The 53,878-nt window shown below is 71.8% G+C and carries 32 protein-coding genes and 7 pseudogenes; 18 read left to right on the top strand and 21 right to left on the bottom strand.

What is annotated here, in order from left to right; genetic code table 11:
- The coding region (locus ACWDRR_RS37065; protein ID WP_449776673.1) for an IclR family transcriptional regulator domain-containing protein at positions 1–369 on the top strand (369 nt) is incomplete at its 5' end.
- A gap of 162 nt (positions 370–531) precedes the next feature.
- A complete protein-coding gene (locus tag ACWDRR_RS37060) occupies positions 532–1,785 on the top strand; it encodes a threonine/serine exporter family protein (RefSeq protein WP_449776672.1) in 1,254 nt (417 codons plus the stop codon).
- Between the two features lie 102 nt (positions 1,786–1,887).
- Here ACWDRR_RS37060 and ACWDRR_RS37055 read toward each other — a convergent pair whose 3' ends face one another.
- Both ACWDRR_RS37055 and ACWDRR_RS37050 read right to left on the bottom strand, forming a co-directional pair.
- Positions 1,888–2,616 carry a heparin lyase I family protein gene (locus ACWDRR_RS37055; RefSeq protein WP_449776671.1) on the bottom strand — a complete coding sequence of 243 codons (729 nt, stop codon included), beginning with the start codon at positions 2,614–2,616 and terminating at the stop codon, positions 1,888–1,890.
- Between the two features lie 199 nt (positions 2,617–2,815).
- Positions 2,816–4,234, bottom strand: a complete 1,419-nt coding sequence (locus ACWDRR_RS37050; RefSeq protein WP_449776670.1) for a uracil-xanthine permease family protein — start codon at positions 4,232–4,234, stop codon at positions 2,816–2,818.
- Between the two features lie 141 nt (positions 4,235–4,375).
- Here ACWDRR_RS37050 and ACWDRR_RS37045 point away from each other — a divergent pair.
- A pseudogene (locus ACWDRR_RS37045) lies at positions 4,376–4,621 on the top strand (alkene reductase); the annotation flags it as partial.
- 72 nt (positions 4,622–4,693) lie between these two features.
- Here ACWDRR_RS37045 and ACWDRR_RS37040 read toward each other — a convergent pair.
- Positions 4,694–5,701, bottom strand: coding sequence for a LysR family transcriptional regulator (locus tag ACWDRR_RS37040; RefSeq protein ID WP_449776669.1), 1,008 nt, complete (start codon positions 5,699–5,701; stop codon positions 4,694–4,696).
- A gap of 138 nt (positions 5,702–5,839) precedes the next feature.
- On the opposite strand from ACWDRR_RS37040, the gene ACWDRR_RS37035 reads away from it, so the two are divergent.
- The gene (locus ACWDRR_RS37035) at positions 5,840–7,000 is read left to right on the top strand and encodes an iron-containing alcohol dehydrogenase (RefSeq protein WP_449776668.1); all 1,161 of its coding nucleotides are present in this window, start codon (positions 5,840–5,842) and stop codon (positions 6,998–7,000) included.
- A gap of 180 nt (positions 7,001–7,180) precedes the next feature.
- On the opposite strand, the pseudogene ACWDRR_RS37030 reads toward ACWDRR_RS37035, so the two are convergent.
- Positions 7,181–7,873, bottom strand: a pseudogene (locus ACWDRR_RS37030) (phospholipid scramblase-related protein); the annotation flags it as partial.
- A gap of 234 nt (positions 7,874–8,107) precedes the next feature.
- On the bottom strand, positions 8,108–8,914 hold the full coding sequence (locus ACWDRR_RS37025) for an AraC family transcriptional regulator (RefSeq protein ID WP_449776667.1): 807 nt from the start codon (positions 8,912–8,914) through the stop codon (positions 8,108–8,110).
- A 49-nt stretch (positions 8,915–8,963) separates the two neighbouring features.
- Between ACWDRR_RS37025 and ACWDRR_RS37020 the strand changes: the two genes are divergently transcribed.
- On the top strand, positions 8,964–9,407 hold the full coding sequence (locus ACWDRR_RS37020) for a DUF2000 family protein (protein WP_449776666.1): 444 nt from the start codon (positions 8,964–8,966) through the stop codon (positions 9,405–9,407).
- Positions 9,408–9,542: 135 nt separating this feature from the next.
- On the opposite strand, the gene ACWDRR_RS37015 is transcribed toward ACWDRR_RS37020, so the two are convergent.
- A complete protein-coding gene (locus ACWDRR_RS37015; RefSeq protein ID WP_449776665.1) occupies positions 9,543–10,763 on the bottom strand; it encodes a Dyp-type peroxidase in 1,221 nt (406 codons plus the stop codon).
- A gap of 73 nt (positions 10,764–10,836) precedes the next feature.
- On the opposite strand from ACWDRR_RS37015, the gene ACWDRR_RS37010 reads away from it, so the two are divergent.
- Entirely contained in the window at positions 10,837–12,141 is a 1,305-nt protein-coding gene (locus ACWDRR_RS37010) for a right-handed parallel beta-helix repeat-containing protein (protein WP_449776664.1), read from the top strand.
- Between the two features lie 88 nt (positions 12,142–12,229).
- On the opposite strand, the gene ACWDRR_RS37005 is transcribed toward ACWDRR_RS37010, so the two are convergent.
- From ACWDRR_RS37005 to ACWDRR_RS36985, 5 genes are all read right to left on the bottom strand, one after another.
- Complete coding sequence (locus ACWDRR_RS37005) at positions 12,230–12,943, bottom strand: hypothetical protein (protein ID WP_449776663.1); 714 nt, start codon at positions 12,941–12,943, stop codon at positions 12,230–12,232.
- A 249-nt stretch (positions 12,944–13,192) separates the two neighbouring features.
- Positions 13,193–16,006 carry an SdrD B-like domain-containing protein gene (locus ACWDRR_RS37000; protein ID WP_449776662.1) on the bottom strand — a complete coding sequence of 938 codons (2,814 nt, stop codon included), beginning with the start codon at positions 16,004–16,006 and terminating at the stop codon, positions 13,193–13,195.
- Positions 16,007–16,415: 409 nt separating this feature from the next.
- Positions 16,416–16,835, bottom strand: coding sequence for a hypothetical protein (locus ACWDRR_RS36995; protein WP_449776661.1), 420 nt, complete (start codon positions 16,833–16,835; stop codon positions 16,416–16,418).
- 130 nt (positions 16,836–16,965) lie between these two features.
- Positions 16,966–17,949, bottom strand: a complete 984-nt coding sequence (locus ACWDRR_RS36990) for an alpha/beta hydrolase (RefSeq protein WP_449776660.1) — start codon at positions 17,947–17,949, stop codon at positions 16,966–16,968.
- Between the two features lie 28 nt (positions 17,950–17,977).
- A complete protein-coding gene (locus ACWDRR_RS36985) occupies positions 17,978–19,045 on the bottom strand; it encodes an alcohol dehydrogenase catalytic domain-containing protein (protein ID WP_449776659.1) in 1,068 nt (355 codons plus the stop codon).
- 131 nt (positions 19,046–19,176) lie between these two features.
- On the opposite strand from ACWDRR_RS36985, the gene ACWDRR_RS36980 reads away from it, so the two are divergent.
- On the top strand, positions 19,177–19,797 hold the full coding sequence (locus ACWDRR_RS36980; protein WP_449776658.1) for a CGNR zinc finger domain-containing protein: 621 nt from the start codon (positions 19,177–19,179) through the stop codon (positions 19,795–19,797).
- A gap of 12 nt (positions 19,798–19,809) precedes the next feature.
- On the opposite strand, the pseudogene ACWDRR_RS36975 reads toward ACWDRR_RS36980, so the two are convergent.
- The 7 genes and pseudogenes from ACWDRR_RS36975 to ACWDRR_RS36945 all read right to left on the bottom strand — a co-directional run.
- Positions 19,810–19,950 (bottom strand): annotated as a pseudogene (locus ACWDRR_RS36975) (DUF2399 domain-containing protein); the annotation flags it as partial.
- 399 nt (positions 19,951–20,349) lie between these two features.
- Positions 20,350–21,849 carry a hypothetical protein gene (locus tag ACWDRR_RS36970; protein WP_449776657.1) on the bottom strand — a complete coding sequence of 500 codons (1,500 nt, stop codon included), beginning with the start codon at positions 21,847–21,849 and terminating at the stop codon, positions 20,350–20,352.
- Complete coding sequence (locus ACWDRR_RS36965) at positions 21,846–27,173, bottom strand: hypothetical protein (protein ID WP_449776656.1); 5,328 nt, start codon at positions 27,171–27,173, stop codon at positions 21,846–21,848. The genes ACWDRR_RS36970 and ACWDRR_RS36965 overlap by 4 nt, the downstream gene beginning before the upstream one ends.
- A gap of 1,795 nt (positions 27,174–28,968) precedes the next feature.
- Entirely contained in the window at positions 28,969–31,137 is a 2,169-nt protein-coding gene (locus tag ACWDRR_RS36960; protein WP_449776655.1) for a DEAD/DEAH box helicase, read from the bottom strand.
- Positions 31,138–31,390: 253 nt separating this feature from the next.
- Positions 31,391–32,740 carry a hypothetical protein gene (locus ACWDRR_RS36955; protein ID WP_449776654.1) on the bottom strand — a complete coding sequence of 450 codons (1,350 nt, stop codon included), beginning with the start codon at positions 32,738–32,740 and terminating at the stop codon, positions 31,391–31,393.
- A gap of 57 nt (positions 32,741–32,797) precedes the next feature.
- Positions 32,798–33,649, bottom strand: a complete 852-nt coding sequence (locus tag ACWDRR_RS36950) for a hypothetical protein (RefSeq protein WP_449776653.1) — start codon at positions 33,647–33,649, stop codon at positions 32,798–32,800.
- Positions 33,646–38,268, bottom strand: a complete 4,623-nt coding sequence (locus ACWDRR_RS36945; RefSeq protein WP_449776652.1) for an AAA domain-containing protein — start codon at positions 38,266–38,268, stop codon at positions 33,646–33,648. The genes ACWDRR_RS36950 and ACWDRR_RS36945 overlap by 4 nt, the downstream gene beginning before the upstream one ends.
- 371 nt (positions 38,269–38,639) lie before the next feature.
- On the opposite strand from ACWDRR_RS36945, the gene ACWDRR_RS36940 reads away from it, so the two are divergent.
- On the top strand, positions 38,640–40,709 hold the full coding sequence (locus tag ACWDRR_RS36940; RefSeq protein WP_449776651.1) for a hypothetical protein: 2,070 nt from the start codon (positions 38,640–38,642) through the stop codon (positions 40,707–40,709).
- A gap of 74 nt (positions 40,710–40,783) precedes the next feature.
- The gene (locus tag ACWDRR_RS36935; protein WP_449776650.1) at positions 40,784–41,233 is read left to right on the top strand and encodes a transposase; all 450 of its coding nucleotides are present in this window, start codon (positions 40,784–40,786) and stop codon (positions 41,231–41,233) included.
- 549 nt (positions 41,234–41,782) lie between these two features.
- Here ACWDRR_RS36935 and ACWDRR_RS36930 read toward each other — a convergent pair.
- A complete protein-coding gene (locus ACWDRR_RS36930; protein WP_449776649.1) occupies positions 41,783–42,457 on the bottom strand; it encodes a TetR/AcrR family transcriptional regulator in 675 nt (224 codons plus the stop codon).
- A gap of 142 nt (positions 42,458–42,599) precedes the next feature.
- On the opposite strand from ACWDRR_RS36930, the gene ACWDRR_RS36925 reads away from it, so the two are divergent.
- A complete protein-coding gene (locus ACWDRR_RS36925; protein WP_449776648.1) occupies positions 42,600–44,855 on the top strand; it encodes an MMPL family transporter in 2,256 nt (751 codons plus the stop codon).
- 178 nt (positions 44,856–45,033) lie between these two features.
- On the opposite strand, the pseudogene ACWDRR_RS36920 reads toward ACWDRR_RS36925, so the two are convergent.
- Positions 45,034–45,162, bottom strand: a pseudogene (locus ACWDRR_RS36920) (family 1 glycosylhydrolase); the annotation flags it as partial.
- A gap of 1,528 nt (positions 45,163–46,690) precedes the next feature.
- Here ACWDRR_RS36920 and ACWDRR_RS36915 point away from each other — a divergent pair.
- On the top strand, positions 46,691–46,828 hold the full coding sequence (locus ACWDRR_RS36915; RefSeq protein WP_449776647.1) for a hypothetical protein: 138 nt from the start codon (positions 46,691–46,693) through the stop codon (positions 46,826–46,828).
- Positions 46,829–47,183: 355 nt separating this feature from the next.
- Here the strand turns inward: ACWDRR_RS36915 and ACWDRR_RS36910 are convergent, their stop codons facing one another.
- On the bottom strand, positions 47,184–48,179 hold the full coding sequence (locus tag ACWDRR_RS36910) for an alpha/beta fold hydrolase (protein ID WP_449776646.1): 996 nt from the start codon (positions 48,177–48,179) through the stop codon (positions 47,184–47,186).
- Positions 48,180–48,289: 110 nt separating this feature from the next.
- On the opposite strand from ACWDRR_RS36910, the gene ACWDRR_RS36905 reads away from it, so the two are divergent.
- The 7 genes and pseudogenes from ACWDRR_RS36905 to ACWDRR_RS36875 all read left to right on the top strand — a co-directional run.
- On the top strand, positions 48,290–48,766 hold the full coding sequence (locus ACWDRR_RS36905) for a helix-turn-helix domain-containing protein (protein WP_449776645.1): 477 nt from the start codon (positions 48,290–48,292) through the stop codon (positions 48,764–48,766).
- Between the two features lie 173 nt (positions 48,767–48,939).
- A pseudogene (locus ACWDRR_RS36900) lies at positions 48,940–49,611 on the top strand (MFS transporter); the annotation flags it as partial.
- A 100-nt stretch (positions 49,612–49,711) separates the two neighbouring features.
- The gene (locus ACWDRR_RS36895; RefSeq protein WP_449776674.1) at positions 49,712–50,071 is read left to right on the top strand and encodes a hypothetical protein; all 360 of its coding nucleotides are present in this window, start codon (positions 49,712–49,714) and stop codon (positions 50,069–50,071) included.
- A gap of 49 nt (positions 50,072–50,120) precedes the next feature.
- Positions 50,121–51,058 (top strand): annotated as a pseudogene (locus ACWDRR_RS36890) (MBL fold metallo-hydrolase).
- Between the two features lie 58 nt (positions 51,059–51,116).
- The gene (locus ACWDRR_RS36885) at positions 51,117–51,326 is read left to right on the top strand and encodes a hypothetical protein (protein ID WP_449776644.1); all 210 of its coding nucleotides are present in this window, start codon (positions 51,117–51,119) and stop codon (positions 51,324–51,326) included.
- Positions 51,313–52,704 carry an amidase gene (locus tag ACWDRR_RS36880; protein WP_449776643.1) on the top strand — a complete coding sequence of 464 codons (1,392 nt, stop codon included), beginning with the start codon at positions 51,313–51,315 and terminating at the stop codon, positions 52,702–52,704. Before ACWDRR_RS36885 ends, ACWDRR_RS36880 begins: the two co-directional genes overlap by 14 nt.
- A gap of 526 nt (positions 52,705–53,230) precedes the next feature.
- Positions 53,231–53,878, top strand: a pseudogene (locus tag ACWDRR_RS36875) (IS5 family transposase); the annotation flags it as partial.

The raw sequence follows: 53,878 nt of genomic DNA, 5'->3' as shown, positions 1-53,878 counted from the left end.
GAGCGGCTCTCCGGCCTGCGGGACACCGTCCCGGTCGGCAGCACCCTGCCGATGAAGGCCGGCTCCGCCGCCCAGGTCCTGCTGGCCTGGGAGGAACCCGAGCGGCTGCACCGCGGCCTCCAGGGCGCCCGGTTCACCGCCACCGCGCTGAGCGGCGTCCGGCGCCGCGGCTGGGCCCAGTCCATCGGCGAACGCGAACCGGGCGTGGCGTCCGTCTGCGCACCCGTCCGCGGCCCCTCCAACCGGGTGGTCGCCGCCGTCTCCGTCTCCGGCCCGATCGAGCGCCTCAGCCGGCACCCCGGGCCGCTGCACGCCCAGGCGGTCATCGAAGCGGCCCACCACCTGACCGAGGCGCTCCGCCGGGCGTGACCACCGAGGCCCGGCCGACGGCGCTCCCCGACCGTCAGGCCCGGCCGGCGGCCTTCTCTCCCCCCGACCGTCAGGCCCGGCCGGCGCCCGCCTCCCGGCCCGGGCGTCCGGTCACCAACGGTGCCACCGGTCGTAAACGGGCGGTATGCGAGCATATCCGCCATGCTCAGCACACCCCCGCCCGACCGGGGCACCGGCTCCCCCGCCGATCCGCGCCGCCGCCTCCTGCTCGAACTCGGCGCGGGCCTGTTGAGCGGAGGCCTGCCCGTCCACGACGTGGAGGAGGAACTGCGCAGGCTCGGCCGGGCCCTGGGAGCGCCCGACGTCCGGGTCGCCGCCCTGACCACCGGGCTGTTCGTCGCGCTGAGCGCGGACGAAGCCGCCGCGTTCGAGCCGGTCGGCGCCGCCCTGCGGTTCGAGCAGACCGCCGACCTCCTCGACGTGGTGCACCGGCTGCGTACGGGCGCGCTCGACGGGCACCGGGCACTGCGCGACCTGGACGCGATCCGCCGGGCGCCGGCCCGCTGGCCCAGCTGGGTCGCGGACCTCGGGATGCTGCCGGTCGGCGTGGGGCTCTGCCTCTACCTGCAACCGGTGGCGGTGAACGTCCTCGCCTCCGCGGTCGGCTCACTGATCGTGGTGGGCCTCACCATGACGGCCCGCCGGGTGCCGCCGCTGCGGCCGCTGCTGCCGGTCACCGCCGGCTTCCTCGTCTCCGTCCTCGTCCTCGGGGCCGCCCGGGTCGGGCTGCTGGACGGACCACTGCGCACGATCGTCGCCACCCTGGCCATCCTGCTGCCGGGTGGCCTGCTGGTGACCGGGCTGTCGGAGATCGCCGCGGGCGCGGCCAGCGCGGGCACGGCCAGGCTGATGTCCGGCGCCGTCCAGCTCGCGCTCTTCCTCACCGGCGTGGTGGCCGCCGCCACCGCCACCGGCGTGCCCGCCTCCGCCCTGGCCAACACCCAGGTGGCCACGCCCGGCCGGTGGCTGGTCTGCCTGGGGCTGGCCCTCGCGGTGGCCGGCGTCGTGGTCAACGTCAATGCCCCGCTGCCCGCCATCCCCTGGATCGTCGCGGTGATCGCGGTGACCGCCGCCGTCCAGGTCGCGGTGACCTCCACCAACGGCGCGGCGATCGGCGGCCTGGCCGGCGCCGTCACCGCCGCGGCCGCAGCCACCGTCGCGCACTGGCTGCGGCGCGGCTCGTCCTGGCAGGTGCTCTACCTGCCCGCCTTCTGGATCGTGGTGCCCGGCTCCTTCGGCCTGCTCAACACCGCGCAGATCGAGGTGGGCGACGGGGCGCAGGCCGTACTCACCGCCGTGTCGGCCCTGTTCGGCGTCTCCGTCGGCACCCTGATCGGCTCGGTGATCAGCCGCGTGCCGAGCCCGACGGCCGCCCTGTCGCGGCGCCGACCCTGAGTCGGGCGGGCACCGCGGGCACGAGGAGTGCGGCGAGCGCTGCGAGCCCGCCGGACGCCGCGGGCGGGCCGGGCGAACGCCCCGGGCGGGCCCGCCGCTCCCTCACGAGCCGGCGGTGGCCGCCTCCAGGGTGGTCGCCATCACCGGGCTGGTGAAGGTGTTCGTCGCGTTGCCCGAGGAGGGGTGGTAGGAGCCCCACTTGAGGTAGTTGCGGTCGCCGTCCCAGGTGGTGCCCTTGAAGGTGCCCGAGCCGGTGGTGAAGGTCTGCTTCACGCCGTCGAACCAGAAGTCGATGGTGCCGTCGGTGCGGCCCAGCCGGATCTTCAGCGCGTAGGAGTGCCACTCGTTGTTGGCGGTCGGCGCGGTCCACAGCGTGTGCGCGACGTGCTCGGTGTCCCACTCCTGGAGGCGGATCCGCCCGGTCGTCGCGTCGATCTCGATCGGGTGGTTCGCCGTGTCGGTGCTCGGCGAGCACTTGAGCTGGAAGACGTAGCGGCTGTTCGAGTCCTTGATGTCCACCTTGGACGACCAGCCGAGGTAGAAGGTGGAGCCCTCCTTCAGGTCGGGGCCGACCGTCTCGCAGCGCTCCTCCCCCGCGGCCTGGAACGCCCGCCACACACTGCCCTTGGTGGCGTCCTTGACGACGCCGAAGTTGCCCGCGGCGCACTGGACGGCGTTGAAGGAGGACGGGCCCTTGCCGGTGCTCGGGGTCCACAGGACCTTGCCCGTCGCGGCGGAGCTGCTGGCGGTGGCCGAGCCGAAGGAGATCGCGAACGTCGTGAGGGCCACGACGCCGGCGGCGGTCCTGCGGTGGTGGGACAGAAGGGACATGCCTCTCCCGGGTGTACGAGTGGCCGGAACGGACGCCGTCCGGGCCGTTCGGCCCGGACGCAGGGACCGATTCGACCACCTGACGACCCGTGGGGCCAAGCGGGCCGACCGACAGCGGCCCTTTCGGGCACTTCCACCGGTCGGCCGCGGGCACCCGGGCGATGACCGCTCGGGCCGGACGCCGCCGCCGGGCGTACCGCTACCCGGCGCGCCGCTGCGCCCCGCCCGGCTCCCCCGGGTCCTCGGCGCCCGTGTCGTAGGAGGAGGTGCCCTCGTCCAGCAGCGGCTCCTGCGTCTTGAGGTGCGCGGGGGCCAGCGCCCGCAGCACGTGGTAGCCGGTGATGACGACCAGGGTGCCCAGCGCGATGCCGCTGAGGCTGAAGGTGTCGGTGAACTTCATGGTGACGTTGCCGATGCCGATGATGATGCCCGCGGCGGCCGGCACCAGGTTCAGCGGGTTGCGCAGGTCCACCCGGGCCGTGGTCCAGATCTGCGCGCCGAGCAGGCCGATCATGCCGTACAGGATGACGGTGATGCCGCCGAGCACCCCGCCGGGGATCGCGGCCACCACGGCACCGAACTTCGGGCAGATGCCGAACAGCAGCGCGAAGCCGGCGGCGGCCCAGTAGGCGGCGGTGGAGTACACCCGGGTGGCGGCCATGACGCCGATGTTCTCCGAGTACGTGGTGTTCGGCGGGCCGCCGACCGCGGTGGAGAGCATGGAGCCGACGCCGTCCGCGGAGATCGCGGTGCCGAGCTTGTCGTCCAGGTTCCGGCCGGTCATCTCCCCCACCGCCTTGACGTGCCCGGCGTTCTCCGCGACCAGCGCGATCACCACGGGCAGCGCCACCAGGATCGCGGACCACTCGAAGGACGGGCCGTGGAAGGCGGGCAGGCCGACCCAGTCCGCCGAGCCGACGCCCGACAGGTCCAGCCGCCAGTGGTCGGTGAGGTGTCCGCTCGCGTCCACCGAGTGGATCCGCCCGAAGATCCGGTCGAACAACCAGGAGATCGCGTAGCCGAAGAGCAGCCCGAGGAAGATCGCCACGCGCGACCAGAAGCCGCGCAGGCACACCACGGCCAGCCCGGTGAACAGCATCACCAGCAGCGCCGTCCACTGGTCCTGCGGCCAGTAGGTCGAGGCGGTGACGGGCGCGAGGTTGAAGCCGATCAGCATGACGACGGCGCCGGTGACGATCGGCGGCATCGCGGCGTGGATGATCCGCGCCCCGAACCGCTGGACCGCCAGGCCCACCAGGAACAGCGCCACGCCCACCACGAACACGGCGCCGGTGACCGTCGCGCTGGTACCGCCCTGCGCCCGGATCACCGCGGCCACGCCGACGAAGGACAGCGAGCAGCCGAGGTAGCTGGGCACCCGGCCGCGGGTCGCCAGCAGGAAGATGACGGTCGCGACGCCGGACATCATGATCGCCAGGTTGGGGTCGAGCCCCATCAGCACGGGAGCCACGAAGCTCGCGCCGAACATGGCCACCACGTGCTGGGCGCCGAGCCCCGCCGTTCGGGGCCAGGAGAGCCGTTCATCGGGGCGGACGACCGCTCCCGGTGCGGGCGTACGCCCGTCACCGTGCAGCTTCCAGCGCACGCCGAGATCCATGTGGGGGTTCGCTTTCTCTGTACTTCCGGGGGGACTGTCCGCACCATTCTCACGGCCGACGGGCCTCCCGCACGTCACCGCCCCCGCCCCGACCTGCACACTCGCGCGGCGGGGGCCTGTGGCCGGCCGGACCTCCGGGGCGGCGCGCTGATCGCGAACCCCGCCCTGCCCCGGCCCGGCCCGCTGCCCGCCGACGTCGGCCGCGCCGCCGCCGAGCGCCTGCTGGACGCGGGCGCCGACCTGATCCCGCTCGGCCGTGCGTTCCTGGCCGACCCCGACCCCGACCCGGTCACCCGGCTGCGCACGGGGGCACCGCTCAACCCGGTCCGGGACGCGCACCTGGTGTACGTGGGCGGCGAGACGGGCTGCGCCGACCACCCGACCCTCGGTCGAACCGCCCGGCGGGCGCCGTCCTGCCGTCGGAGCGGGCGCCGGCCCGGCCGTCGGAGCGGGCGCCCGTCAGAGCAGGCCCTCGTCCGTCCCGGCCGGCCGGTCGGAGCCCGCCGGGAGCAGTTCGTCGACGCGGTGGGCGACCTCGTGGTGCAGGGCGTCGCGCACGACCCGGACGGCGGGGTGGGTCACCGCCTCCCGCCGCACGGCCAGGGTGATCGGCAGGCGGATGTCGACCTCGTCGGGCAACAGCCGCCGCAGCCGGGCCCGTCGGGCGAGGAAGGCCGGCAACACACCGACGCCGGCTCCCAGTCGGGTGGCTTCGAGCTGGGCGAAGACGTTCGTGGAGGAGAACGCGGGGGTGACGCCCGGCAGATGACGCTCGATGTCGAGGTCGCCGACCTGGAGCATCGACTCGATGTAGAAGATCAGCGGATGCTCCCGCAGCTCGGCGACCGAACCGGGCGGCCCGCACCGCGCGAGGTACTCGTCGCTGGCGTACAACCCCAGCGCGTAGTCGGTGAGGTGCTCGGTCACCAGCCGGCTCCGCGGCGGCCTGCCGATGACCAGGGCGAGATCGAAGCCGGCCGGACGCAGGTTCAACTGACGCGTGGCCGTGATGAGTTCGGCGCGCAGCCGGGGGTGCCGCCGGCGCACCCGGGCCAGCGCCGGGGTGGCGAAGACGGTACCGAAGCCGTCCGGGGCGCTCATCCGGACGGTGCCGTGCAGTGACGGCGCCTCCTGACCGGACACCGCGTCGACGACGCGGACGAGGGCGTCCTCGATCGCGCGGGCGCTCTCGGCGACGGCCTTTCCCGCGTCGGTCAGGCCCCAGCCCTCCGTACCGCGCTCCATCAGCCGCGCCCCGAGGCTCCGCTCCAGCGCGGTGATGCGGCGGGACACGGTGGTGTGGTCCACCCCGAGCGCGTCGGCCGCGCTCACCAGGCGCCCGGTACGGGCGACCGCGAGCAGGTACCGCAGGTCGTCCGCGCGGAGCGTACGCGGATCGAGGCTGCCGCACTCCGTCCGCGGAGACGGGGCCGGGTCGTCACCGGCCGGGCGGGAACGGGAGGCCACCGGATCAGCGTATCTGCATTCGCGCACACCCCGTCTGCACGATTGGCGCTTGAACGCACGACCGCGCGGGCGCCACAGTCGGAGCACCGTCGGCCGGCATACCCGGCCGCCGTTCCTCCCAGCGTCGAGGGGTACCCCATGGTTGCCGGCCTGTCCCTGCCCCGGATCGTGCGCGTCGGCCGCGGCGCCGCCGAGGAGCTGGGCGACGTCGTCGCGGGGCTGGGGCTGAGCCGCCCCCTGCTCGTCACCGACGCGTTCCTGGTCGGGACCGGCGCGGCGGAGCGCCTGACGGGGACTCTGCTCCGGGCCGGGCTGAGCCCGCGCCTGTTCTCCGGCACCGTGCCCGACCCGACGACCGACTCGCTGACCCCGGGCCTGACCGCGCTGCACGACCACGAGGCGGACTCGGTCGTCGGGTTCGGCGGCGGCAGCCCGATGGACAGCGCCAAGGCCCTCGCCCTGCTGGGAGTGCGGGGCGGTCGGATGCGCGACTACAAGGCGCCGCACGTCAACCTCGGACCGGCCCTCCCGGTGATCGCCGTCCCCACCACCGCCGGCAGCGGTTCGGAGGCGACCCAGGTCACCGTCATCACCGACAGCGACACGGACGAGAAGATGCTCTGCATGGGCCCGGCGTTCCTGCCGCTCGCCGCCGTGGTCGACGCGGACCTGACCGTCTCGATGCCGCCCCGGCTGACCGCCGACACCGGCATCGACGCCCTCACCCACGCCGTCGAGGCGTACGTCAGCCGCAGGGCCAACCCCTTCTCCGACGGCCTCGCCCTCGCCGCGATCGGCACCATCGGCCGCCATCTGCGCCGCGCCTACGCGGACGGCTCGGACACCGGCGCCCGCGAGGCCATGATGCTCGCCGCGACCCAGGCCGGCATGGCCTTCTCGAACTCCAGCGTCGCCCTCGTCCACGGCATGAGCCGCCCGATCGGCGCCCACTTCCACGTCGCCCACGGCCTGTCGAACGCGATGCTGTTCCCCGCGGTGACCGCCTTCTCCGTGCACGCGGCACCCGGCCGGTACGCCGACTGCGCCCGCGCCCTGGGAGCCGCGACCACGACCGACTCCGATCGCACGGCCGCCGCCAAGCTCGTCGACGCGCTGCGCGCGCTCTGCCGCGACCTGGCCGTCCCCACGCCCCACGCCCACGGGATCGACCCGGACGCGTGGGCCCGGCTGACGCCCCTCATGGCCGAGCAGGCCCTGGGGTCCGGCTCCCCCGCCAACAACCCCGTCGTGCCCACCGCCGACCAGATCCGGGACCTCTACGCCCGGATCTACGCCTGAACCCGGCCGCCCGCCCGGCGACGACGTCCCGCGTGACCGGTCCGCCCACGCTCCGCGGCGCCCGCCCGCCGGCGCCGCGAACTCGGCGGCCGCCCACGCGGAACGCCCGGCCGGAGAACCCGGCCGGGCGCCCGCGCGCACCGCTCGCGGCCCGGTCGAACCGGCCACGTGCGGTTGCGGCTAACCGAAGCCGCGGGCGTCCTGCTTCAGCGCGGTGTCCACGGTCAGCGCGGTCGCCACGACGAGGCTCAGCAGCGGGTCGCTGAGCGGGCGGTGGATCTGGAGCACGTAGTTGTCGGCCGTGGTGAACATCGTCTTCGCCAGGCCCTCCCAGGTCTTGGTGATCCGGGCGACCTCGGTGTCCGTCTCGTCGACGATGGAGAAGTTCCAGGCCCGCCAGTTCTCCGCCTTGACGGCGCCGATCTTCTGCCCGCCGACCTCCATCGCGAAATTGATCTTCCCGATGGCGTTCTGCTGGACGATCTGGCCGACCTCCTGGCCGTTCGGACGCTGGACGACCACCCGCGACTTGATGAACTTCGCCGGGCGGGTCAGCAGCAGCACCGGGGTGCCCTGCGCGTCACGGATCTCCAGCTTGTGGGTCAGGTACTGGTCGAGGGAGGTGAGCAGCCGTATCACCTTGCGCAGACCGCTCTGGCCGACCTGCACCACCGAGCCCAGCGTGGCGCCCTGCTGGTCGAAGACCGAGTACTCGTTGGTGAGCTCGATCAGCTTCGCCTTCTGGTTCACCACCAGGACGGGCTCGGAGAAGAGGGTGCCGCCGCCACCGGAGACCGGTCCGACGCCCGCCTGCTGCTGTACCTGGCGCTGCACCTTGGCGGAGTCGCCGGCCGGAGCGGCCGGCTGCCCGGGGAAGCCGGGGGTGTTCGTGTTCTGGGACATGGCGGGCAGGCTAGGCTCAATCCTCGGTGGGTAGCCAGATCGTTTCGCACGGTCCCGGTCCGTCCGGGACTCCGGTTACGGCTCCGACCTGCGGATTCGGGTCCTTCGGGCGCCAGTTGACCGATCTTCGACGGCCGGGGTGTGACCGATGTCACGCCCGGGGCCGGTCCCGGCGCCCCGGCTGCGAGCCGACGCCCCTCCGGCTCAACCGGCGGCCCCGGTACGGGCGTACCGCCCCGGGGTGGTCCCCACGACGCGCCGGAAGTGCCGGGTGAGGTGCGCCTGGTCGTAGAAGCCGACCGCGGTCGCGACCTCGCCCGGTCGCCGCCCGTCGAGCAGCAGCCGGCGGGCCAGGTCAACGCGGCGGCCCGTCAGGTACTGGTGCGGCGCGATGCCGAAGGCGGCACTGAACGCGCGGACCAGGTGCGTCGGGTGGGCGTGGAGCAGCCGGGCCGCCTCGTTCAGACCGGGGGCGTCCAGGAGCCGCCCGTCGAGGAGCTCCCGCAGCTCCCGGGCGACCGCGTGATCCACCCGCTCGGACCGGGCGGCCGCCGGCCTGGGCCGCAGATGCCCGCGCAGCCGCTCGGCGACGAGGGCGAGCCGGCTCTCCGCCTCGAACTCGTCGCCCCGGCGGGCGAGTACCGCGTGCAGTTCCCCGACGCGCCGGCGCAGCAGGGGATCGGTGAGGTCGGGGCCGTCCACCGCCGGGCCGATGAGGCTCGCGTCCAGCTGGGTCAGATCGAGGTAGAGCACCCGTTTGCGGAAGCCGTCGGCCGTGGCGGGCGAGCCGTTGTGCGGCACCTGCGGCGGCAGCAGGCTGACCGTGTCGCTCGGCGTGCCGCGTTCGTGGCGGTCCAGGTCGTAGCGGACCGCCCCGTCGTCGACGATCAGCAGCGTCCAGGCGTCGTGGACGTGCATCGGATAGGCGTGCTCGACGAATCGGGCGTGGAAGACCTCCACGACGCCGGCGACGGACGGGCGCCAGGCGGCGACCTCCTGCCGGGGCATCATGCCAAGAACGTACAAGACCGGGAGCAGGCGCACCCGCGAGTCTCACATCATGACAACCACGACCACGGACGATGTCGCACCGGTCCGCTTCGACACCAAGATCGCCGTCCTGCTGCGCGACGACCTGCAGCCCTGGCAGCGGCTGAACGTGACCGCCTTCCTGGTCAGCGGCCTCGGCACCGCCGTGCCCGAGGTGGTCGGCGAGCCGTACGCGGACGGCGACGGCACGGCGTACCTGCCGATGTTCCGTCAGCCCGTCCTGGTCTTCGAGGGGGCGAAGGAGGTCCTCACCGCGGCGCACGGCCGGGCGCTGTCCCGGTCGCTGCCCGTCGCCGTGTTCACCTCGGACCTGTTCGCCACCGGCAACGACCGGGACAACCGGGCGGCCGTCCGGGCCCTCGGCAGGGACCGGCTCGACCTGGTCGGCATGGCCGTCCACGGGCCGCGCAACGCGGTCGACAAGGTCCTCAAGGGCGCGCGGATGCACCCCTGAACCCGGACGCCCCGGGCCGGGTGCTCGGGCCGGGAGCATCCCCGGCCCGGGCGTGAAGGCGCCGGGGCGTGGAGGTCCCGGGGCGTGGAGGCCCCGGGGCGTGAAAGCCCAGGGGCCCGGGACGCTCCCGGGGCGTCAGGACCACAGCCGGTCGCCCAGGGAGGTGCCCTCCGGGGCGCCGGGGAGGACGTAGGCGACGGCGGAGGCGGTGTGTTCGATGAAGGGGTTGAGGGCGTCACGGGCGGCCAGGCGGTCCTGGACGCGGGTGAACTGGCCCGGGTCGCGCATGAACGCGCAGAAGAGCAGGCCCCGGTCGCCGGGGGCGTCGTCGTAGCTGTAGCCCCGGCGGAGCATGCGGGCGCCGCCGTCGAGGCGGGGGCCGGTGAGGCGGACGTGGGCGGCGGCCGGGATGACGTAGGCGCCGTCGGGGTGCTTGGCGTAGAGGTCGGGCTCGTCGTGCTCGGCGGTGCCGGTCAGCGGGGCGCCGTCGCCGGCCCGGCGGCCCATCGCGAGGTCCTGCTGCTCCTCGGGGAGCGCGGCGAAGGCGGCGGTGTCCATCCGGATCCGCCGGTAGACCAGGACGGTGGCGTTCTCGTGCGGCCCCGGCGGGCCCCAGACCCACTGTCGGGCGGCGTCCTCGTCCGGGTTGGCGGTGCCGTCCTTGAAGCCGAACAGGTTGCGGGGAGTCGCGCCCGGCTCCGTCCCGGGCAGGAAGCCGGACTGCGACCAGCGGGGCGCGGCCCCGGCGGCCAGGGCGGCCGTGGTGGCGAGTTCGGCGACGACGGCGAGCGTCCAGTGGTCGGCGGCGCAGAGCTGCAGCAGCAGGTCGCCGCCGCTGCGCGCCGGGTCGAGGCGGTCGCCGGGGAACGGCGGCAGCTCGGCCAGTCCGGCGGGGACGGCGAGGCCCAGCCGGGCGGCGAGGGCGGGGCCGAGGCCGACCAGCGAGGCGAGCCGGGTGGTGCCGTGGGCCCGCAGGCGCGGGTCGGACGAGGGGCCGGACCCGGCCGTCGCGGCGGCGAGGGTGCGGGTCCAGGTGGTGAGGAGGGTGCGCAGGGCCTCCCGGTCCGCGGCGGCGGAGGTCGGCGGGAGGTCGAAGGCGACGAGTTTCGTCGCCGGGAGTTGAGTACCCGTCAGGCCGGACTGCCGGGCGCCGTGGAAGGGGGCCGGCGCCTCGGGCGGCGGACCACCGGTCGCGGCGGCGCGCCCCGGTGAGCGGTCACCGTCCGCCAGCTCGCCGGCCGCCGCCCCGACACCGGCGGCGAGCACCGCGCCGGCCGCCAGCAGTGCCCGTCGCCGCCCGAGTCCGGGCGCGGCGGGCGGGCTCGACGGCGGCGCGTTTTCCGGTTCGGTGGGCATGCGCCCTATTGGAGACGATAGAACACATGCCATGCAAATCACCTTGCCTGACTGCCGGTCAGCCCTCAGGTCCGTGGCGACCGCGACCGCCCTGGCCGTCGTCGCCGCCCTGGCCGCGGGGTGCTCCTCCGCGGGTCCGGCCTCCGACGACGCCAGGCATCCGGCCGGGAGCGTGGTCCGCGTGCCGGAGGACTTCCCCACCGTCCAGCGGGCCGTGGACGCCGCCCGCGAGGGCGACACGGTCCTGATCGGACCCGGCACCTACCGCGAGAGCGTGCGCGTCACCAGGCGCAACGTCGTGGTGCGCGGGACGGACCGCTCCGCCGTGGTGTTCGACGGCGGGCTCAAGCTGGCCAACGGCATCACCGCCACCGGCCCCGGCTCGGTGGTGGAGAACCTCACCGTCCACGGCTACCTGGCCAACGGCGTCCTGTTCACCGGCGTCACCGACGCGAAGCTGCAGCAGCGCGGCGCGGGCGGCTCCGCGTACGACCCGCTGGACACCGCCCGCTTCCCGCCCGTGGAGGGCTTCCGCGCGACGCGGGTGACGGCGTACAACAACGGCCTGTACGGCATCTACGCCTTCGACGCGCGTGCCGGCGTGATCGAGGACTCCTACGCCTCCGGACACGCCGACTCCGGCATCTACGTCGGCCAGTGCAAGCCCTGCGACACCCTGGTGCGCGGCAACACCGTGGAGCGCAACGCGGTCGGCGTCGAGCTGACCAACGCCTCGGACGGCCTGTCGATCCTGGGCAACCGCGTGGCCGGCAACCGGGTGGGCGTCACGGTCAACTCCAACGACCTGGAGGCGCTGGCCCCGCAGCACGGCGCGGTGATCGCGGGCAACGTGGTCGTCGACAACAACGCCGCCGACACCCCCGAGCAGGCGGACGGGGGCTTCGGCATCGGCATCGGCATCGGCGGCGGCACCGCGAACCGGGTGGAGCGCAACCTCGTCCGGGGCAACCGGGCGGCCGGGGTGATCGTCACCGACCCGCCGGGACACCCGGCGAGCGGCAACCGGGTCGAGGGCAACCAGGTGGACGGCAACGGCGCCGACCTGGTGCTCGCCTCGGCCGACCCCGGCAACTGCTTCGGCGGCAACCGGCCCGCCACGCAGAGCCCGGACGGGCTGGAGGCCGCGGCGGGCTGCGGCGGCCAGGGGCGCGGGCCGCTGCCCGCGGGCCGCACGGCTCCGGTGCAGGCGCCGCCCGGTGTCCCGTTCAGCCGGGTGCCGGCGCCGCCCGCCCAGCCGTCGCTGCCCGACCCGACGGTGCCCGGCCGCCCGGCGACCGGCCTGCCGGGGGCGGTGGACCCGGGGGCGTACCCGCTCCCGACGGACGCCGGCGCGCTCCCGGCGCAGCCGGCCGGGTGAGGGGCGACCGGGGCGCGGGCGGCGCGACGGGCCGCCGGGGCCGGCAGCGACGGCTGCGCGGGCGGCGCCGGGGTCAGCCGGGCCGGGGTCAGCCGGTGAGCCAGGGCGCCTCGGGCAGCCTGGCGCCGGCGTCCTGCCCGGCGAACTCCACCGTGGTCGGGGTGCCCAGACCCGGCATCCGCATCGTCATCCGCCGCAGCGTGCCGTCGCCGTCGACCCAGTAGGTCAGCGGCGACCGCCCGCCGTCGGGCGCCGCGCCCTGGGCGCGCGGGCCGGCGAACCGGTCGTAGGTCCGGCCGTCCAGTCGGTCGCTGCCGAGCCAGCGGGCCCCGGACTGGGCGAGCAGCAGCGGGTTGTCCGGCCGGTCGGCGCCGAGCTGGACCAGGAGTTGGAGCCCGGCGTCCAACGGGTCCGCCGTGTAGGTGCGCGGGGACCAGCCCTGCCGGGGGACGCGCTCGGCCTGCTGCCAGGCCGGGCCGTCGGCGCCGGCCGGTTCGGGGGCGAGTCCGAGACCGCCGGCGTCCCAGACGACCAGGCCGTGGTCGAGCGGGCCGCTCGCCCCGGTGACCCGGTAGCGGCCCACGCCCCGGCGGGTGCGGTAGTCCACGACGCCCTCGACCCGGACGTCGACGCCCCCGCCCTCGGCGGCGGTGAGTACCACCGTGACCGGGCTGGCCTGGAACAGGTTCAGGCGCGACAGGGCCAGCCGGGAGGCCTCGTCGACGGTCACCGCCCGCTCCCCGGTCCCGTCGGCGACGGTCCGGTAGGCGACGACGCCGCCCGCCGCGACGGCGCACGCCACGAGCGCGACCGCGGTCCTGAGCCGGACGGCCCGGCGACGCGGCCCTCGGGTGTCGGCCGCCGCCCTCCGGGGCCCCGCACTCCGGCGCTCCGCCTTCCGGTCCTCGGCCTTCCGGGCTGCCGCCTTGCGGGCCATGCGCTTGCCTTCTCTCCTCGGTCGGTCACGACAGTCGGGCGGGTCCGGGGACCGGAGTCCGCGGACCCGCCCGATCGGTGCCGGTCCGTCAGGACCGCCACGGGGGGCGTGCTACTACTGCCGGGCCCTGCGGCGGCGGGCCAGCAGCACCAGGCCCGCGCCGAGCGCGCTCAGCGTGCCCGCGCCGGCCAGCATCACCGGGATGCCCTCGCTCGCACCGGTGCTGGGCAGGTGCGATCCGGGGGCGGGGGCCGGCGGGGCGGGCGGCGGCGCCGCCGGTCCCGGCAGCGGCGGGGCCTGCGTCGTCGGCGTCACCTCGGTGGGTGCCGGGGTCGGCGTCGGCGTCGCGGTCGGCGTCGGGGTGGGTGTCGGGGTGGGTGTCGGGGTCGGCGTGGGGATCAGCCGGTTGACGGCCGTCACCTCGACCCCGGTGGCGAGGTTGTCGGCGTTCAGCACCAGCGGCCCGAACACCGAGACCTCCGGCGGGGTGTAGCCCTCCGGCGGCGCCAACTCCTGCCAGTAGTACGTCCCCGGCACACCGCTGCCCTTGCAGAGGCCGTCGGCCCCGGTCGTGCAGGGGTCGCCGACCGCCGTGTCGGGCTTCGCGCCGTCGCTCTGCAGCCCGTCGGTGCCGTTGCTCTCCTTCCAGAGCCGGAACTTCGCGCCGGCCAGCGGCTTGCCGTCCTGGTCGTGCTTGACCAGGCGCAGCGCGCCCTCCTGCTGTCGGAACCCGAAGTCGAAGGTGTGGTCGTTCTCGCCCGGTCCGCCCGTGGTGAGCGCCCGTTCGGCGTACTGCCCGCCCGCCGGGACGACGCCCTTGGAGTCGACGAACCGGTTGTCGCCGACGTCGGCGTCGGTCGGCACCCACTGGTACAGCGGGCCGCCCTTGGCGTAGTCGGCCGGATTGTCGAGCCTGACGGTGTACTTCGTGCGCGGCTTGAGGCCGCCGGTGACGTTGGAGTCGTCGAAGTAGTACTCGCCGCGGGCCGTGGTCTTCGTGGTGCCGACGAGCTTCCCCGACTCGTCGTACAGGTTGACGGTCGCCGCCGGTACGGGGCGCTGGCCCGGGAGCTGGACTCCGCTGCGCTCGGGGTCGTACCAGACCCGGTTGCCGATCTGGAGCGGGGCCTGGTCGCAGAGCACCTCCAGGTCGCCCATCGAGGCGCCCTTGCCGAACGGCGCCGCCGCCCCTACCGGGTTGAGGCGCAGGCCGAACTTCGGGTCCTGACTGCCGTCGCGCTGAAGGAACGACGTGCCGTAGCCGAAGGCGGTGTGGTTGGGGTCGAAGGCGGAGGTCGCGATGGTGTTCTCGACCTTGGAGGAGGCCATGCCGGCGAACGCCGTGTTGTGGTGACCGCCCCAGCCGGTGTCGAAGAAGCGGGTGCCCCGGGGGGACAGTCCGCACCCGTTGTTGGTGTCCATCACGTAGGTGCCGTTGGCCGGGCAGGCCTTGTTCAGGTCACCGCCCGACATGACGACGGAGACGGAGCCCGGCGCGGGTCCGGCCGGCGCGCGGTCGCCGAAGCGGTCGCGGAAGGACAGCAGCATCGAGCCGTCGGTCTCGAAGGCGATCTCGCCCAACTCCGGCTCGGGCTGGGCCATGTAGGAGGTGCAGGCCTGGCCGTTCTGCGAGGTCGGGTAGGTGTTGGTCCACGGGAACCAGCCCACCCCGTCGCAGGGACCGCCGCCGACCGTGGACTGACGCGGGTAGTCGAGCGGCTGGTTCAGCACCGCCGCCGCGAAGGCCCCGGTGGCCAGGTCGAACGGCAGCACCACCGCGCGCAGATCGGACGTCCTGCCGGTCGACTCGCCCGAGCAGACGCCGCCGAGGTAGCCGGTGCCGTCCTGCAGTCCGAGGCCGAACGGCCGCCAGTCCCCGGCCGCGGGGCAGCCCGGGTCCGGGATCGGGTAGGCGGCCTTCGGCGCGGCCGCCGTGGGCCCGGTGGCGTCGTAGCGGTAGAGCTTGCGGTCGTTGAGGTTGACGACGAAGAGGTCCTTGCCGTCGTCGGTGACCTTGATGCCGCCGAGGCTCTCCTTGCCCGGCACCGCCAGGAACGCGTCGTCGGTACCCGCGCCGTGGACGGTCGGACCGGCGTTCGGGACGGTGGCGAACAGCGTGGTCCGCTGCTGCGCGAGGTCGGTCACGTAGACCGCGCCCGCGCCGCCGGGGCCGTAGTCCGTGGTCCGCTTGGCGACGGCGGAGGAGAACACCCGCCGGTCCACCCGGTTCCACGCGATGCCGTACAGCGCGCCGGTCTCCGCGTTGGTGGCGATGTCGGTGACGTTCACGTCCACGCCGTCCTGCCCGCGCGCGCTGTACGGGAAGGACACCAGCGTGCGCTGCGTCCCGCCCTCGCGCGTGGTCGGCTGACAGGTCGTCACCAGCGGCGCGTTCTTCTGGCAGTAGTCACCCGGGCTCCACAGCCCGGTGGTGTACGCCGCGTTCTTGCCTCCGGAGAGGTCGACGAACTCCTCGTTGCTGCTCAGCTGGGTGGGGGCACCGGTCAGACCCTGTCGCGAGGCGAAGGCCGGGAAGAGCTTTCCCGGCTTCGGATTCACCACCTGGACACGGTACTTGCCACCCGTGAGCCTGGCCGTGGCCGGCGCCAGCGTCACCGTTCCGTCCGCCGCCGTGGTGCCCTCGATTCCGGCGCCCGCGTCGTCCGTGAGGGTCACCTTCACGCCGGCCAGACCGGGCTCCAGCGCGGGCGTCCACACCCCGCTGGTGTCGACGGCCCGCACCACGCGCACCGTCACCGTCCCGTCGCCCGTCTGCGGGAAGGCCTCCGGGGCCGCCACCAGCGAGCCCGCGCCGATTCCGACGACCAGCGCCGCGGTGCCACCCACGGCGCGGCGGCCGAGCACACCCGGCCGCCGCCGCTCCGGGCCGCGCGCGGCACCGGGCCTCTCTTCACGTGTCGTTGTCATCCCTGCTCTCACAGTGCAGTCGGGCCTGCCGCCCCTACCTCGCGAGGGAGTTCACGCATTGGCGGCAAGCCGCTCATTCTTAATGGGAGCTTAAAGTGGATTCACACAAGTTCGCAGGAGAACCAGGAACTTTGACGCCGCATCAGGCGTTACGACGAAGCCAACCGGAACCGGGGCCTCGTCCGGTGCGAGGAGGTGCGCCGGTCGTCCGCGGGCGCCCTGCCGAGGGACCTCCCGGCCGCTCCGGCCACGGTGAGCTCCGATCGGATCGCGGTGCCACCCGCGCGGTCGCCTTCGGCGTGCGCCGCCGCGTCTCGGCGTCGACGTGGACGAGGCCGAACCCTTGACGGCACCCCTCAGCCCGTCGAACAGGCTGTCGCGCCACGGGCGGCTGTGATCGGCACAGGCCCTACCACTCGTAGTCCTGGGCCAGCTCCTCCCAACGAATGCTGCGAAGCGCGAGATCGGCATCCTCGCCCGACGGTACGTCCGGTGCCGACTGGAACCAGGCGACGACGAGGGCGGAACCGTCCATGGCCGGGTCGAGCGCCGCGGAGTCGAAGACGCCGATGCAGGCCACCGGAGGCAGCACCTCGACGGGACCGAAGGAGCCGGCGGTCTCGTCCGGGTACTCGCGGGCGGGCGGAACGAGATGGACCGGCGTGGCGGAGAAGTCGCGTTCGGCCTGCCGCTGGAGCCGACCGACCCTCAGGTCGTTGATGCGCTTGCAGGGGTAGCCCTCCAGCATCCCCCCGTAGGTGGAAGACATCCGCAGCTCGACGAGCCTGATCGAACGACCGGACGAGAGGACCAGGTGACCCAATGACATGCCGACACCCTATGCGCACGATTCACGTGCGACACACCCCCGTGTGAACCCGACGCGGCCCGAACAGATCGACCACGTGGTGTCACGCCCCGGCGGCCGGCTCCCGCCGGGCCGAGGCCGGCGGGTGGTGTCAGCCGGGGGACGGCGCGCTCTGGAACTGGCGGGTGAGGTAGTCGGACCAGGTCCGGTGGAAGGTGCCGGCGAGCCGGGAGTGCGGGGCGATGAGGTCGAAGGCGTGGTAGGCGCCGGGGTAGAGGTGGAGCTCGACCGGGACGCCGTGGGCCCGCAGGCGGGCGGCGTAGTCGAGGTTCTCGTCACGGAAGCAGTCGAGGTCCCCGACGGTGATGAAGGTGGGCGGCAGGGCGCCGAGGTCGGTGGAGCGGGAGGGGGCGGAGTAGGGGCAGACGTCGTCGCTGCCGGCCCGGTCGCCCAGGATCGCCTGCCAGGCGAGGATGTTGGTCGAGCGGTCCCAGATGCCGATGTCGGTGATCTCGTGGCTCGATGCGCTGCGGTTGCGGTCGTCGAGCATGGGATACGTGAGCGACTGGAACAGGGGCGTCACGCCGCCGCGGTCGCGGATCAGCAGGGTCGTGGCCGCCGCGACGCCTCCGCCGCCGCTCTGGCCCGCGATGCCGATGCGGGTGCCGTCCAGGCCCAGGGCCTCCGCCTCGCGGCCGAGCCACTGGTAGGCGGTGAAGCCGTCCTCGGCGGCGCCGGGGGCGGGTGTCTCGGGGGCGAGCCGGTAGTCGACCACGGCGACGGCGCAGCCGAGGCTCGCACCCAGCCGGGTGAGCCACGGATCGTCCTGGGCGGCGAAGCCGAGGACCTGCCCGCCGCCGTGGAACCAGAGCAGGACCGGCAGAGGTCCGGGCGCTTCGGTGGGACGCAGCAGGCGGATCGGTACGTCGGGGCCCTCCGTTCGGCTCGCGAGGTGCGTCTCGACGGTGACCGACGGGTCGCCGGGCTGAGCGTCGGCGGCGGCCTCGGCCTGGGCGCGGAACGCCGCGCGCGTTGCGGCGAGGTCCGTCAGGTCGAAGGCGCCGTTGGGGGTCATCGGGACCGCGTCGAGGGCCAGGAGCAGTTCCTGGTCCATCAGTTGACGGGATGCGGGCATGGTCGTTCCTACTTTCGGGGGTGACGTTTCAGGGGCGGAACGAGTCGATGACGACCACGCCGGTGGGTCCGTACGTCTCCAGGGACTCCAGGACCTCGCTCGCCTCGTGGAGGCCGACGGTGCGCGAGACGATGCGGCCGGGGTCGAGGCGGCCGGCGGCGATCATGTTCAGCATCGTGCCGAAGCGCTGGCCCTGCATGCCGAAGGCGCTCAGGAACTCCAGCTCCTTGACCATCATGACGTCGACCGGCAGCGCGACGTCCCCCTGCTCCGCGGCGGTGGTGTGTCCGAGCTGGAGGTGGCGGCCGCGGGTGCGCAGGGAGAGGACGGAGTTGCGGCACGCCGCGGCGATGCCCACGGCGTCGACCGACACGTGCGCACCGCCGCCGGTGAGGGTCTTCACCGCTTCGGCGGGGTCGTCGGTCGCCGCGTTGACGGTGTGGACGGCCCCGAGTGCGCGGGCGGCGTCCAGCTTGTCGTCGGTGATGTCGATCGCGATGACGTTGGCGCCCGTCGCCGCGGCGATCTCGACCGTCGACAGCCCCATGCCGCCCCCGGCGCCGTACACCGCGACCCATTCGCCGCCGCGGACCTTCGCCTGGTCGACGACGCCGTGGAAGGCGGTCATGTAGCGGCAGGCCAGCGCGGCGACGTCCACGAAGCCGACGCCCTCGGGCACCTCGACCAGGTTGACGTCGGCGAAGCGGACCACGACGTACTCGGCGAAGGCGCCCCAGTAGGACACCCCGGGCACGAGCGAGTCCACGTGCTCGCAGACGTGCTGATTGCCGCTGCGGCACATCTCGCAGCTGCCCTCGCCGGGGTTCATCGGGAAGATGACGCGGTCGCCCTCCTTCCACCCCCGCACCTCGCGGCCGACCTCCACGACGGTGCCGGCGAACTCGTGGCCGAGGACGAACGGGGCCTCGACCCGCGGTCCGCCCGTCCAGAACTCCCCGGCCCACAGGGCCCAGTCGGTACGGCAGATCCCGTTCGCCCCGACGCGCACGATCGCGCCGTCCGGCGGGCAGGCGGGATCGGGCACGTCGCGGATGACGAGCGGCTTGTGGAGTTCCTCGATGACTGCGGCGCGCATGGCGCGGCCTCCTCGTGCTGGGGGGGAGCCGACGGGAGCGGGAGCAACCGTCCGGTGTCCACCGGTTCAAGTGGTGGACTTGGAAGCTAGCCGCTTGCCCGGAATCGTGTCAACCGCATAAAGTGGTGGACATGGACGACAGGGACGGCGGGGACGACAGCCGCGAGGGGCGCCAGCGCGCCAAGGCCGACTTCCGCTTCGACGACGCGCGGCTGTGCTTCGCCTTCGCCGGCACCCTGGCCGACCGCGGTACGGACGAGCCCTTCGAACGGCTGGCCCGGCCCGAGGACTTGGGCCGCTGGGCTGTCGAGAGCGACTGCACGACGGCACCGCCGCCCTGCACCGAGGCCGACCTCGACCGGGCCCGACAGCTGCGTGAGGCGATCCAGCGGACCGGCCGCGCCCTGGCGGACGCCGCGCCGCCCTCGTTCGAGGACATCGTGCTCGTCAACCTCGTCGCCGCCGAGCCCCCCTCGACGCCCGAGCTCACCCCCGACGCCGCCACCGTGCGCTGGCGCGGCGACGCGGTCGCGGCGGTGCTCTCGATGGTCGCCCGGGATCTGATAGCCCTCTGCGCCTCGGAGCACCGCACCCGCGTCCGCATCTGCGGGAACCCCGACTGCGGCGTCCCCTTCGTCGACACCTCCCGCGCGGGCGCCCGCCGCTGGTGCTCGATGAAGACCTGCGGCGCCCTCGCCAAGAAGCGCGCCTACCGGGCGAGGCTCCAGACCTCCGCCGACGACACCCGGTAACGCGCCACGGTGGTCGTCGGATGTCCTCCGCCATGGAAGGGCTCTGGTCCTGGCGAGGACGCGGGCGGCGATGCGGATGCCCTCTCCGTCGAAGTCCCCGTGGTACTGCAGGGACGCGCCGTCTCCGGCGAGTCGACGCAGCAGGTGGGTCACGGCGGTGTTGGGCCAGCCAGAGGTGCAGACCAACGGGGCGGCGGCGGCCGAAGCGCCGTAGGGCCAGGGCGAGTACACGGGGGTTCTCGGTGATGTGCACCACTCCTGCGGGCCCGGTGAATTCGCCGGGTGAGCGCAGTCGGGCGAGAGTGAGACCGAGGGTGGCCGGCTCCGGCGCAGCTGCGGGAGATCATGGCCACCGCACCCTCTCCCTCTGGGCGGAGACCGACGGCGAGCACCGTTGCGGACAAGTTCGTCGTCGGCCACCCCGGCCCGGTTCCGGAGCCCATGGCACCCCTCGGCGCCGTACGGCACGTCGGTGCCGTACAGCACCGCCGGTGCACGCAGGACGAGGCCGATCCGAGCGTCCGGCCCCGCGGCCGGCGGGCAGCACAGGTGTCAGACGCCGGAGAGGGCGTCCAGGAGGTCCTGGAGCAGGACATCGTCGACGGGCGTGCGATGGGCGAGCTTGTTGCGTGCCCGCCGGAGCGTGGACAGCCGGTCGAACTGCTCGTCGGTCAGGGTGATGTCCCGGTGCACCGCCGCGTCGTAGAGCTCGCCGAGTTCCATGGAAGCCGGATCGGCCGATGCGCCGTTGGCGTCGCGCAGGGACTGCCGAACGTAGGTGTCGACGAGTCGGGTGACGCCGCGCACCGCTATGCGCGGAAGCAGCTCGACGAAGCCGACACGAGCGTCGTCGATGAGGGGCAGGAGAACGCGGTTCTGAGCCTGCCAGACCAACTTGTCGAGTTCCGTGCCACCCGATCTCCCCACACCGGAGCGGGGGCTGTGACGGATCTGCCCCTCCCAGCTGTCGACCAGCCCGGCCGACCACGCCTCGCGCAGGCCATTCTCGGGGAGCGGCGCGTACGCCGCTCCCGGCGTGCCCCGCCCCTGGGAGCCCCGCTCTACGACATCCTCCGCGTAGCAGCACTCACGCAGGGCGGAAGCCAGGTCATCGGTCCTGCCGTTCCAGACCTTGGCCAGCTCCACCGCCAGTCCCAGATCGGGCCCGGCCGTCTGGACCACGGTCTCGCGGCGCAGGGCGTGCCGGATGAGCTTGGTCGGCGTCATCCGGTTGTGGGCCTGCCCGAAGCCTGCGTGCGGAATCGCATCGGCCACCACGGTGGCCGTGTCGAGGTGATTCCAAACCCCCCACCACCAGTGCGGCCTTGTCACCGTTCCGTCGAGGAGCCCCATGGTGTCCGCCTCCAGGTCCTGAAGGCGCGAGGCCACCAGCAACCGCGGACGGTCGCTCGGCTTGAGTCCGGCCTCCTTCACTGCGGCCTGGAACCGACGTAGCAGCCGCGAGACCACGCGCGGGTTCGCCTCGGTCCAGGCACGGACGACGAGCACGGGCGCACGGCCGTCCACGTGGCCGACCAGCTCCGAGACCAGGTCCCCGTCCAGGCCCAGACTGCGGGCCAGGCGCGCGGCGACGTCCAGGTCCGGGCCCTCGGAGAGCCGGGCGTCGACGGTAGGTGCGGGCGGTGGGCCTGCGGCGGCATGGAGGCCCCCACCACCGAAGACACCGAACGGGTCCCAGCCTCCGAAACCGTCGTCGATGTCGAAGGTGTCCTCGGCGTGGTGAGCGACCGACTCGCCCCCGCTACCGAGCGGCTCCCACGAACCCCACGGCTCCGGCAACGCCGCGACCGGAGCCGTGTGCGGGGCCGCCTCCTTGCCGGGAACGTCCACGACGTCGTCCAGGCCATGGATCACCTCCTCCACGGCTCGGTCGGCCCGGTTCGACTCCACCTCGGCGTCCGGGAACAGCCAGACGCAGGTCAGCCCGGCGCGCAGGTCGGCAAGCACCCCCGCACAGTGGCGTCGTGGGCCCGGCAGGTACCGGACCGCCTCCGGGGACAGCCCGCCCGCCGGGTCGATGAGCTCGGTCACACCGGCCCGCCCTGTGCACCTGCCACGGTCTTGAGCGCCCGGAAGGTGACGCTGTCCACGGTGAGGACCTCGCCGTCGTCGTCGAGAACCCCGAGCGCCTCCAGATCCGCCAGCAGCGCCTCGGCCTCGTCCAGGTCGTCGTCGAGCACGACGGCCAGGTCCTGGGGGATGGCGTGGGCCCTGCCCTGTCGGTACTCCTCCAGGCTGAACATGTCAGCCCAGCCGGCCATCTGCTCGACACGGCGGTCGGAGAGACCGGCGCGCTGCAGGTGGCTGCGGGCGAAATCGGGGTCATCAGTCCGGGCCCGCACCGCGTCGAAGAGCCTCTCCCGGGGAGCGCCCTGCAGGTACTGGGCGATGGCCTGCTCGACGAAGGCGGGCCAGCCCCCGGTCGCCTCGATCAGGTTGCGACGCTCCTGGACCGAGACGAACGGCTGCTCCGGCCAGGCCCGCAGGCTGGTCGCGTTCCACCGTTGCGGCTGCGCCCGGAACACCTCCGGGAAGTCCGGGCCGAGCGCGGTCAACGGGTCGACGACGGCCAACGCGCGCCGGCGCGGGATCTCCTTGCCGTCCTCCTCCGACGCCGAGGCGTACATGGCGAGTCGCTCGACGGCGGCCCACACGTCCGCCGGGGGAACGCCCTGAAGGTCGACGAAGAGCAGGTGCGGCGAGCGCTCCCGGGCCCACCTGGTGACCGCCTGGGACAGCTCCGCGGGTGCCACGGACACGACCTGACACTCTCGTCCGACGTGCTGCTCCACGGCCTTGGCCAGGGACCCGGCACCGAGCGCCGCCGAGGCCGTGATCACCGCCGTGCGCCGGGACAGCGCGTCGTGCCACTGCTCGTCCGTGAGCGGGCTCATCCGCATGACCCGTCGGCGGTCGACGCCGATGGACCGGCGGGCGACGCGCGGGTTGTAGTCGTACTTCTGGGTGAACTCGCTGGTGCGCAGCTCCGCTTTGAGCTCGTCGCGGGTGCCGAGCATGTTGACGAGGTTCGGGCTGCGCATGACGAAGCTGTTGCTCCGGCCCGGGAGCGGTAGGACCAGTCCGAGACCCTCCATCTCCACCAGGTCGGTCCGGACCTCGTCCACGCCATTCTGCTCCGGGAATCCGTCCGGCCACACCCGGTGCGCCTCCTCCTGCAGCTCGTGAGGCGTGTAGCCGCGGGCGTAGCCGTCCGTGAGGCTGCGCAGGGCAAGGATCAGCGTCAGGACCCGGTACCGGTCCTCCAGATCGATGGTCAGGCGGAGCCGGTCGCGGATCTTGTCCCGGATCCCTCCGGACGCGACGACCTTCTGCACGTCGGCATTGGTGATCCGGGGGCGCCCGCCCTCCGTGGAGAGGGCGCGGCCCTGCATCTCCTCGACCAGTCCCTCGCAGACGATCTGGACGAGGTTGGCCTGGTTGTTGGTCAGCGCCAGGATGCTCCAGACCAGATCGGGATTCTCGAAGAACAGCCCGGCCGCGGCCAGTGGTTCGACGACCAGATTGATCGCGGCCTTCGCGCGCAGCGGCCCGACCAGGACCGGCTCACCGCCGTGCCCGGTGATGGAGTTGGTGAGCCGGTTGTAGCGCTGCACCTGGTGCAGGCCCGCGAACACGATCTTGAAGCGGCGCTCGGTGTCGGCCATCAGCTTCATCAGGCCGGTGAGGGTCCGGAAGGTCGACTGGGCCCCCGCCGTCTCGACCGGCCGGGCATCCGCGTTGAGGAACGCGTCCGCCTCGTCGGCGAGGAAGAGGATTCGGCGCTCCTCGCTCTCGTTCAGCCACTGCTGGACCTGGGCACCGATGGCGGTGGCGGTGGCGTGCTCCGAGCCGCTGCGGTCGAGCACTCCGGCGTCCGTCAGTTGCTGAGCCAGCACGCTCCAGATCTCCTGCGGGAGACGGCTGAGCCCGACCTCGGCGAACCTCAGGTCCGTGTAGACCGCGACCTGGTTGCCGCCGTGCCCCGTCCGGAAGCTGTCGGCCACCTGCTGGAGCAGCGAGGACTTGCCCAACTGCCGCCCACCGTAGAGGAAAAGGCCGCCCTCGCGGGCCATGATCGTGCGTTTCTCGTCGTCACGGCCCTTGAAGACCTCCGCAGCCACCTGGCCGGCCTGGAACGGCTCGTACGGCCGGTACGCGGCCCACGGCAGCGTCACCCGCTGCACCGCGCGGAAGGACCGGGCCTCGCCGGCGGCGATCCAGCCGAACACCGCCGGATCGACGACGATCGCCTGCTGCGGCTTCTGGTGGGAGGCCTGGGCGAGGCGCCGGCGCCCGCTGATGCCGAGCGGCTGAAGGTAAAGGATGATGTTGGCCCCGAGCGCGGACTCGGGCAGGTGACGCAGCAACGCGTCGGGGCCGAGCTCCTCGGTGCCGACGATGAGGACCCGATAGTTGCCCTTGGCCCGGGAGCCGATCCGGGACACGTAGCCCGGGACGTTGTCGCTTATCTCCGCGGTGATCGAGAGCGTCATCACCTGCCAGTCCTTGCGGTCCTGGTCCACCAGCCGCACCGGGCCCTTGACGCTCAGGCCGAGCATCCGCAGCACGCTGGGGACGTGCTTCTGGAAGGAGTTGCGGCGCTCGTTCAGCCGCCCCAGCGACTCCCAGGCCTCCAGGGCGACCGTGACCGCATCGGTTTCCGCCTGGCGGGAACGCCCGCGTGCGTAGTGGTCGAACCACCAGCGCGCGTCGACCCCGGTGCTGCTGGCCTTCGGCGACTGCGGGTGACGCACGCCCTCGAGGAAGAGCGCCAGCTCGCTGCCGGTCTCGGCGACCTGTTCCGGGATGCGGTCGCCCTTGCGGGCGAAGGAGAGCAACTCCTCCGCGGTGGCGACGTCGCCACGGTCGATCAGAGCACAGATCCGGGCGAGGTCCGCCTCCTCCAGATTCAGTTCGACCAGTTGCTCGCGCAGCTGGTCCGTCTTCTCCGACATCCTGTCGTCCAGTTGGGCGACGACACCCCGCACCCGCTCCAGCAGACGGCGGAACCGAAGGCTCCGGTCCGAGGTCTTGAGGTCGAGGAGCTGGGCCGCCAGATGGCTCTCCTGCTCGGGGGTGAGCAGGTTCTGCAGGCGGACCTGTGCGAAGAGGTCGTCGGCCTGACGCACGGCCGTGTCGACCCTGAGGCGCCACTGGGCCTCGGCATCACCGAGCCGACGCCGCCACACCTCCGGCTGGTTCGCCTCGAGTGCGGAGACGGCACCCAGCCGGCCTGCTACCGCAAGGTCGACGAGCCGCCCGGCGATGTGCAGGTCGCCGCGGTCGATGTGGGCGGCGAACGCCTTCCCCGGGTCGGCCGGCTTCAGGAACTCCAGCAGGGCGTCCAGGGCGTCCGGTGCGGCGAGGTCCGGCGTGTCCTGGCCGTCTGCCGCCACGGTCCAGGTCAGGCGCGGCAGCCCGAGCAACGCGTCGGTGCCGGGCAGACCGGACAGGGCCCGTGGGGCGCCCCTGGAGGTTCCGGTGCCGATCCAGTCGAGCAGCAACCGGACCGCTTCGCCACCGGGGCCCGGAAGCCGTGCCGCCTGCCGCGCCGCCCGGAGCGCGGCGACCAGCTCGCTACCGAGTCGGCGGTTGTCGCCGCGCGGCGGCAGCTCGGCGACCTGAACCGCCTCGCGCAGCAGCACCGTCACCTCCCCGATCCTCCCCCGCAGTTGGTCCAGGGCCGTGGCAATGATCTTGGTCTTCCGCTGATTGGGCGAACTGACCCGGCGCGTCGTCTCCTTGATGATCCGGTCGATCGCGTCGTCCTCCCCGTAGGTGTCCTCCAGGTCCTGACGGAGCTGCTCGGAGGTGGCACCGCCGACCGACCACGCCACGACCAGGTTGAGGGTGTGCCCGAGTTCCGCGTCGTCCTTGAGCAAGGTCTGCAGCACCCGCGACGCGAGCTGGTACGCCGTCTTGCTGGTCCCCAGACGGGCCTTGAGAGCCACCGCCCGATCGCGCAGATCCGCCGGGTCCACGGTGTCGTCCTGCCCGAGCCGGACCTCGTCGCCCGGCTGGACGGGAACCCCCCTCCGGATCTCCAGCGCCAATGTCCGGAAGAGCTCGTTCCAGACCTCGGGCAGCCCGGGGAGCTGTGCGAAGTCGTTGACGATCGGCAGCGCCCAGCCCGCCTGCAGTCCGCTGCGCACCGCGGCGGCCAGGGAGATGAGGTAGCCGTCCCGGTCCTCTGCACTCGGCAGCGCTTTGTCCTCGACGCTGACCTGCAGGGAGATCGCCGCCTGCTGCCCGGGGGCCAGGCCGAACGCCGACGTGGCGAAGGCCAGGGACCGGCACCGCTCCTGGCGCTCCCGGGCGGCCCGGGTCAGCCAGTACGCCTCGGTCAGCCTGCCCTCGCCGATCATCTGCTCGACCGGGGAGGAGTCGTCGCCGGTCCGCGTCCAGACGTCGGTCGGCTCGACTGTCACCGACGCCTCGACCGCCTCGGCGGCCTCCGGACCGGCCTCGACCGACGCCTGCTTCGGGAGGCCGAGCGGGAGGACGGCTCGCGGTTCGACCAACTTCCTGGACAGGATCGACGGTTGGTTGATCTCCAAGGCGGCAGGCCTGGTGCGGCCGTTCGACTCGTCCGCAGGCCGCGAGGCCGCAGCCGACCCCACCGGTGCGGGGATCCCGTTGGCCGGCGTCGGCTCGGGCTCGATCGAACCCTCTCCCACCACAGGCTCTGCCGGTACGGCTTCCGGGGCTCTCCGATCCCGCTCGGGGGCCTGCGCGTCCAGGGTGTCCACGAGCTGCGCGGGCACCTCGAAGGCCTCCTCCGGCGACTGCGCCTCTCCCTCCACTGCGGCGGGGACGTCACCTGTACCCGCCTGGGAGGGCAGCTCCTCGCCAGAAGCGCCGTCCGTCGCGCCCGGCTCCGCGGGCACCTCCGAACAGGTGGCGTCCACCGGGCGAGGCACGAGCTGCAGTCCATCGATCGACCGCAGCTCCTGGAGCCGGGCGTCGATGGCGTCGACCTCCACCTGCAGCGCACTCAGCACACCCGGATAGCTCACCGTGGCCAGCATCGCAACAAGCCTCTCGCGCTCGGCCTCGGCCGTCGCGATCTCCTCCACGGCCTTCGCCGAGCGGACGTCCGCCAGGATCCGGTCGAGGTCGTCATGGGTCTGCGCAGCTGCCCACCGCACGTCGCGGCCGAGTCCGAGCGCCAACTCGGCCGTACCCTCCCGCCGACCGAACCAGGCGTCCACCGCTACAGACAGGTCGGGGTCCCGCCGCCCCACTCCCCTGCGGACATCCGCCGCCAGGCTCTCCAGCCGTCCAGCAAGCGCCTCTCCCTCCCTACGCAGGCGGTGCGCGGCCGCCTCGAGCTGCTCCGCCAGGTCGCCGGACATCAAGCTCTCCCTGTCTACAGCTTCGGATCGCGTGCTGTGCGGGTCTTCGTATTGGGCCTCATGCGAGGCCGTGCCGGAGGCGCGCGTCTCCACTCTGCTCGCACGGCGGGGACGTTTCGGCTCGGGCCAGTCCGCCGCAGTGGCAGCGGCCTCCCACAGAACGTCCCAGTGCACCAGGACATGGCCGTGTTCGGGCGTGCCTTCGCCGGCCAGCACGTACCAGTGGAGGGCGAGGCAGGCGAGCGAGGGCGGCAGGCTCGTCAACGCCGCTCTCAGACATTCGGCGTCCACGCCCCGTAAGCCCTGTTTCGCGAAGCCTTGCTGACGAGCCATCTGGTCGGCGACCTCATGCCCGACCTCGGCGATGTGCAAGAGCAGCTCTGCGGGAGCCTTTGCGACCCAGGAGCGCACACCCGCGGCACTCGCGCGGGTATGTCGGGTCGACTCACCCTTGTATCCGAAGGGCTGGCCGTGCACGACGGCGAGGAAAGCGAGCAGGTGCTGAAGGGCGTCCGGCGGCTGGTTGGAGAGCCAACGGCGGATTTCGGGAGCTGGCGGCACGTCACCCATCCTCACACGGTCTCGAAGTCATCCGCAGGGGAATCGGCCAGCACAGCGGCATCTCCCGGCTTTCAAACATCAGGATTGAGGGCGCTCGTGCACAGCCTGGGCAGTGGACCGGCCGGATGTCCGAGGTGAGGTACGGCTCACGGGCTCGGGTCCGGCCCTCAGCGGATCAGCGCGATGGCCGGTGTCGGGAACAAGGACATGGGCGGCATGACAGCGGTCGGGGTGTCCTTGCTCCGCTCGGGCGGACCACCCGAACGGCCGGGGCGCCTTGACCGACGAGTCGGCCGGCCACAGCGGGCCCCAGGAACGCGCTCGGCACAGAACTCCCACCGGGGTGGGCGCGCGGTCGTGAGCGAGCCCGGAGTCACGAGGCGGCCCGACCCCGCGCGACCGGCCCACAGCTGAACCACTGTCGAAGGGCTGCGGACTCGTCGAACACCCTGTCTTCAGCTCAGCCCCGGGGCGGGCCACCGCGAGCCCTGCCGTCCAGGCACCCCTCGGGCATTGCCAAGAGGCGATGCATCTCGCAGACCCTTAAGTCCAACTACCCTGGGTGACAAGCGCAGTGAGTGGCAATCAGATGGCGGTGCCCAGAGGTACGACGCCTTCGGGGTGCGCACCTGCGTCGCGAAGTCCAGATTGACCAGGCCGAAGCGCTGATGGAGCCGTCGTGCGCGTGGATGGCCCTGGTACGCGAGGACTTCCACCACCTTGTGCACGGCGTCCTCGACGGCCTCGTGCTCCCACACTCTCAGGGGGTGCCAGCCAAGCCGGAGGAGGGTGGCATCGGTGTCCCTGTCACGACGCGTGTTGTCGTCGAGCTTGCGCCACCACCACTCGGCATTGTGCTTCGGCGCGTGCAGGTGTTCGGGACAGGCGTGCCAAAAGCACCCCTGTACGAACACCGCCGTGCGCCAGTGCACGAACGTGATGTCCGCCCGCCGGCGCCGCATCGTGGGAAGGGGAAGATTCACCCGGTACCGGAAGCCCCATCGAGTGCAGCGCCCGCCGGAGGGCGAGTTCGGGAGCCGTGTCCACGCTGCGCTGTGCCCGCATTACCCGACGGACGTTGGCATCCCTCGGCGGCGGGAAGTCAATCCGATTGCCCCGGTCTCCCATGCACCGATCAACCTCGGCCGAGGTGCAGTGGTCACCCTCCCGGAGACGGCGACGACATCGATCGGCGCGTCGTACCTCAACAACGGCCTCCGTGCCGGCCCGGAGCTCAGTCGAGTGGCAGAGCAGCCAGCCGGAGCTGTTCCTCCTCCACGATCCGAACCGCCAAGGACTGCTCCGAAACATCCACCGCCTCCGGTGTCGACTCCGCCAGCTCGCTCCGACGTGCGTAGTCGTCGAAGAGCCGGTCCTTCGCCCGAAGGATCTCCAGCATCCTCTGGTCGACGCTGTTCGCGACGAGCAACCGGTGCACCTGAACCCGCCTGACCTGTCCCATGCGTTGGGACCGACCCACGGCCTGACTCTCCATGGTGGGCTTCACCTGCGGCTCGCACAGGATGACGACCGAAGCCGCTTGGATGTTCAGCCCCACACCTCCGGCCTGGATCTGGCTCAGCAGCACCGCATGGCCCGGAACCGCGGCGAACTGGTCCACCACGTCCTGGCGCAGGACTGCCGGTAGCCTGCCGTCGATCGGACCGAACGCCCTGTGCCTCAATGCTTCCTGGACAACCGCCAACACGCTGCGGAAGTAGGAGAAGACAACGACCTTCCGCCCGTTACCTGCTGCCTCCTCGATGAGCTCCAGCAGTCGCTGCAGTTTCGCCGACTGCCCTGGGTTCGCGTACGCGGCCCGGCGCATGGCCATGAAGTTGCCTGCGGCGACGGCTGCCCGGTACGCCGCGAAGTCGGCCGTCGTGAACTCCTCCCACTCGTCGACGTGAACGGCCTCGGGAAGCTCAGCGAGGACATCCTTCTGGTTGCGGCGGAGGTAGGCCGGAGCGACCGCCTTCCGGAACGCATGCGGACCGACCGCGGTCGAGCCGTTGTGGATCCGGGACAGCAGTTCGGGCTGGAGGTAGTGCACCAGGTTGCGGAACTCCTCGACCCGGTTCTCCATCGGAGTGCCGGTGAGGAAGAGCACCCTCTCGACACGGTCGGTCCACGCGGCCACTGCCCGGGAGCGCTGCGCCGCGTGGTTCTTGACGTAGTGGGCCTCGTCGACGACGACCATTCCCATGGCCTGTTCCGATGGGACGTCCAGCTGGCGGAGACCGTCGAACGTCACCACCACGACACCACCGTCACGGAGCCACTCGGCACGTGCCGGTTCCCGCTCCGGGCCGTGGAACCGGTAGGCGCGCAGACTGCTCCGGGTCTCGATCTCCCGGGTCCAGTTGATGAGGACGCTCGCCGGACAGACGACGAGGAAGTGTGTGCTCCCCCGTGCCCGGAGGTGCGCCATCGCGGCGATCGCCTGAACGGTCTTCCCCAGGCCCATCTCGTCGCCGATGATCACCCGCTTCTGCTTGAGGGCGAATCGGGCGCCGAACGCCTGGTAGCCGCGAAGTGAGACCTTGAACTGCGTCTCGTCCAGCGGCTCGGCCCGGACTCCGTCGGACAGCTCCTCGGGCAGGAAGCCCTCGGACGCGCTGACCTCGTCCGGAGCGAGCCCCGCGATCTCGCCGAGAACGCCGTAGAACTCGGCCGAGCGGTGCTCGAAGTCCGTCCACGCCTCGACGTCGGAAGCCGGCGGCCGCAGGAGGTCCGCAGAAGCCTGTGCGAAGAGCATCGGCATCGCCTGCGCCTCCGACTCCGCCAGCAGAGCCGTGAGTTGCTCGACGGCGGCGAGGGCCTCCTGCTTGCGCTGCCGCCCGGCCAACAGGCCCCGGAGGGCTCCCCGGGCCGGTCCAGCCGTGGCGACGAAGGCAGCGACCTCGCCGACGACACGCTGCGCGATCTCATCGGCGCGGGCCGCCTCGGGACCGGCGACGACCAACCGATGGAGCGCGGTGACCAGTGCCGTGCTCATCGCGTCCTGGTGGTCGACGTCGAGCCGGACCGCCACGGTCTGCTCGGCCGCCTCGGCGATGCGGCGGGCGGCAGCAACGGTCTGGGCAGCCGTCTGCGCACCGATCCCCGGGATCAGTTGGAGCGCGTACGCCCGGGCATCGGCGATCTGCTGCACGGTCCTGTACCCCGCGGCCTCCAACGCGCCGACCCTGAGGCGCCCTGCGGTCACGTCCCTGAGCCGGGCGACGGGGATGGTTTCCAGTTCGGCGCGGACCAGCCCGTCCCTAAGTTCGGCGGCGGCCTGGGCCACCTGTGCAACGGCACTCCGGTGGTCTTCGGTGACCGCGAGAGCGGCCGCGTGGAGTCGCTCGGCATCCGCGAGGACAGCCTTGGGCTTGCGAAGGGTCCGCTGCTTGTCCGCCACGTACCGCTCCCACCTCGATCCGATCACCCAGCGCTCCGGGCGCCCATCATGATTGCACCCGATCTCCGTCCGTTCCGCCGAAACCGCCCAAGGCCTCCCTCGCCGACGCCCGCGGTCAGGCCCGGAACCACCGCACCGGGCAATCCAATGCCTTCCACTCCCACGTCGTTGGGCTCCCCGGCGCACAGCGGCTTCGGTGGGGGAGAGCCAATCCCCACCGAAGCCGCTGAACCCGCCGTCCGTCGACCGAGTGTCAGCGCAGGACGCGGATGGCCAGCACGGAGCCGTCCCGGTTCAATGAAACCGGCCCGTTCCACTTGGTGTCCCACTGCTCGTCGGACCACTCCTCGCGGAGGGCGTGGGCCCCCTCCCGGTACTTCCCGACCCGGCCGGCCGCAAGGTACTCGAAGAGGTCCTTCGCGATCCCGGAGAACGCCTCCACCCGCGTGCCGTTCAGCCGGAAGACGTGATCCGTACCCACGAAGTCGACGCCGTGCACCGGGTACGCGACGTCCTGGACGATACCCGTGCCCGCGTGCGTGTACTGCTCGAAATGGCGCTTCCCCTGGCGCTTCGACAGGTATCGCGCCGTGGGCTCGCCTCCTCCCGTGAAGGCCGTCAGAGCAGCCGCGTCCGTGTGCGCGAGGACGCGACGGAACCAGCCGTAGCCCTCGGGCCTGACGTGATAGCCGGAGACCACGCGGGGCTTCTCACCGGTCCCCCACGCGAGGTCGATGCCCGGTACGACGGCGCGGTCCTCCGGCGGGCTGTCCAGATCGTCCTGGCCGGCTCCTGTGGGGAGGTGCAGCGTCCCGTCCCCGGTTGCCTCCAGCACGTGGAGGGTGATGGGGTCCGTGCCCGGGATCTCCGTGCCGAACACCATGACCGGGGTGTCGTCCGACCGCCCGATGTGGACCGCCTCCACGTGCACCGCCGCGGTGGACAGCTGAGCGTGCACCTGCGCGGGCTTCCCGTGCGTCCCCTTGCAGGCGACCAGCACGACCTTCGAGGGTGCGCCGGGCTTCCACACCTCCAGGAAGAAGTGCGGACGCTTGGACGCCCGGTGCGTCGCGTGGTCCTTGCCGGTCAGCGTCCACCCCGCCCGCAGAGCGATCTCGGCATCGATGGCCGACACCGAGTGGTCGGGATACCGTTGCCCGAGCACCTCCTGAGCGACGGCCAGGGCGAACCCGATGCCCAACTCACCCGACTGGACGGCCTTGTAGTGACGGATCGGATTGCGGCCCTCATCGGAGAGGGCCATAAAGCTCCCGTGGTTGCCGTCCAGGGCCTGGCAGTACTTGAGGCTCGCCCAGTGTTCGGCCAGCCCCCTTCCGGCGCCCTGCCTGGCCAGGACGTTCGCCCTGCCGAGCGTGTGCAGCAACTTCCACGGCGTGAGTTCGATCGAGTGCCCGCGGTCTCCCACGGGCACGGCGTGCAGCCCCGGCTTCCGGCGCAGCGGTTCCCGGTTCTTCCCGCGCCGCTCCTCGTCGTCCGCGTCGGACACCGCTGAGACGCTCCCGGCCAAGCCGGCGGTCGAGTGGATCGCGACGTTCCACGGCTGGACGAGGTCCTTCAGGACGGCTTCTGCGTTCTTGCCCATCATCACTCCCTGATCAGGTTGTGGATCGCCTGTCGGTGCCGGTCGGTCCCGGGTCGGCTACCCGGCACGGTCCGGGTGCGTCTCTGCGAGGTCGTTGAGCGCGGCATTGACCACCTGCCAGCAGATGCCCAAGGTGTCGCGGTCCGGCCGGTGGTTCTGACGTGCCTCGGCGTTGGGGTGGACGAAGTTCCGGTACCTGCGCAGTTCGTGGCTGAACTTCTCGGCGTCCGCGCCGATCCACCCGGCCCGGTGGCAAGCCTTGATCAACCTGTCCAGGTTGATGCTGTCCTCCGTGTCCCGCCCGAGGAGGGACGCGTCCCGCTCCACGACCGTCCGGAGGAGCACCCCCTCCATCAGCGATCCGAGCATGATGATCGCCGCGACGTGGGCCCCGTTGGCGTAGCAGGTCCGGGCCTCGTCCAAGCGCCACTGGAGCAGTTCGGCCATCGCGTCGTCGGCGACGAGGTCCGTCATCACGACCTTGAGCTCGGAGGACCCGTAGTGCGTCGGGTGCGCCAGCGCCGGATCGCACGGAACCAGCCGGGCGGCGCCGCCGGGGTTCTCCAGTCGGTAGCCCTCGTGGATGAGGAAGGTGTTGACCGCTGCCACGACCTCGCCCAGCAGTTCGGGCTCATCGAGGTATTCCCGGGGGTCTGCCAGCCTGAGCAGCACCTTCTCGATCTCGCCGGGCTGGTCACGCCGCCCGACCAGCAGTTCGGTCGCCCACTCCCTGCGGTACTGGCCGTCGTACTCGGGCACCTCCTGCCAACCGGCCCGCTTGAGGAAGCCGGCGATCTCGAAGCCGCGGCGGTAGTACAGGTCGTCATCACCCGCGACGACGCGGGCGAGCTCCTGCAGCGTGTTCTCGTCCAGGGCGAGACCGTGCTGCCGGGTCCAGGACTTGGTCATGCCGTTCCTCCGGTCGATTCGGTGTTCGGGTCAGGGGTGGATCCTGCGGGTGTTCCGGCCCCGCCGTCGGCGCTCCGCGATCCCTCCGGTTCGGTCTCGTCCGCCCCTTCATCGGGGAGCTCGTCACCGGCCGGCAGTTCGAGCGCCGTCCACGGCTGCCCGCCCCCCGGCGGGAAGGTCGTCCGGGAGTAATCGGCCGGGTGGATGCCCTGTCGGTCGAGTTCCGGCCACAGTCCGGCCAGGGCTTCGTCCGGGTCGAACCTGAACTCGCTCTCGCGGATGCGCCAGAACCTCCATCCGACCCGCTGCAGTTCGCGGTCGCGCTGCTGGTCGTGCCGGAGCTGGTCGAGCGTCGAGTGGTAGTAGTCGCCGTCGCACTCCACCCCGAGGCGGCCGCGGGCGCCGACCACCACGAGGTCGATGCGCTTGCTGCCTGCCGGGTACTGCGGCACGACGTGGTACCCGCGCTGCTTCAGACGCAAGTAGACCTGCTGCTCGAAGAGGGAGTCGAAGGGTGCTCGCCGCACGTCGGGCAGCACCGGTCCGATGTCGTCGGCCTCGGCCAGTGCCGCGGGCGGGTTCTGCATGTAGCTGAGCAGGTTCAGCCGCAGGTCACCGGGCTTGAGTTGGTCCGGCGGCACGGAGTAGAAGAGTCGCATCTGGTCTTGGGCCCGACTGGCCGCCACGTTGTAGGCCTGCTGTTCGCTGCGCAGGCCGCCCGAGATGCGACGGACGCGGTCCACGACCATCGACAGGAGGACGACGTGCCGCTCATCGCCCTGGAACTGGGCCGGCGTTCCCACCCGGATGCGGTGGCGCTCCCGCACCGGCGCGGGAAGCCGCTGCTCGATCAACTGCTCCAACAACTTGACCTGGCCGAACGTGCCCTGGAGAACGATGACTCCCATGGTCTTGCTCTCGTAGGCCGGATCTGCGGTCAGCTCGGCGAGGCAGTCCACGATCGCCCCGGCTTCCTTGGGATTCCGGATCCGGCTGTCGCGTCCTTCGGCGACCCCGCCCTCGACGTAGTGCGTCAGCAGCGGGTCGAGCCGTTCACCGCCGTATTGCCGGAGCGGGATCAGGCCCGGCGGTGTGTAGAAGGTCTCCGAGGACCAACCGATGATCTCGGGCATGCACCGGAAGTGCTCCTGCAAACGGATCGTCGACGGAAAGAGCGCCGACAGCAGTTGGTACAGGTTGGAGTGCGGCATGTACAGCTGGCGCAGGTGGGCCGGCACCTCCGGAAGGTGCGCGGTCAGGCGGTCCTGGATCTGCTGGGTGCGCCCGAACCCGGTGACCGGGGGCGTGCACTGCTTGTCGTCGCCGACGACGATGATCCGCGGCGCGAGCCAGAGGAGGAAGAGCGCGTCCATACCGGCCTGGCTGGCCTCGTCCACGATCACCACGTCGAACGCGTCCTGCCTGGGCCTGATCATCTCCGCCACCCGCGCGATCGGCATCACCCAGGCCGGCACAGCGCCCTGGGCGACGTCCATGGCACTGCGGGCGGCCGCCTTGAAGTGGGACGCGTTCTTGCCCTTGCCCTTGCCGAACGAAGCCATGTGCGTGCGGTAGGCCTGCAGCGCGGAGCGCTGCTCCGGGGTCATCCGAACGAGGCAGTGCAGCCGGCCGTGCGCGGCGGCCAGGTCACCCGTGAGCTCCTCCAGCTTCGCCTCGTGCTCGGTCAGCTCACCGTCGAGACGCTGTTCCCGGCCCGGCGCACGTTCGTCGTCGATGAACTCACACGCCTTCGCCCACGCCCACGCCTCGTGGAGCCCTCCGAGTCGTTCGTCCCACGCCGGATCCTCGGCCTCGGCTTCGAGCCGGGCCACGAGCGCGGGCGACGCGCCCCGAAGGCCGTCGATCAACTCCGCGCAGCGTCGCCGCCGCTGGTCCCACCGCTGCGCCGCCGCGAGGGCTTCGAGCTCCTTCGCGTACCGGTCGACATCGCGGTCCCTCAGAGCCTGAGCCATGGCGATCGACTCGAGCGGCACCGCCGCGCCCTCGTCCGCACCACGCAGGAGAGCCTCCCAACGGGCCAATCGTGCCGACGCCTCCTCGGCACGCTGCCGACCTGCCAAGGCCCACGCGGCGTCGGCGAAGTCCTGCCACCCCTGCGGCCGGCTCAGGTCGAGATAGACGCCGTGGCGTACGAGGACCTCGTCGACCTGCTCACGGACCCGGCCGAAGGCGTCGACCTCGGCCAGCTGCCGGTACCGCTCGCGCAGCGCGGCCAGCCGCACCTCCAACGGCCCCTCTGCCAAAGCCGCTCCCGCCTGCTCCCAGCGGGTGGCGACGGCCGCGAGTGCCGCGTGGGCCTGCAGGTGCGCCAGCACGGCGCGGAGATCGTCCGCGGAGGTCGGCGCGTTCCCGTCCACCCGACAGGTGCTGAAGAGTTCGTCGGCCTCCCGCTGAGCCCTCGACGCGAAGCGCGTTCGCAGCTGGCGACCCCCGGCGAGGTACTTCAACAGGGCCGGGATCGTGGACGCCATACGACGGGCACGATCGGGCGTCAGGGATTCCGGAAGGACGACTGTCCGCAGGCCGACCTGCTGGAGGCCGTCCGTCACGTCGGACAGAACAGCCGCAACCTCCGTGACGCGCTGCCAGAGATCAGGATTCCGCCGGGCGAGTCGGTCCTGCAAGGCGCGCGCAACCCAATCCCCGGTCCCCCAGCGCACGGCCTCCCACGGAACGGCGAGCCTGTGCAATCGCCGTCGACCGGAGCCGAGCAGCTCCGCCAACTCGTCCGTCCTGGAGGTCTCCAGCGCGGCCAACAGGTCCCGTACCTCGACCGCCGCCGGAGAGAGCCCGTTGACACTCAGCTGGCTCGCCGCGAGGGCAGCCGCCACCCGGTCAGCCGTCGGCAACGTCTCGACCGACGGGTACACCCCGGACTCCGCCCACTGTCCGGCGCCCTCCCTCAGTAGCGCGAGCAGTTCCTCCGCCTGGACGGGCGACAGCGGGGGTGTGGCGGGCGCCCGGCCGGGCAGCCTACCGATCCAGTTCAACCGCACCGCCCCGTCCTGAACCTTCTGCACGATCGCGGCAAGCGTTCCCGAGTATCCGGGTGCGACCTCCGGGTGCTGGTAGACCTCCGCTTCCCGCAATGCGACCACCTGCTCGGTCAGCAGCTTGATCCGGCTCCGCACCTCGTGCCGCCGCTGGGTCAGACGGCGGATCTCGTCCCGCAGCTGGTCGGTGTCGCCCGCCGCCACCTGGTCGCTCAACGCGTTGACGGTCCGCTCGAGCTCGTTCGCTCCATCCTGACTGGTGCTGCTGAGCAGGAGGACGCACAAGTCCCGCACGGCCGGAGGCAGCTTGTCCCGGAGAACCGTCAAGGCCTGGTCCCTCGCGCTGGTGACGAGGACCCGCTGACCCTGGGCCAGGAGCGCGGAGACCAGATTGGCGATGGTGTGCGTCTTGCCCGTTCCCGGCGGCCCCTGTACCACGACGCCGGTGTCGCGCTGGAGTCGTTGGAGGACGGCTCGCTGCTGGGCGTTCGTCTTCCCGGGGAACAGCGGCTCGTCACCGAAGAGCGCGGGAGCCGGCCTCCCGCCCCAGTTCTGCCGGTCCTCGGAGTCCAACGACATCACCAACTGTGCTAGCCCGAGCGGAGCCTGTCGTTCGGACACCACGGTCTCAGCGATTCGGTCGTAGAAGCTCAGAAAGGCATTGCGATCCCTGGGACGCATCATGAGGGCCGGCGCGAAGGTCAGTCTCGCTCCCACCTCCGGCCCGACTGGCGGGCGCCAGTTACTGCTGAACGCCACCGGGCGTGGCAGCACCAGGTCCTGCCACTGCGAGAGGCACTCCAAGGCCTCCTCGCTCAACAGATGGAGGGGCCTGGTGGAGAGCTCCTCGTCGAACGCCGCGGCACGCTCCGGGACCCATCCGTCGTCCGTGTCGAGGAAGTCACGGTCCTCCAGACGGACCGCCCCACTTCCGGTGAGGCGCACGGTGATTCGTGCGGTCCGCCGGTCCACCTGGGTCTCCACCCGTCGTGAGAGCAAGTGTCGGTGGATCACGGCACCGTTGGGTTCGCTCCACGACAACAGGCCGACCGTGAGGACGAGTTCGTACTGGTCGTCCTGCTGTGCCAGCTGCTGGTGCCAGTGGTAGATCCTCTCGTAGAGCTCTCGGTGCGACCGCTCGGCCCGCTCGCGTTCCGCCCACAGGCGCCAACGTGCGAGCCACGGTCCGTACGCCCGCAGGACCTCCTCGGCGTCCTTCCTCGCAACGGTCACCTCGCCGTCCCACCAGCGATCGGCGTCGCCCGCTCCCGGAATCGAGGTCCTGGAAGGACCTTCCTCCGCCAACGGCGGATCCTCGGCGTCCGCGTCCTGAAACGACCGTTCGTCCACCCACCCTTCCAACTCCGGCGGGAGCTCCGGAGCCGCGGCCTGCGGGACGTGGTCGAGGACCAGCAACGGCCGGTCGTCGTCGGACGGCCTGGGCACCTTCGCCGGCAGGTCGGCCAGCCAGAGCGGGCTCCAGGAACGTGTGTCCCGGAGTCGCTGATGACTGCTCTGCACGACCTCCCTCAGGAACCCGACCAGCGCAGCGGTCTGGCCGATGACATCCGGATCGCTCGCATGACGTCGTGAAACGCTCACCATTCTCCCCTCGGTCGGTGACGAACGTTCCAGGATGGGGGCGGGCACCGCTGTCCGAAGGACATCGCCACAAGGTGGCCGAATGCGCATACAGTGATGGCCGATACACACCCAGCCACGGTCGGCGCGCCACCCAACCGCCCACTTCGACTCCCGCATGCTTCTGTGGCGGACTCTCCATCGCACGCATTCGCACCGGTCCGCAGATGTCACGCAGACACTCCCATCACCCCACCCCCGCCCGCGAAGCGCCGCCTCGAACGCCAGCATGACTGTTCGATCCGCAGGCCAGTCAGCGCAGTTGGGCGATCGACAGGAGTTGGACCTGAGCTGACGGACCGCCAGGTCTACTTCCCTCGACACAGGAGTGATGGATGACTGACACGATCTCGTTCAACGTGCTGCTGGACCGTCTCCCGGCAGGAGGCTTCCACGGGACGAATGCGAACCATTTTGGTGTTGCCACGGAGTCGGATCGGTTCGTCCCCCCGACACTCAACGTAGAGTTGACAGAGGAGAACCCGGCCGTCACCCTGATCTCGGCTCGCGGCGCCACCGGCAAGTCAACACTCGCCGAGATGATCTCGGCCCGAAAGCAAGTCCTACTGTGGCGACTGAACGACGACCCCTACAGCGTCAGCGGAGACGCCTTCCCGGCGAGACTGAACCAGTATGTGGGTGCCGCGGACGGCGCGAGCGTGCTCAACAGCACACGCGGAGCCTTCGTCGTCGTCGACGCCCTCGACGAGGCTCGCATGCGAGTGTCTGGCATCTCTTGGAATGAATACGTCAACTCGCTTGCCAGTACAGCCTCATCGGGCCACCGGCTGGTCCTGCTCGGCCGGGAGCGGGTACTCGACGACGTCTGGTTCATGCTGGTGGACAAAGGAATTGCCGTTGACTGGCTCGAGATCTCCCACTTCGATCCCGAACAGCGCGCCACCTACGTGGATCTGCGCATCGGCGCGGACCCGAGGACCAAAAACGAAGCCTACCTCGCCGCACGGTCGACCGTCCTTGAGGCACTGGCCGGGTCGGTGGACGGCGGACAGGCCGAGTCATTCGTCGGATACGCACCCGTCCTTGATGCGGTTGCCGAGCTGCTCCGCACCGGCAATCTCATGGAGATCCGGAACACGTTCGCCAACCATCCCCAGTACGAGCGTCGCATCGACGTGCTCACCGGAATCCTGAACCAACTGCTCGAACGGGAACAAACCAAGACAGCCCCGCTGGCCAAGCAGTTCGGATTCAACGAATCCGAGGTCTACACTCCGGGCGAACAACTGGATTGGCTTACACATCGATTCATGGGTGGTGCCCAGCCGGCCCTGACCTGGTGCCCGCCGGAACTCCGCGAGAACTACTCAGAGCTGGTCAAACCCTTCCTCGACGATCACACATTCGGCACTGAGCGCTGGGCCAGTCCGGTGTTCTCGGCCTATGTCGCCGCCATGCGGTTCGGCAACCCGCGCCTACGGTCCGCACTGCGACCAGTAGGGGACACCACCGGCCTCTTGTTCGAGTTCGTTTCCGCGGGGCAGGAGGAGCTTGAGATCGACGAGTGGCAGTTTGCCGCCCTGCACGCTTCTCTGCTCGCTGCCGAACGTCGCACCGTCGAAGCGCATGCGTCGATCGTCGGACCGGACCCGTACCATCCAGCAGCGACGACTACCACGGAGATCGAAGAAGTCGCTGGCGAGCTGATCATCTTCGAAGGAGATGCCGTCCATCACAAGATCGGCGTCCAGCTCGTCCTTGACCGACCAGACGCTCTAGTCCTGACTGGACCGCTCACCTCTCTCTCGGTGGTCTTCCCCGCCTCGGTCAGGATCGACACCGGGGGCTCGGTCAGTCTCGGCCCCGACTGTTTCGTGAGGTGCGCGGATCTCACCATCAACGGCGAGAATGTCCAGATCTCTCGACGGTCGCGCACTGACAGCCCGCCGAAGCCCGAGGAGCTAGACACCAGCGCGCACTTCGAGGTGACCAACCGCTTCACCTGCGTCGGAACGCTTTCCGGCACCCCCTCCACCGGAGCTTTCGAACTACAGGTACCCGCCAACCATCCGCTTACCCATCCCTGGTTCGGCTATCGAGGCGAGCTTGAGCCTCCGATGCCCGAGCCCAGCGAGCGAGCGGACCGGTTCATCAACATGCTGATGAACCTCATGCGGAATCACGGCCACTCAGGAGATCCGGCGGTCTTCGAGAAGAAGCTTGAAGGACGGCAGTCCCTGAAGGGTCTCGAATTTCGCAGCGCCGTCGGCGTCCTGAAGTCCCATGGCATTGTGACCACCCGGGGGCCGATGATCTACCTGACGCCTGAGTGGGCATCGCGGCGATTCAGCGGAAAGGCGCGCGAGGGTGTGGCAACCCTTGACGAGGTACGCGAGATCTGGCAGCCGGTGATCAACGACATCACAGCTGTGATCCGACCTTGACCACGACGTCGGGGGACTTCGGCAACAAGTCTCTCTGATGTTCGAATCAGCTGATCAAAATATATGCCCGATTGATGGCCAGTGATGCACTGGACCGGATCGAGCCGTTGACCCCGGCCGCTCCGGTCCACGGGCAGCGACGCACGGACCACCGCTGCACGCTTGAGGCGATCGCATGGGAGTACCGAACACAATCTCGTTGGCAGACCATGCCCAAGGATCTGGGCCCGTTCCAGGGCACTCGGAAACGACTGCTGCGACAAGCGTTCCTCAGCGACCGTGCCGGCCGCGTCGGACGCTCCGACGGAGCCGGCTGGACCGCTTCGGTGGGCTCCATCCCGAGTGATTGTGGCCGCCCAGGTCTACAGAACGACGCTTCGAGGGTTCCGTTGAAGCACTGGCTTCCGCTCGAGCGAGGCTCCCGGCTGAACCATTGGCGACGACCACCAGCTCCGCCGTACACCCTGTCATTGGCTTCTCCGGTGCCATGGGCAGCTACGGGATTGCCTCCCGAAGCCCACTGAAGCTGGATGAATCTGGCCCGTGGCACGCTGGTCCTGCGGTTCAACTACCCTTCTTACCACCTTCAATGAATGACAATCAGGTCGCAGTACCAGGTGTACGACGCTCTCGGGGTGCGCTTCTAGGTGGCGAAGTCGACGTGCACCAGGCCGAAGCACTGGTGGTAGCCCTCGGCCCGTCGAACGGGGTGTCATTTCACTCAGAAGCTCGCCTTTCCATCGTCAATCCTCTTGTCTACCAACGCAATTGGAGACAACGGAAATCGACGGCGCCTCGGCGCAGGCGGCCTGCCCTCCTCGAGGAACAACATCGAGGACGGCGAGCCGGCCGCCGCGGTCACAAAGGACGCGGTCAACGCCGGTGCTGTCGGGCTACCGACCTCCGGTCACACCAGGTCGAGCAACCGCTCGTGGGAGCCGTAGCCGGGGATTCATGTCAGTTCGTTGCGCGCCGGCCGATCCGGACCAGCCGGCGCGTCGGGGAGGCTCAGGAGGTGCGGGCGGTGCCGTCCTCGCCGCCCAAGCCATGGCCGTCTGCCGCGCGGGCCTTGATCACCACTGGTCCACGGCCGGCGACAGGCCTGCGGTGCGCGCGGCGACGCCCGCCTGGACGGCGAAGAGGCGGTCCCGCGCGTGCTGGTCGAGCGTGCGGAAGTGGCCGTGCGACTCGAGGGTGACGAACCCGTGCACGGTGGCCCAGGCCAGCATCAGGGCCTCCGCCGCGTCCGGCACCAGCGGGCTGCCGAGCCGGCCGCGTTCCGCCGTGTCGGCGACGAGTTCGACCATGTGCTCCATCGCCCGCCGGCCGGCCGCCACAGTCGGTCCCTCCGGCGGGGCCGCGTACCCGGGCACGGGGGAGCCGAAGATGAGGGCGAAGCGCTCCGGATTCCGCTGCGCCCAGCTGCGGTAGGCCATGCAGGCGCCCACGAAGCGGCCGTTCAGGTCGCCCGGCGGCACGGTCTCACGGGTCGCCGTCAACGCGTCCGACAGGCTGTCGTACGAGTCGGCGACCAGGGCGGTGAGCAGCTCGTCCCGGTCGGCGAAGTAGCGGTAGAGCGCGGGCGGGGTCATCCCCATGCTGCGGGCGATGTCGGTGAAGCGGAGGTTCGCGGCGCCGCGCTCGACGATCAGGCTCAGGGCCGCGCGCTTGATCTCCTCCACGGTGTCGGCGCGCAGCCGCTCACGACGGCTCCGCCCCCCGCCGCCCTCGGTCGAACCGCCCGTCATCGCATCTCCATCCGCCCGCTGCGCCAGTCACCGCGTTGACAATCCGTACCCGTCGAGGGAAACGTTACGCTTCATAAGGCGCGTTATGAAGCGTAACGCTTTGCCTGGGGGGCGGAGCCCCTGACGACGCACGGAGGACCACATGTCCCAGGGACTGCGCGAGGATCGGCGGACAGCCGCCGGGGAGAGCGGGTCACACCGGCCCGGCCCGCTGGGCCGAATAGCCGGTTGGAGCTTCCGGAACCGGGGCCGCACGGTGCTGCTCTGGCTGCTCGCCGCCGGCGCGGCCTTCGGCCTCTCGGCCGGCCTCGGCGCCAAGTACAGCGCCGACTACACCGCGCCCGGCTCGGACTCCAAGCAGGCCCAGCAGCTGCTGACTCGGGACTTTCCCGGGCTGGGCGGTGAATCGATCAACCTGGTGCTGACCTCCGACGGCACCGTGACCGACACCGCCACCCGCGACCGGGTCAGGGACCTGCTCGCCCGGATGGCCGAGGTGCCGCACGTCAGCGGCATCGACGACCCGTACGGCCCGCGCGGCAAGGTGTCGGCCGACGGCCGCACCGCCCTCGGGCAGATCCACCTGGACGTCGCCGTCGCCCCCGACATGCCGAAGCCGGACACCCAACGGCTGCTCGACCTCGCCCGCCCCGTCGACGGCGGCCTGCGCGTCCACCTCGGCGGCATGACGGTCCAGCAGGCCGAGCAGGGCGCGATCGGCTCGGAGGCCATCGGCATCGCGGCCGCCGCCGTGATCCTGGTGATCACCTTCGGCTCGGTCGTGGCCGCCGGCCTGCCGATGCTCACCGCGCTCGGCGGGCTCGCGGTCAGCAGCGCCCTGCTGCCGGTCATCGCCGCGATCATGCCGGTCCCGGACTGGTCGACCTCGCTCGCCGCCATGCTGGGCATCGGCGTCGGCATCGACTACGCGCTGCTGCTGGTCACCCGGTTCCGCGAGTGGCGCGCCGAGGGGCTCGAACCCGAGGCCGCCACGGTCGCCGCGCTGGACACCGCGGGGCGCGCGGTCGTGGTCGCCGGAATGACCGTGGTGGTCAGCATGCTCGGGCTGTTCGCGATGGGCCTGTCGTTCATGCGCGGCGCCGCGGTCTCGGCGATCCTCTCCGTGCTCGTCGTGATCGCCGCGTCCGCCACGCTCTTCCCCGCCCTGCTCGGCTACCTCGGCCGACACATCGAGCGCCTCCGGCTGCCCCTGCCCCAGCGCCGCGCCACCCGGGGCGAGAGCTCGGTGGGCGCCGGCTGGCTGCGCTGGAGCAGGCTCGTCGAGCGTCACCGCGTCCTCGGTGCCGTCACCGGGGTCGTCGTCCTGCTCGCGCTCGCGGCACCGTTCCTGGGCGTGCGCTTCGGCTTCCCCGACGCGGGCAACGACCCCGCCGGGCGCTCGAACCGGCTGGCGTACGACGCGGTGGCAGCCGGCTTCGGACCGGGCAGCAACGGACCGCTGGTCCTGGTCGCCGAGTTGGCGCCGGGCACCCCCGCAGACGCGACAGCCTCGCTGCCCACCGCGCTGAAGACGGTGCCCGGCGTCACGGCTGTGACCCCTCCGCTGCCCGGCTCCGACGGCCGCTCGCTGCTGCTCACCGTCGTCCCGGAGAGTGGTCCGCAGTCCAGCACCACCAAGACCCTGGTCCGCGACCTCCGTGATCACGTCATCCCGGGTGCGGTCGGCCCCGGCGTCCGGGTGCACGTGGGCGGGGCGACCGCCAGCGCGATCGACAGCACCGACAACATCGCCCGCCGCATCCCGCTGCTCGTCGGCGGCGTGGTCACGGTGTCGATGCTCCTGCTCCTGGTGTCCTTCCGCAGCCTCGCCGTCGCCCTCAAGGCCGCTGTGATGAACCTGCTCTCCGTCGGCGCCGCGTACGGCGTGGTCGCCCTCGTCCTCGAAGGCGGCACCGCCGGCCGACTGATCGGCATCGACAGCCCCACCCCGCTGCCGGCCTTCGTCCCGGTGCTGACCTTCGCCGTCCTGTTCGGCCTCTCGATGGACTACGAGGTCTTCCTGGTGAGTCGGATGCGTGAGGCCTGGCTGCGCACCAACGACAACGCGGAGTCCATCGTCAGCGGACTGGCGGGCACCGCGCGGGTGATCACCGCGGCGGCGGCCATCATGGTCGCCGTGTTCGCGGCCTTCGTCCCGTCGCCCGACCTGCCGATCAAGGTCATCGGCGTCGGCATGGGGTCGGCCATCCTGATCGACGCCACGCTGGTCCGACTGCTGCTGGTACCGGCCGTGATGCACCTGCTCGGCCGCGGCAACTGGTGGCTGCCCGGCTGGCTGGACCGCCGTCTGCCCCACCTCCACGTCGAAGGACACACGGAGTACTACCAGCCGGAGCCCGCCCCCGAGGCGCCCCGCTCCCCGGCGGTGGTCGGCTAGCGGCACCAGCGGACCGCGGGCGCCCCACGACACCTGCGGTCCGCCGGTCACGGCGGGAGGCGGCGAGCGGCACGAGCATCAAGGCGGCCTCGCCGGCCACGATGACCGCGGAGGGCAACCACACGGGGCGGTCACCGACGAAGGACGGGACGACGGCCAGCGCGGCCGCCCGGCCCGCTTACCCCGCGAACCTCGCCCGATGGGCAGCGATCACGTCCCGGTACCAGCCGTACGAGGCCTTCGGGGCACGCACCTGCGTCTCGAAGTCGACATGCACCAGGCCGAAGCGCTGGTGGTAGCCCTCAGCCCGTCGAACAGGCTGTCACTATAGGGAAGCCCTAACCCTAAGTCACGAAATCTCTCAAGTATGGTATCTGGCATATGAGTTGAAAGCTGCTACGGCGGCACCTACTCCGTGGTCCGCGCCCGATGGGCAGCACCCGGATCTCCCGCGACGGATCGGTGGGGCGGAGACCGGGGTGGTCATCTGCTCGCGCTTGGTCGGCAGCGGCATCCTCAGCGCGCCGAGCCGCTTCTCCTCTCGAGTGCTCTCGCAGTCCGGGTACTCCCGCCGGTCAGGGCCGGCCTTCTCGGTCGGCCCCAGCCACAACCCCTCCTTCCCGCCGATCGAGCCCCGGCACGTCCGGCACGGGCGCAGCTTGGCGTCTCCGCCCGGGCCTCTTGCAGGCGCTGGATCGCGGCGGCTGCCTCTTTCGCCTGCTTCTTCTCGTGCTCCTGGTGGCAGGGGTAGCAGCGGCCGCCGGGGCGGCGGGTCCACGCCGTCGAGCTCGTACTCGTAGGTGCTCTTCTCCTTGGGCACGTTGCCGCAGTCGGCGCAGGCGAGGGTGCGCATCAGCTCGCGGTGGGCCTGGCGGGCCTTCTCCTCGCGGGCTTCCTTGCGCTGATCGTAGGCGTCGCGGGTGTCCGGGCTGTCCAGTGCGTCGACCAGGGAGCGCCGGCCTTGGCGGCCGTAGCGCCGCCAGACCCGTCCGAACGGGGCGTGCTCGGCCGGCAGGGCCTGAGTGGTGGTGACGGGGACGGCGTCGTCGTACTCCCGCCAGCCGTCCCCGTCCGCGTTGTCACCCCGGACGACCCACCGGCCGCCGCCCCACGAGTCGTCGCCAGGTCCGCCACCGCCCGCTGCCGGTCGGCCGACGCGACCGGACCGGCGCCGGTGACGACCAGGGCGACGGGCCGGTACCCGGGCCGGGTGCGGCCGGGCCAGGTCCGCCGCCACCAGTACGTCATCCGGTCGGCCGGCTCCTCGTCGGCGAGGGCCGGGTCGTCGTCACGGGTCCTGGTGCGGAACAGCTCGCGGCAGGCGGTGAACTTCGCGGCCAATCGGCACGACCTCACAGCTGTCGGCGGTCGGGCAAGGCGGCAGCCGTCGCCTCCACGAGGACACCCGTCGAACCGGCGTGAACACCGCCGCGTGGCGACAACCGGCCGAGCCGAGCCAACGCGTTGACGTTGCCGGGGGCGTGTGAAGTGGTGTCGCGGCGGGGAAGTGGCGGACAGTCGAGGTCCGGAGCGGCAGCCGCCGCACGGCCACCCGTTCACCCTCCCGGGAAACTCGATGACGAGACTGCTTCTGGTCTTGATGCTGGTATCGGGGCCGCTGCTGTGGTTTCTCGCCTGGCGCGAGATGCGGACACCACGGCAACTGCGACACGAGGGGATCCGTGTCCCGGGCGCGGTGGTGCGCCGTGAGCGCGAACAGTCCGACGGCTCGTCCGTGTACTTCCCCGTGGTGGCCTTCACCGACCGGGACGGCACGGTACTGCCGGAGCGCGTACTCCGGCCGCCGGGGCTGGCCGATCGGCCGTCAGGTGCCGGTGCTGTACCTTCCGGGGACGCCGGACACCGCGGTGATCGACACCCGGGCGCAGCGGGCAGCCCGGGCGGTCGCCCTGGTACTGGCCGGGGCGGTCCTCACCGCCGTTGCACTGCTGTTCCTGCCGGGACAGCAGTGAACGTCCGATGGCCCACCGCAGCTGGGAGAGCGTCCGGCCGGTCCTTCGCAACCCCCGGCCACACGCCCGGATCCACCTGCGTCCTTCTCGTCGTGGAGGCTCAGCTCCTGGCGTCAACCTCCGCTTCCCGGTCATCCTGACCGGCCTCGAAACGCCACGCACGTCCCCTACCTCGCCGGCTGGCACCTGTGGATCGAGCCCGAGCTCGGGCGCCTCCCCCTCCGCCTGATGACCACCGCTCTCATCACTGCCGCAGTCTTCGACTGGATCGCCGACGGCTGCAGCCGCTCCACGATCGCAACACCCTCGCCATGCTCTCCCGGTAGGGTCGCCGACCCGACCGCCCGAAAGCGCTTCACCCGGCGGGACGGAGCGAGTCGAGCCAGTCGATCAGCAGGCGGTTGACCTCGTCCGGGCGTTCCTGCTGGAGCCAGTGGCCGCAGCCCTCGAGGAGGTGCGCGGCGGCCAGCCCGGGAAGCGTCCGCGGGAAGGCCTCGACGGCCTCGGCCAGCCAGGTGGTGGAGGCGTCCTGCGAGCCGCCGATGAACAGGGCGGGCTGCTCGACCGGGGCATTGCGGTACGGCGCGAGGTCCTCCCAGTCGCGGTCGAGAGCGCGGTAGCGGTTGAGCGCCCCGGTCACGCCGGTGCGCTCGAACTCCCCCGCGTAGACGTCGAGGTCCTCCTCGGTCAGCCACGCCGGCCGCACCCCGGCCGGGAAGCGTTCGCGCATCGTGCCGCCCGCGCGGCCCACGAAGTGCGGGTCGGGTGCCGACGGCGCCGGCATGGTGTCGGCGGACAGGGCCGCGTAGAAGCCCGCGAGCCAGCCTCGGACGTCGGGCTCGATCTCGGCCTCGGCGCGGCCGGGCTCCTGGAAGTACGAGACGTAGAACTCCTCGTCGCCGCCCATCCGCGCGAAGAGGTCCGTGGGACGGGGACCGCCGGGCGGGGAGTAGGGGACGCTCAGCAGCCCGACGGCGTGGAACACCTCGGGGTGGAGCAGGGCCGAGACCGCCGCGATGTTCGCCCCCCAGTCGTGTCCGACGACCACGGCCGATTCCTCGCCGAGCGCCCGCACCAGCGCGACGCAGTCCTCGACCAGGGCGAGCATCCGGTACCCGTCCACCCCGTCCGGCCTGGAGGAACGCCCGTAACCGCGCACGTCCGGCGCGACGGCCCGGTACCCCGCCGCGGCCAGGGCCGGCAGCTGGTGCCGCCAGGAGTACCACGACTCGGGGAAGCCGTGGACGAGCAGCACCAACGGTCCCTCGCCCTGCTCGACCAGGTGCAGCCGCCCGGCGGGCGCGGCGACGGTGCGGTGGCGCAGGACATCGGGGTGCTGAGGGTCGGGCATGGCGTTCTCCTCGGTTACTCGGACAGCCGTGTGACGTTCCGATCATGGGGTGAGTGGCGCCGGGCGTGCGAGAACACTTGCTGATCCGGCAAACTCCCTGCACAGGGCGATTGGCGAGGAAGGAAGGGACGGGCGACGAGGCGGCAGCCCGGGCGGCGAACGCGGGCCCACGCCTGCGGTCCCTGAGCGAGCGGCGCGGACTCCTGCTCACCGAGGTCAGTCGACTGTCCGGGATCGACCTGAGCACGCTGTCGCGGATCGAGAACGGTCGGCGCAGACCGTCCGTGGAGGCGCTGCTGCGCCTGGCCTCCGCGTACGGCACCTCGCTGGACGACCTGGTCGGCGCCGTACCCCCGGCCGCCGTACCCCCGGCCGCCGTACGCCCGGCGGCCGTCTCGGCGCCGCCGAGCCGCGGACCGGACAAGACCGTCCTGCCGCTGACCCGGTACGTGGGCGGGTTGCACGCCCACAAGCACGTCATGCCGGCCACCGGTGAGCCGCCCGTACGGCCGCGCCAGGGCTCCCACGAGGGGTACGAGTGGGTGTGCGTGCTGTACGGGCGGCTCACCGGTGGCCCTCGGGCGTGACGACCTCGTCCTCTCGGCCGGCGAGACGGTCGAGTTCGACACCCGCGCCCCGGCTCGACCGTATCGCGCCTTCTCCCCCGCGTCACGCAAAAGCTAAACATTTGCGTTTTAGGGGGCGGCGAGCCTAGAGTGCCAAAAGCAAAGCATTTGCCTTAAGGCTCAGAGGTGCTTCCATGCCCAGCGTCACAACCCTGCCCTCCCGTCCCCGCCGGCTGCCCGTGCTGGGTCGCCGCGGCGCCTTCCCGCTCCACGCCTCGGTCCTGGTCGGCCTGTTGGCCGCGTCCAGCGCTCCGACGCCGCTCTACGCGCTCTACCAGGACGCATGGCACTTCCCGGCCGTGGCGCTCACCGTCGTGTTCAGTACCTGCGCGCTCTCCCTGCTGGTGGCGCTGCTGACCGCAGGGACGCTCTCGGACCACCTCGGCCGGCGCCCGGTCCTCGCCGGGGCACTGCTGGCCGAAGCCGTCGCGATGGCCGCCTTCGCCACGGCCCACGGGGTGTCGGCGCTGATCGCCGCGCGGATCCTGCAGGGCCTGGCCACCGGCGTGGCCATGAGCGCCGCCGGAGCCGCCCTGCTCGACTTCGAGGACCCCGACCGCCCGGGCCGGGCAACGGTCGCCAACGGCATCACCCCCGTGGTCGGCATGGCGGCCGGGGTGCTGGCCGCCACCGCCCTCGTGCAGTACGCCCCCGCCCCCACCCGCACCGTCTACCTGCTGCTGCTCCTGCTCTTCACCGCGCAGGCCGCCGCGGTCCTGCTCACCCCCGAGACCGCCCGCCCCCACCCCAGTGCCTGGCGCTCAATGCGACCCGCGATCTCCGTCGCCCCCGCCTCCCGGCCGGCCCTCGCCCTCGCCGCGCTCGGCATCGTCGCCGCCTGGGCCCTGGGCGGCCTCTACCCCTCCCTCGCCCGGCTCATCGACCCGCACGCTGCCCGCGCGCACCGTGAGCCTCGCCGGCACCGCGCTCCTGGTCCCGGGGGCCCTGCTGACACTGAGCGCCCCCCAACTGCACAGCCTGCTCGCGCTGTTCGCCGGCACCGCCCTGGCGGGCGCGGGCTTCGGCGCCGTCAGCCAGGGAGCCCTGCGCCTGCTGCTGCCCCCGGCCGCCCCGGGCGAACGCGCCGGCACGCTCGCCGCCTACTACGTCCTCAGCTACCTGGCCATGAGCGTCCCCGCCGTCCTCGCCGGCCTGCTGATCAACCTCTACGGGCTGCGGACCGCCGTCTCGCTCTACGCCGCGACCGTCGTCCTGCTGGCCCTGACCGGCCTCCCCCGCGCCGTGCGGCCGTCGCGCACCGCCTGACCGAGCGCTGCCCGGCCGCCCCGCCACACCCACACGGAAGGACCCGCCGATGAGCACCGCCACGCCCCGTCAGAACACCCCCTTCACGAGTACGGGATGGAGCCTCGGCGACATCGCCGTGCGCCGCGTCGACGAGATCGAACTGCCGCGGCAGACCGGACCCTGGCTGCTGCCCCACGCCACCAGGGAGGTGCTGGACGAGGCCCCGTGGCTGCGCCCCGACTTCGCCGACGCTGATGTCCCGCGGCTCGCGAGCCACAGCTTCGCGGTGGAGGCCGGCGGACTGCGGATCGTCGTGGACACCGGCATCGGCAACGGCAAGAACCGCGCCAACCCGGCCTGGAATGGTCTGGACACCGACTTCCTGGAGCGGCTGACGGCGGCCGGCTTCCCGCCCGAGTCCGTGGACCTGGTGATCACCACGCACCTGCACACCGACCACGTCGGCTGGACACCCGCCCCGTCGGCGAGGACTGGGTCCCCACCTTCCCCAACGCCCGCTACCTCACGAGCCGCACCGAGTGGGACCACTGGGCCGGCACCGACCTGGACGAAGCCCGCGCCCAGATGTTCCGCGACTCCGTCCACCCCGTCCGCGACGCCGGACAGTACGAACCCGTGGCCGTGCCCGAGCAGGGGCACGGGTACGAGGTCGCACCGGGCGTCCTCCTGATCCCCGCCCCCGGCCACACCCCGGGGCAGGTCGCCGTGGAACTGCGCGGCAGCGACCGCCGGGCGCTGATCACCGGAGACAGCATCCACCACCCCGTGCAGCTGTCCCACCCCCACGTACACAGCTGCGTCGACATCGACGCCGCCCAGGCGGTCCGCACCCGCAGCCGACTGCTCGACGCCCTGGCGGACACCGACGCGCTGCTCCTGGGCACCCACTTCCCGCAGCCCACGGCCGGCACCGTCCGCCGGCAGAACGGCCGCTACCGGCTGCTCGCCGAGCCGGGCGTCGACATCCCGGCCACCGCGGCCTGATCACACGGTCGGTGCCGCCCGGCCGCCACTCCACCCTCGACCGAGAAGGAGAACACCCATGTCCACCGTCGAACTCACACCACCGGAGGCCGCCCGCTGGGCCGCCCGCGCCGGACTCGTGCTGCCCGCCGAGCGCCACGCCGCGGTCGCCGCGGTCGCCAACCACATCCACAGCGTCGTCGCGGTCCTGCGCGAGCTGGACTTCGCGGACGTCCCACCCGCCGCTGCCTACCGCGCCGGAGAGGAGAAGCACGATGCAACCGCATGAGCTGTCCCTTGCCGCCGCCGCGGACGCGATCCATGCCCGGCGACTGTCCCCCGTCGAACTGGTCGACTCCGTCCTCGATCGCATCGACCGGGTGGAGCCGCACCTCGGCGCCTACGTCGCGGTTGCCGCGGAGCAGGCGCGCCGGGCTGCGCGCGAAGCCGAACACGAAGCAGCACAAGGCCGATACCGGGGACCGCTGCACGGCATCCCGATGGGACTCAAGGACCTGATCGATGTCAGCGGGATGGCCACCACGGCCAGCTCCCGGGTCCGCGCCGGCCATCGCGCGCCGGCCGACAGCACGGTCGCCGCACGTTTGACGGCGGCCGGCGCGGTCTTGATCGGCAAGACCCACACCCACGAGTTCGCGTTCGGCCTGACCACCCCGCAGACCCGCAACGCCTGGGACCACGGCCGGGTCGCCGGGGGCTCCAGCGGCGGCTCCGCTGTCGCCGTCGCATCGGGCACCGCGACCTTCACCCTGGGCACCGACACCGGCGGGTCGATCCGGGTGCCCGCCGCGCTCAACGGGGTCGTCGGCCTCAAACCGACCTACGGTCTCGTCCCCCGCCACGGCGTCACGTCCCTGTCCTGGTCACTCGACCACGTCGGCCCGATCACCCGCACCGTCGAGGACGCCGCCCTGGTCCTGACCGCACTGGCCGGACACGATCCGCGCGACCCCGCCTCGCTGTCCCTGCCCGCCACGGACTACCGGCCCGGTACAGGCACGGACCTGACGGGGCTGCGCATCGGCCTGCCGCGAACCTACTACTTCGACCACGTCGACGCGCAGGTGGAGGCCGCCGTTCGGCATGCCATCGGGCAGCTGGAAGCCCTGGGCGCACGGCTCGTCGAGGTCGACATCCCGATGACCCGCTACATCCAGGCCACCCAGTGGGGCCTGATGGTGCCGGAGGCCGGCGCCTACCACGAGGGCAGCCTGCGCACCGTCCCCGAGCTGTACCAGGACGATGTCCGCATCCTCCTGGAGGCCGGCGAGCTGATGACCGCCGGGGACTACCTGCGCGCTCAACGCTCCCGCACACTCATGCGTACCGAGTGGGCACGGATACTGGAGCAGGTCGACGTGATCGCCGCCCCGAGCGTCCCGATGACCGCGGTCGGGGCCGACGAGGAGACGGTCACCTGGCCCGACGGCACAGTCGAGAGCGTCTCCGACGCCTACGTGCGCCTCTCCGCCCCCGCCAACATCACCGGGGTGCCCGCCCTGACCGTCCCGGTCGGCCACGACTCGGCCGGCATGCCGATCGGCATCCAACTGCTCGGCCGCCCCCTCTGCGAGCCCGTACTCCTGCGGGTCGGCCACGCCTACGAGCAGACGCAACCCGCCCGAGCACTCGCCCCCGCGGCCTGACGAGCGCCCCGGACGGCGGGTTCTCGCCGGTTCCGCCACCTGCGGCTGACCTTCAGCGGCAACGCCGGCCGGCCAGCTCGCGGAGTTCCCGGCGTACGAGTCCTGACAACGCACAGAAGCAGGGGGCGGCAGGCGCTTGCCGACTGCCGCCCCGACCGCACGATCGGACCCGGCCCACCGGGGCGGCGAGAAGCGGCCCTTCGAAGTGGCCCGGGTCCGACTCCGCGAGCAGGTCAACCAGAGCACGAAGGCCTACGCACCCCCCAGCGATGGTGGGCGAACACGTCAGTCGGCGGCCCGGCGCCCTACTGGAACACCTGTACCTACGACGCGACCGGTAACCACACCGGCTCTGTCCAGCACGACATCACCGGCAACAGCCTCAACGACACCTCTACCACCCAAACCTTCGGAGCCGCTCAGAGCCGCAACACTCCCACCAGCGCCCCTAGGGCCTGTGTGATGTTGTGATCAATCTTCGGGTTCTGCCCCTGCTACGGGGCAGAACCCGGTAGGAATGTTGGCCGTGACGCGCAGGCAACTCACCGACGAGCAGTGGAGTTTGATCGAGCCCTACCTGCCGATCGGCAGGTTCGGGCCCTACCCCGGACGGCTTCGCGACCAGTTCGAGGGAGTGATCTGGCGGTTCCGTTCCAGTGCCCAGTGGCGGGAGATGCCTGACGAGTTCGGCCCCTGGTCCACAGTGTTCGGCCGGTTTCGGGTCTGGCGGGACGCCGGCGTGTTCAGCGCCCTACTCGAAGGCCTGATCGCCCAGGCCGCCCACGTGGGAAAGACTGACCTGTCGCTGGTCAGCGTCGACTCCACGACCGTCCGCGCCCACCACGACGCCGCCGGGATACTCGTGGACGAGGAAGTCGTGCAGGCCTTGGAGGAGGCCGCGCGCGAGCAGGAGGCGGCCCGGCAAAAGGGGGCGAGTCGCAGGAACAGAACGGACAGGACGAGCGCGGACGGGTCCGATTGCGACGCAAGCTCCGTCTGAAGGAGGCCCTGCTCGGCAGGTCGCGGGGTGGGCTGACCAGCAAGGTCCATCTCGCCGCTGACCGCAGGTGCCGTCCACTGGTGCTCGTCCTGACCGCGGGACAGGCCGGCGACAGCCCGCAGTTCGTCCCCGTCCTCACCAAAGTGCGCGTGCGCCTTCCCGCCGGCCGGCCTC

The organism is Kitasatospora sp. NPDC003701 (genome assembly GCF_053587085.1).
Note: the sequence above shows the minus strand (reverse complement) of the source record. Positions and strands in the feature narration are given on the sequence as shown.

What these genes read in the sequence shown, in the direction of transcription:
- ACWDRR_RS37060 (WP_449776672.1), top strand. Translation starts at nt 532, where the DNA reads ATGCTCAGCACACCCCCGCCCGACCGGGGCACCGGCTCCCCCGCCGAT.
- ACWDRR_RS37055 (WP_449776671.1), bottom strand. Translation starts at nt 2,616, where the DNA reads ATGTCCCTTCTGTCCCACCACCGCAGGACCGCCGCCGGCGTCGTGGCC.
- ACWDRR_RS37050 (WP_449776670.1), bottom strand. Translation starts at nt 4,234, where the DNA reads ATGGATCTCGGCGTGCGCTGGAAGCTGCACGGTGACGGGCGTACGCCC.
- ACWDRR_RS37035 (WP_449776668.1), top strand. Translation starts at nt 5,840, where the DNA reads ATGGTTGCCGGCCTGTCCCTGCCCCGGATCGTGCGCGTCGGCCGCGGC.
- ACWDRR_RS37025 (WP_449776667.1), bottom strand. Translation starts at nt 8,914, where the DNA reads ATGATGCCCCGGCAGGAGGTCGCCGCCTGGCGCCCGTCCGTCGCCGGC.
- ACWDRR_RS37020 (WP_449776666.1), top strand. Translation starts at nt 8,964, where the DNA reads ATGACAACCACGACCACGGACGATGTCGCACCGGTCCGCTTCGACACC.
- ACWDRR_RS37015 (WP_449776665.1), bottom strand. Translation starts at nt 10,763, where the DNA reads ATGCCCACCGAACCGGAAAACGCGCCGCCGTCGAGCCCGCCCGCCGCG.
- ACWDRR_RS37000 (WP_449776662.1), bottom strand. Translation starts at nt 16,006, where the DNA reads ATGACAACGACACGTGAAGAGAGGCCCGGTGCCGCGCGCGGCCCGGAG.
- ACWDRR_RS36995 (WP_449776661.1), bottom strand. Translation starts at nt 16,835, where the DNA reads ATGTCATTGGGTCACCTGGTCCTCTCGTCCGGTCGTTCGATCAGGCTC.
- ACWDRR_RS36990 (WP_449776660.1), bottom strand. Translation starts at nt 17,949, where the DNA reads ATGCCCGCATCCCGTCAACTGATGGACCAGGAACTGCTCCTGGCCCTC.
- ACWDRR_RS36985 (WP_449776659.1), bottom strand. Translation starts at nt 19,045, where the DNA reads ATGCGCGCCGCAGTCATCGAGGAACTCCACAAGCCGCTCGTCATCCGC.
- ACWDRR_RS36980 (WP_449776658.1), top strand. Translation starts at nt 19,177, where the DNA reads ATGGACGACAGGGACGGCGGGGACGACAGCCGCGAGGGGCGCCAGCGC.
- ACWDRR_RS36965 (WP_449776656.1), bottom strand. Translation starts at nt 27,173, where the DNA reads ATGTCCGGCGACCTGGCGGAGCAGCTCGAGGCGGCCGCGCACCGCCTG.
- ACWDRR_RS36955 (WP_449776654.1), bottom strand. Translation starts at nt 32,740, where the DNA reads ATGGGCAAGAACGCAGAAGCCGTCCTGAAGGACCTCGTCCAGCCGTGG.
- ACWDRR_RS36950 (WP_449776653.1), bottom strand. Translation starts at nt 33,649, where the DNA reads ATGACCAAGTCCTGGACCCGGCAGCACGGTCTCGCCCTGGACGAGAAC.
- ACWDRR_RS36945 (WP_449776652.1), bottom strand. Translation starts at nt 38,268, where the DNA reads ATGGTGAGCGTTTCACGACGTCATGCGAGCGATCCGGATGTCATCGGC.
- ACWDRR_RS36940 (WP_449776651.1), top strand. Translation starts at nt 38,640, where the DNA reads ATGACTGACACGATCTCGTTCAACGTGCTGCTGGACCGTCTCCCGGCA.
- ACWDRR_RS36935 (WP_449776650.1), top strand. Translation starts at nt 40,784, where the DNA reads ATGGCCAGTGATGCACTGGACCGGATCGAGCCGTTGACCCCGGCCGCT.
- ACWDRR_RS36930 (WP_449776649.1), bottom strand. Translation starts at nt 42,457, where the DNA reads ATGACGGGCGGTTCGACCGAGGGCGGCGGGGGGCGGAGCCGTCGTGAG.
- ACWDRR_RS36925 (WP_449776648.1), top strand. Translation starts at nt 42,600, where the DNA reads ATGTCCCAGGGACTGCGCGAGGATCGGCGGACAGCCGCCGGGGAGAGC.
- ACWDRR_RS36910 (WP_449776646.1), bottom strand. Translation starts at nt 48,179, where the DNA reads ATGCCCGACCCTCAGCACCCCGATGTCCTGCGCCACCGCACCGTCGCC.
- ACWDRR_RS36885 (WP_449776644.1), top strand. Translation starts at nt 51,117, where the DNA reads ATGTCCACCGTCGAACTCACACCACCGGAGGCCGCCCGCTGGGCCGCC.
- ACWDRR_RS36880 (WP_449776643.1), top strand. Translation starts at nt 51,313, where the DNA reads ATGCAACCGCATGAGCTGTCCCTTGCCGCCGCCGCGGACGCGATCCAT.